The sequence below is a fragment of the Mycobacterium sp. OAE908 genome (assembly GCF_017872775.1).
GTDB lineage: Bacteria > Actinomycetota > Actinomycetes > Mycobacteriales > Mycobacteriaceae > Mycobacterium.
In genome coordinates this window covers 341,217-398,225 of sequence record NZ_JAGGJL010000002.1, presented here as the reverse complement: position 1 = coordinate 398,225, position 57,009 = coordinate 341,217, and the positions used below count along the sequence as shown (strand labels likewise).

Annotated in this window: 53 protein-coding genes and 1 tRNA gene (2 of these 54 running past the window's edge); 19 read left to right on the top strand and 35 right to left on the bottom strand. The window is 66.0% G+C overall.

The genetic code is table 11. The features are described 5' to 3' along the window. The 4 genes from J3E61_RS27090 to J3E61_RS27075 all read right to left on the bottom strand — a co-directional run. Positions 1–453 carry the 5' portion of a ribose-5-phosphate isomerase gene (locus J3E61_RS27090; protein WP_210086714.1) on the bottom strand. 27 nt of this gene lie to the left of the window's left edge, so the window shows 453 of its 480 coding nt (coding positions 1–453); the start codon lies at positions 451–453; its stop codon lies off the left edge, out of view. A 114-nt stretch (positions 454–567) separates the two neighbouring features. Further along, positions 568–1,521 carry an isopenicillin N synthase family oxygenase gene (locus J3E61_RS27085; protein ID WP_210085970.1) on the bottom strand — a complete coding sequence of 318 codons (954 nt, stop codon included), beginning with the start codon at positions 1,519–1,521 and terminating at the stop codon, positions 568–570. A gap of 34 nt (positions 1,522–1,555) precedes the next feature. After that, positions 1,556–1,996, bottom strand: coding sequence for a nucleoside deaminase (locus tag J3E61_RS27080; RefSeq protein WP_210085969.1), 441 nt, complete (start codon positions 1,994–1,996; stop codon positions 1,556–1,558). 1 nt (position 1,997) lies between these two features. Continuing rightward, positions 1,998–3,404 (bottom strand): cytosine permease, encoded by a 1,407-nt coding sequence (locus J3E61_RS27075; RefSeq protein WP_210085968.1) that lies wholly within the window; start codon positions 3,402–3,404, stop codon positions 1,998–2,000. Between the two features lie 82 nt (positions 3,405–3,486). On the opposite strand from J3E61_RS27075, the gene J3E61_RS27070 reads away from it, so the two are divergent. After that, complete coding sequence (locus tag J3E61_RS27070; RefSeq protein WP_210085967.1) at positions 3,487–4,125, top strand: flavodoxin family protein; 639 nt, start codon at positions 3,487–3,489, stop codon at positions 4,123–4,125. A gap of 1 nt (position 4,126) precedes the next feature. On the opposite strand, the gene J3E61_RS27065 is transcribed toward J3E61_RS27070, so the two are convergent. Together J3E61_RS27065 and J3E61_RS27060 are read right to left on the bottom strand one after the other, a co-directional pair. Then, a complete protein-coding gene (locus J3E61_RS27065; protein ID WP_210085966.1) occupies positions 4,127–4,738 on the bottom strand; it encodes a DsbA family protein in 612 nt (203 codons plus the stop codon). A 177-nt stretch (positions 4,739–4,915) separates the two neighbouring features. Further along, positions 4,916–5,626 (bottom strand): DUF4189 domain-containing protein, encoded by a 711-nt coding sequence (locus J3E61_RS27060; protein WP_210085965.1) that lies wholly within the window; start codon positions 5,624–5,626, stop codon positions 4,916–4,918. 228 nt (positions 5,627–5,854) lie between these two features. Between J3E61_RS27060 and J3E61_RS27055 the strand changes: the two genes are divergently transcribed. The 3 genes from J3E61_RS27055 (at position 5,855) to J3E61_RS27045 (ending at position 9,291) form a co-directional block, all read left to right on the top strand. Beyond that, positions 5,855–6,220, top strand: a complete 366-nt coding sequence (locus tag J3E61_RS27055) for a DUF732 domain-containing protein (protein ID WP_192723472.1) — start codon at positions 5,855–5,857, stop codon at positions 6,218–6,220. A gap of 53 nt (positions 6,221–6,273) precedes the next feature. After that, positions 6,274–8,859, top strand: coding sequence for an aminopeptidase N (pepN, locus tag J3E61_RS27050; RefSeq protein ID WP_210085964.1), 2,586 nt, complete (start codon positions 6,274–6,276; stop codon positions 8,857–8,859). 90 nt (positions 8,860–8,949) lie between these two features. Then, on the top strand, positions 8,950–9,291 hold the full coding sequence (locus tag J3E61_RS27045; protein WP_210085963.1) for an HNH endonuclease: 342 nt from the start codon (positions 8,950–8,952) through the stop codon (positions 9,289–9,291). Between the two features lie 79 nt (positions 9,292–9,370). Here the strand turns inward: J3E61_RS27045 and J3E61_RS27040 are convergent, their stop codons facing one another. Genes J3E61_RS27040 through J3E61_RS27030 form a run of 3 tightly spaced genes read right to left on the bottom strand, consistent with a single transcriptional unit; the run spans position 9,371 to position 10,759 of the window. Continuing rightward, positions 9,371–9,847, bottom strand: coding sequence for a DUF5130 family protein (locus tag J3E61_RS27040; RefSeq protein WP_192723475.1), 477 nt, complete (start codon positions 9,845–9,847; stop codon positions 9,371–9,373). Beyond that, positions 9,834–10,076, bottom strand: coding sequence for a hypothetical protein (locus J3E61_RS27035; RefSeq protein ID WP_192723476.1), 243 nt, complete (start codon positions 10,074–10,076; stop codon positions 9,834–9,836). The genes J3E61_RS27040 and J3E61_RS27035 overlap by 14 nt, the downstream gene beginning before the upstream one ends. 26 nt (positions 10,077–10,102) lie before the next feature. Further along, positions 10,103–10,759, bottom strand: coding sequence for an HNH endonuclease (locus J3E61_RS27030; protein WP_210085962.1), 657 nt, complete (start codon positions 10,757–10,759; stop codon positions 10,103–10,105). A 131-nt stretch (positions 10,760–10,890) separates the two neighbouring features. On the opposite strand from J3E61_RS27030, the gene J3E61_RS27025 reads away from it, so the two are divergent. Both J3E61_RS27025 and J3E61_RS27020 read left to right on the top strand, forming a co-directional pair. Further along, on the top strand, positions 10,891–11,295 hold the full coding sequence (locus tag J3E61_RS27025) for a globin (RefSeq protein WP_192723478.1): 405 nt from the start codon (positions 10,891–10,893) through the stop codon (positions 11,293–11,295). After that, the gene (locus tag J3E61_RS27020; RefSeq protein WP_210085961.1) at positions 11,295–12,872 is read left to right on the top strand and encodes a glycoside hydrolase family 13 protein; all 1,578 of its coding nucleotides are present in this window, start codon (positions 11,295–11,297) and stop codon (positions 12,870–12,872) included. Before J3E61_RS27025 ends, J3E61_RS27020 begins: the two co-directional genes overlap by 1 nt. 76 nt (positions 12,873–12,948) lie before the next feature. On the opposite strand, the gene J3E61_RS27015 is transcribed toward J3E61_RS27020, so the two are convergent. From J3E61_RS27015 to J3E61_RS26995, 5 genes are all read right to left on the bottom strand, one after another. After that, entirely contained in the window at positions 12,949–13,623 is a 675-nt protein-coding gene (locus J3E61_RS27015; RefSeq protein WP_210085960.1) for a hypothetical protein, read from the bottom strand. After that, the gene (locus tag J3E61_RS27010; protein WP_210085959.1) at positions 13,620–14,027 is read right to left on the bottom strand and encodes an acyl-CoA thioesterase; all 408 of its coding nucleotides are present in this window, start codon (positions 14,025–14,027) and stop codon (positions 13,620–13,622) included. Before J3E61_RS27010 ends, J3E61_RS27015 begins: the two co-directional genes overlap by 4 nt. Beyond that, positions 14,024–18,871 (bottom strand): NAD-glutamate dehydrogenase, encoded by a 4,848-nt coding sequence (locus J3E61_RS27005; protein WP_210085958.1) that lies wholly within the window; start codon positions 18,869–18,871, stop codon positions 14,024–14,026. The genes J3E61_RS27010 and J3E61_RS27005 overlap by 4 nt, the downstream gene beginning before the upstream one ends. Positions 18,872–18,920: 49 nt before the next feature. Then, on the bottom strand, positions 18,921–20,597 hold the full coding sequence (gene ettA / locus J3E61_RS27000; protein ID WP_210085957.1) for an energy-dependent translational throttle protein EttA: 1,677 nt from the start codon (positions 20,595–20,597) through the stop codon (positions 18,921–18,923). A 64-nt stretch (positions 20,598–20,661) separates the two neighbouring features. After that, positions 20,662–21,132 carry a single-stranded DNA-binding protein gene (locus J3E61_RS26995; protein ID WP_210085956.1) on the bottom strand — a complete coding sequence of 157 codons (471 nt, stop codon included), beginning with the start codon at positions 21,130–21,132 and terminating at the stop codon, positions 20,662–20,664. A 149-nt stretch (positions 21,133–21,281) separates the two neighbouring features. On the opposite strand from J3E61_RS26995, the gene atzF reads away from it, so the two are divergent. Beyond that, positions 21,282–22,892, top strand: coding sequence for an allophanate hydrolase (gene atzF / locus J3E61_RS26990; RefSeq protein WP_210085955.1), 1,611 nt, complete (start codon positions 21,282–21,284; stop codon positions 22,890–22,892). On the opposite strand, the gene J3E61_RS26985 is transcribed toward atzF, so the two are convergent. The 6 genes from J3E61_RS26985 to J3E61_RS26960 all read right to left on the bottom strand — a co-directional run bounded on the left by J3E61_RS26985 (position 22,889) and on the right by J3E61_RS26960 (position 31,766). Next, positions 22,889–23,557, bottom strand: coding sequence for a class I SAM-dependent methyltransferase (locus J3E61_RS26985; RefSeq protein WP_210086713.1), 669 nt, complete (start codon positions 23,555–23,557; stop codon positions 22,889–22,891). The two genes, atzF and J3E61_RS26985, sit on opposite strands and share 4 nt — an antisense overlap. A 62-nt stretch (positions 23,558–23,619) precedes the next feature. Continuing rightward, positions 23,620–25,626, bottom strand: coding sequence for a bifunctional copper resistance protein CopD/cytochrome c oxidase assembly protein (locus J3E61_RS26980; RefSeq protein ID WP_210085954.1), 2,007 nt, complete (start codon positions 25,624–25,626; stop codon positions 23,620–23,622). A gap of 22 nt (positions 25,627–25,648) precedes the next feature. After that, entirely contained in the window at positions 25,649–27,997 is a 2,349-nt protein-coding gene (locus J3E61_RS26975; protein ID WP_192723488.1) for a glycerol-3-phosphate 1-O-acyltransferase, read from the bottom strand. Then, positions 27,994–29,697: an HAD-IB family hydrolase gene (locus J3E61_RS26970; protein WP_210085953.1), complete on the bottom strand. Its 1,704-nt coding sequence runs from the start codon at positions 29,695–29,697 to the stop codon at positions 27,994–27,996. Before J3E61_RS26970 ends, J3E61_RS26975 begins: the two co-directional genes overlap by 4 nt. Then, positions 29,694–31,178 carry a wax ester/triacylglycerol synthase family O-acyltransferase gene (locus J3E61_RS26965; protein WP_192723490.1) on the bottom strand — a complete coding sequence of 495 codons (1,485 nt, stop codon included), beginning with the start codon at positions 31,176–31,178 and terminating at the stop codon, positions 29,694–29,696. Before J3E61_RS26965 ends, J3E61_RS26970 begins: the two co-directional genes overlap by 4 nt. Before the next feature lie 159 nt (positions 31,179–31,337). After that, on the bottom strand, positions 31,338–31,766 hold the full coding sequence (locus J3E61_RS26960; protein ID WP_210085952.1) for a hypothetical protein: 429 nt from the start codon (positions 31,764–31,766) through the stop codon (positions 31,338–31,340). Positions 31,767–31,829: 63 nt separating this feature from the next. Here J3E61_RS26960 and J3E61_RS26955 point away from each other — a divergent pair. Continuing rightward, positions 31,830–31,902 (top strand) — tRNA-Arg (locus J3E61_RS26955). A 104-nt stretch (positions 31,903–32,006) separates the two neighbouring features. Then, entirely contained in the window at positions 32,007–33,332 is a 1,326-nt protein-coding gene (locus J3E61_RS26950; protein WP_210086712.1) for a PE-PPE domain-containing protein, read from the top strand. 51 nt (positions 33,333–33,383) lie between these two features. On the opposite strand, the gene J3E61_RS26945 is transcribed toward J3E61_RS26950, so the two are convergent. Then, on the bottom strand, positions 33,384–34,058 hold the full coding sequence (locus J3E61_RS26945) for a sensor domain-containing protein (protein ID WP_210085951.1): 675 nt from the start codon (positions 34,056–34,058) through the stop codon (positions 33,384–33,386). A 4-nt stretch (positions 34,059–34,062) separates the two neighbouring features. Continuing rightward, positions 34,063–34,593, bottom strand: coding sequence for a hypothetical protein (locus J3E61_RS26940; protein WP_210085950.1), 531 nt, complete (start codon positions 34,591–34,593; stop codon positions 34,063–34,065). Between the two features lie 405 nt (positions 34,594–34,998). Between J3E61_RS26940 and J3E61_RS26935 the strand changes: the two genes are divergently transcribed. The 6 genes from J3E61_RS26935 (at position 34,999) to J3E61_RS26910 (ending at position 39,403) form a co-directional block, all read left to right on the top strand. Further along, a complete protein-coding gene (locus J3E61_RS26935; protein ID WP_192723496.1) occupies positions 34,999–35,682 on the top strand; it encodes an MspA family porin in 684 nt (227 codons plus the stop codon). A 26-nt stretch (positions 35,683–35,708) separates the two neighbouring features. Next, entirely contained in the window at positions 35,709–36,371 is a 663-nt protein-coding gene (locus tag J3E61_RS26930; RefSeq protein WP_210086711.1) for an MspA family porin, read from the top strand. A gap of 8 nt (positions 36,372–36,379) precedes the next feature. Beyond that, positions 36,380–37,060, top strand: coding sequence for a hypothetical protein (locus J3E61_RS26925; protein WP_210085949.1), 681 nt, complete (start codon positions 36,380–36,382; stop codon positions 37,058–37,060). 124 nt (positions 37,061–37,184) lie between these two features. Continuing rightward, positions 37,185–38,324, top strand: coding sequence for an MFS transporter (locus tag J3E61_RS26920; protein WP_210086710.1), 1,140 nt, complete (start codon positions 37,185–37,187; stop codon positions 38,322–38,324). 5 nt (positions 38,325–38,329) lie between these two features. After that, positions 38,330–39,082, top strand: coding sequence for an enoyl-CoA hydratase (locus tag J3E61_RS26915; RefSeq protein WP_210085948.1), 753 nt, complete (start codon positions 38,330–38,332; stop codon positions 39,080–39,082). A 60-nt stretch (positions 39,083–39,142) separates the two neighbouring features. Next, positions 39,143–39,403, top strand: coding sequence for a hypothetical protein (locus J3E61_RS26910; RefSeq protein WP_192723499.1), 261 nt, complete (start codon positions 39,143–39,145; stop codon positions 39,401–39,403). On the opposite strand, the gene J3E61_RS26905 is transcribed toward J3E61_RS26910, so the two are convergent. The 8 genes from J3E61_RS26905 to J3E61_RS26870 all read right to left on the bottom strand — a co-directional run bounded on the left by J3E61_RS26905 (position 39,404) and on the right by J3E61_RS26870 (position 49,030). After that, on the bottom strand, positions 39,404–40,627 hold the full coding sequence (locus J3E61_RS26905) for a 2-oxo acid dehydrogenase subunit E2 (RefSeq protein WP_210085947.1): 1,224 nt from the start codon (positions 40,625–40,627) through the stop codon (positions 39,404–39,406). Continuing rightward, complete coding sequence (locus tag J3E61_RS26900; protein WP_210085946.1) at positions 40,624–41,685, bottom strand: alpha-ketoacid dehydrogenase subunit beta; 1,062 nt, start codon at positions 41,683–41,685, stop codon at positions 40,624–40,626. Before J3E61_RS26900 ends, J3E61_RS26905 begins: the two co-directional genes overlap by 4 nt. A gap of 1 nt (position 41,686) precedes the next feature. Then, positions 41,687–42,790 (bottom strand): pyruvate dehydrogenase (acetyl-transferring) E1 component subunit alpha, encoded by a 1,104-nt coding sequence (gene pdhA, locus J3E61_RS26895; RefSeq protein ID WP_210085945.1) that lies wholly within the window; start codon positions 42,788–42,790, stop codon positions 41,687–41,689. A gap of 244 nt (positions 42,791–43,034) precedes the next feature. Beyond that, the gene (locus J3E61_RS26890; RefSeq protein WP_192723503.1) at positions 43,035–43,850 is read right to left on the bottom strand and encodes an HpcH/HpaI aldolase/citrate lyase family protein; all 816 of its coding nucleotides are present in this window, start codon (positions 43,848–43,850) and stop codon (positions 43,035–43,037) included. Next, positions 43,850–44,332, bottom strand: coding sequence for a MaoC family dehydratase (locus J3E61_RS26885; RefSeq protein ID WP_210085944.1), 483 nt, complete (start codon positions 44,330–44,332; stop codon positions 43,850–43,852). Before J3E61_RS26885 ends, J3E61_RS26890 begins: the two co-directional genes overlap by 1 nt. Continuing rightward, positions 44,329–45,489 carry an acyl-CoA dehydrogenase family protein gene (locus tag J3E61_RS26880; protein WP_192723505.1) on the bottom strand — a complete coding sequence of 387 codons (1,161 nt, stop codon included), beginning with the start codon at positions 45,487–45,489 and terminating at the stop codon, positions 44,329–44,331. Before J3E61_RS26880 ends, J3E61_RS26885 begins: the two co-directional genes overlap by 4 nt. Beyond that, positions 45,482–47,473 carry an acetyl-CoA carboxylase biotin carboxylase subunit gene (locus J3E61_RS26875; RefSeq protein ID WP_210085943.1) on the bottom strand — a complete coding sequence of 664 codons (1,992 nt, stop codon included), beginning with the start codon at positions 47,471–47,473 and terminating at the stop codon, positions 45,482–45,484. The genes J3E61_RS26880 and J3E61_RS26875 overlap by 8 nt, the downstream gene beginning before the upstream one ends. 3 nt (positions 47,474–47,476) lie before the next feature. Next, complete coding sequence (locus tag J3E61_RS26870) at positions 47,477–49,030, bottom strand: methylcrotonoyl-CoA carboxylase (RefSeq protein WP_210085942.1); 1,554 nt, start codon at positions 49,028–49,030, stop codon at positions 47,477–47,479. A gap of 84 nt (positions 49,031–49,114) precedes the next feature. Here J3E61_RS26870 and J3E61_RS26865 point away from each other — a divergent pair, with 84 nt between their 5' ends. Next, the gene (locus J3E61_RS26865; RefSeq protein WP_192723507.1) at positions 49,115–49,732 is read left to right on the top strand and encodes a TetR family transcriptional regulator; all 618 of its coding nucleotides are present in this window, start codon (positions 49,115–49,117) and stop codon (positions 49,730–49,732) included. On the opposite strand, the gene J3E61_RS26860 is transcribed toward J3E61_RS26865, so the two are convergent. The 3 genes from J3E61_RS26860 to J3E61_RS26850 form a co-directional block, all read right to left on the bottom strand. Beyond that, positions 49,729–49,884 carry a hypothetical protein gene (locus J3E61_RS26860; protein ID WP_192723508.1) on the bottom strand — a complete coding sequence of 52 codons (156 nt, stop codon included), beginning with the start codon at positions 49,882–49,884 and terminating at the stop codon, positions 49,729–49,731. The genes J3E61_RS26865 and J3E61_RS26860 overlap by 4 nt on opposite strands. Before the next feature lie 39 nt (positions 49,885–49,923). Beyond that, the gene (locus tag J3E61_RS26855) at positions 49,924–50,133 is read right to left on the bottom strand and encodes a hypothetical protein (RefSeq protein WP_192723509.1); all 210 of its coding nucleotides are present in this window, start codon (positions 50,131–50,133) and stop codon (positions 49,924–49,926) included. Positions 50,134–50,227: 94 nt separating this feature from the next. After that, positions 50,228–52,069, bottom strand: a complete 1,842-nt coding sequence (locus tag J3E61_RS26850) for a S9 family peptidase (RefSeq protein ID WP_210086709.1) — start codon at positions 52,067–52,069, stop codon at positions 50,228–50,230. Between the two features lie 154 nt (positions 52,070–52,223). On the opposite strand from J3E61_RS26850, the gene J3E61_RS26845 reads away from it, so the two are divergent. Further along, the gene (locus tag J3E61_RS26845) at positions 52,224–52,973 is read left to right on the top strand and encodes a hypothetical protein (protein ID WP_210085941.1); all 750 of its coding nucleotides are present in this window, start codon (positions 52,224–52,226) and stop codon (positions 52,971–52,973) included. Here J3E61_RS26845 and J3E61_RS26840 read toward each other — a convergent pair. Next, positions 52,970–54,217, bottom strand: a complete 1,248-nt coding sequence (locus tag J3E61_RS26840; protein ID WP_210085940.1) for an MFS transporter — start codon at positions 54,215–54,217, stop codon at positions 52,970–52,972. The two genes, J3E61_RS26845 and J3E61_RS26840, sit on opposite strands and share 4 nt — an antisense overlap. A gap of 25 nt (positions 54,218–54,242) precedes the next feature. On the opposite strand from J3E61_RS26840, the gene J3E61_RS26835 reads away from it, so the two are divergent. Continuing rightward, positions 54,243–55,049 carry an SDR family oxidoreductase gene (locus J3E61_RS26835; RefSeq protein ID WP_210085939.1) on the top strand — a complete coding sequence of 269 codons (807 nt, stop codon included), beginning with the start codon at positions 54,243–54,245 and terminating at the stop codon, positions 55,047–55,049. A gap of 6 nt (positions 55,050–55,055) precedes the next feature. Here J3E61_RS26835 and J3E61_RS26830 read toward each other — a convergent pair whose 3' ends face one another. Then, complete coding sequence (locus J3E61_RS26830; RefSeq protein WP_210085938.1) at positions 55,056–56,639, bottom strand: DUF853 family protein; 1,584 nt, start codon at positions 56,637–56,639, stop codon at positions 55,056–55,058. Between the two features lie 80 nt (positions 56,640–56,719). Between J3E61_RS26830 and orn the strand changes: the two genes are divergently transcribed. After that, positions 56,720–57,009 carry the 5' portion of an oligoribonuclease gene (gene orn / locus J3E61_RS26825; RefSeq protein ID WP_210085937.1) on the top strand. Its footprint extends 358 nt past the window's final position, so 290 of the gene's 648 nt are visible here — the first part of the coding sequence; its start codon is at positions 56,720–56,722; its stop codon lies beyond the right edge, outside the window.

Here is a 57,009-nt window from a genome sequence, read left to right as displayed (position 1 = left end):
CGCGACGTGAGTCTTCTCGTACTCGGCGAGGATGTCGATACGACGTTGGTGCCGTTCGGCTTTCGACCACTGGGCCGCCAAGAACGCGTCGATGATCTCCAGTGCTTGCTCGACGGTGTGCATCCGACCGCCGATGCCCATCACCTGTGCGTTGTTGTGCTCGCGGGCCAGCGTTGCGGTCTCCACACTCCACGCGAGCGCGCAGCGCACGCCGGGAACCTTGTTCGCGGCTATCTGCTCGCCGTTGCCCGAGCCGCCGATCACGATGCCGAGGCTGTCGGGGTCGGCGACGGTCTTCTGCGCGGCTGCGATGCAGAACGCCGGGTAGTCGTCCTCCGCGTCGTACGCGTAGGCCCCGCAGTCGATCGGCTCGTGGCCGGTCTTGCGGAGGTGCTCGATGACAGCCTGCTTGAGTTCGAAGCCGGCGTGGTCAGCTCCCAGGTAGACGCGCATGGCGGTCATTCTGGCAGAGGGTGCGCCCACCCCTGCCGCGAGCGCCCGTGTTTGTGCGCGACACGCCGCGAGATGTCGGCATTTTGCGGTCGCTCGCGCCAAAGGCGGACGCGCCTAGCCGACGGTGATCGCGTCGAGCCTCTCCTTGATGAACGTCGACGACGTCACCGGCTCCAGGCCCGACACCCGTCCGATCGGCGGCGCAAGCGGCGTGACGAGCGCGTCGTGGTTGGCCTCGTAGAAGTAGACGAGCGAGACCAGATCTTCCTCGGGCGCGTGCGGTTGCGGCGGCAGCACCCGATGACGACCCGACGGCCAGCGCCGCCCGCTCCAGTACTCCAACAAGTCGCCGATGTTCACGGTCAGCGCATCCGGGTCATACGGTGCGTCGGTCCACCCGTCGTCGTCCGAATACACTTGCAGGCCACCGGCACCCGGCTCGCGGTCGAGGATGGTCACCGTGCCGAAGTCGGTGTGCGGGCCGATGCGGAACTGACCGGGCTCGGGTTCGCCGACGACGCTCACGGGCGGGTAGTGGTTGATGTTCATCGTCCATGTCGGCCTGCTGGCCAGCGTCGCGAAGGGGTTCTCCGGCAGCCCGAGCGCATAGGCGAACAGGGCCAGCAGATCGTCGGCAAGCCCACGCATGGCTGCGGTGTATTCGTCGACCAGCAACTGCAGTGAAGGCACTTCGTGCGGCCAGACGTTGGGCGCGAACCAGATTCGGTCCACCTCGGGGTCGCCTGTCGCGGTCTCTGCGCCGAGGCTGTAGCTCTCCTTGAGGTCCGGCGGCGTCTCGGTGCCCTCGGCATACGCGTTGGCTTCCACTCCTGGTGGCAGCCAGCCGTGTCCGGCGACCGGGACCGAGTACCGGCGTTTGATGTCATCAGGCAGGGCGAAGAACTCCCGCGCTGCGGCGCGCACCCGCTGTGGCAGCGCCGGATCGACTCCGTGTCCGGTGACGAGCAGAAAGCCCGCGCGTTGCAGACCTTGATCAACAGCAGCGGCTACCTCGGCGGCCGTCGCGCCACCCTCGTGCCAGTGCGAGATGTCAACGGTCGCAATCACTCACTCACTCTCCCAATGCTCTTCGCGCAAGCGCTCATCGCCCTATATCTTCGTTCCACAGTTGCGGGTTGGCCGCGATGAACTCCGCCATCATTGTCACGCATCGCTCGTCGTCAAGGATCGTGACCGAGGTGCCGTGTTCGGCCAGCCAGTCATGCCCACCGGTGAAGGTGCGGCTTTCACCGATCACGACCGCCCCGATGTTGAACTGACGCACCAACCCGCTGCAGTACCAGCACGGCGATAGCGTCGTCACCATCACCGTCGATCGGTAGTCGCGTTGCCGACCGGCGGCACGGAACGCGTCGGTTTCGGCGTGCACCGAAGGGTCATCGTGCTGGACCCGACGATTGTGACCGCTGCCGAGCAACACGCCGTCGGCGTTGAACAACGCGGCGCCGATCGGAATACCGCCTTCCGCCAAGCCTTTTCGCGCTTCCTGGTAGGCGACCTCGAGCATCGCTTCGGCGTCCATCTCAGACAGCGGCCCGCTCCGCGGCGATCTTCGACCGGCACAGCACCAGATAGGCGGCACCGGAGAGCAGGAAGCCGACGAAGAACGTGACATCACCGAGCGCCGGATATGCCTTGGCCACCCAGCCGACGAACTTCTCCTGGTTGGAGAACAACGCCACCGACACCACCAGGCCAATGGCGAACGCCAGCAGCCCATTCCAATTGGCGTAGGAGCGGTCGTAGAGGAAGCGCGCGACGATCTGGTTCTGGCGCAGGTATTGGTCGGCGAACATCACCCCCAGCCACGGGCCGATCCAATACGCGATGATCAGTAGGAACGCCTCGTAGCTTTGCGCGGCATCGGGCAACGCCCACCAAGCCACCAGGAATCCGGCCACGCCGAAGAACACGGTGACAAGAGCCCTCGCGATGTGGTGGGGCAGCTTGATACCCAGTGTCACGAAAGCCATTGCGCCCGAATAGATGTTGATGGCATTGGCCGCGACCGCGCCGATCGCGATCGCCAACAGCGTCGCCTTGGCCAGCGGCGAGGCGAGCTGGCTGGTGAACGATGCGGTCGGATTGTCCAGAGTGTCGCCGCCGATGGTGACGGACGCGGCGCCGACGGCCTCGAGGAACACGCAACTGAGAAACAGGCCGGCGGCCGCGAAGAAGCCGGTGGCCCTGGTCGAAACCGTCGCGGGCAAATAGCGGGTGTAGTCCGCGGCATACGGCGTCCATCCGGCGGCGTAGCCGAACGCGGTGCCGACGGTCAGCAGGAAGCCGCCCATGCCGCCGACACCGCCGGCGGCGGCCGGCGCGCCGAAGTGCGACTTGGACAGGATGACCACCGACGCGATCGCGAAAATCACCGCGAGCACCGGGAACGTCCACTTCTCGAATGCCTGCACGAGGTTGTGCCCGAAGAACGCGAGCCCGGTCTGCAGCAGCACGATGATCAGCAGCCCCACCAGCGGCCCGAACCCGAACAGCGTGGCCAGCGCGTACGCGCCGCTGACGCTGTTGGTGGCGAACCATCCGACCCCGGCGGTCACCGACATCAACACGGCGGGCAGCGCATTTCCCTTGAACCCGAACGCAAGTCGACCCAACACCATCTGCGGCACACCGTGCAGCGGCCCGCGGGCGGACAGGAAGTAATGCGCGATCGCGCCGAGGCCGGTGCCGATGACGATGCCGAGCACGGCCTGCCAGAACGTCATGCCGAAAACGGCGACGGACAGCACGCCGACGAAGATCGTCGCGAACTCGAGATTGGGCGAGGTCCAGGTCCAGAACAACTGGCTGGGCTTGCCGTGGCGGTCAGCCTCGGCGATGTATTCGTTACCGCCTGGTTCGACCGCGGCGACTTGGTCGCGGTAGGTGCCGTCGGTCTGGACGGTCGGTTCGGTCAGTGTCACCGTCATACATTCATCCCCGCGACCCTTCCTCGCAACCGGAGTAAACCCGCCGGAAACAAACCGGCGGCACAGCAAGTTGCTAGCCCACGTGAAGACACTCGTGGTCAGCGCAAGCCCGCGCGATGACGGCAACTCCCATGTCCTTGCCCGCTCCGCGATCGAGGGCGCCCGCTCCGCCGGTCACGAAGTCGAGCACGTCTTTCTCGACGACTACGTCGACCGCATGCTGGGCAACTGCCGGCGGTGCCGGCTGGCGGACGGCAGCTGCTCGCTGGACGACCGCTACTCCGAGTTGCTGATCGACCACATCCTGCCCGCCGACGGCATCATCTTCGCGATGCCGCTGTACTTCTACGGCATGCCAGCCCGGCTGAAGACGGTGTTCGACAGGCTGTTCTGCTACACCGCGAACAGCTCGCCGCTGCAGGATCAAGTCGTCAGCGAGATCATGGACAAGCGCGTCGGCGTGCTGATCTCATGCGAGGAGAGTTACGTCGGTGCCACGCAGGGCGTCGTCGCGCAGTTTCAGGAGCTGACCCGATATCTGCGTCAGGACCTCGTCGGCGTCGTCGTCGGCAACGCGACCAGCCGCGGCGAGATAGTGCGTGACCCCAGCGATCCGCTGTCGTGCGCGCGCGATCTCGGCGCGCGGCTGTTCGATATCCGCGTCACCGACTACCGGCTGGACACCGCGCGGTCCAACCGCGTGTGGGACGAGCCGGCCTGACTCAGTCGAAGGTCGGCGCCTCGGTGCGGGTGCGCTTGAGCTCCCAGAAGTGCGGGTAGGACGCGAACGTCACCGAGGCGTCCCAGAGCTTGCCGGCTTCCTCGCCGCGCGGGATCTTCGAAAGCACCGGGCCGAAGAACGCGACACCGTTGACGTGGATGGTCGGAGTCCCGACGTCCTCGCCCACGGCGTCCATGCCCTCGTGATGGCTCTTGCGCAGTGCCTCGTCGTACTTGTCGGTGCCCGCCGCCTCGGCCAGTTCGGCCGGCAGGCCGACCTCTTCGAGGGCCTCTTTGATCACGACGTCGAAATCCTTGTTGTCCTGATTGTGGATCCGCGTGCCCATCGCGGCGTACAGCGGCGCCAGGATCTCCGAGCCCTTGGCCTGTTCGGCTGCGATGGCCACCCGCACCGGCTTCCAGGCCTGCTTGAGGCCTTCGCGGTACTGCTCTGGCAGGTCCTCTTTGTTCTCGTTGAGCACAGCCAGGCTCATCACGTGGAAGTTGACCTCGATATCGCGGACCTTCTCGACCTCCAGGATCCAGCGCGAGGTGATCCAGCACCACGGGCACAGCGGGTCGAACCAGAAATCCGCAACCGACTTTTCAGCCATGACTGTTTGGTCCTCTCGGTAGTTGGACAGAAATCCGTTCAGCACAACCCTGCAGCCAATCAACGTGTTCCCGCTGCCACCCGGTTCAACGACCAGCACCACAATCGGCCCGCCAGCTTCGTCGGTGACGGGCCGATTGTGTCGGTCGAGTGGTCAGCACTCAATCGCACGGCGAACTCAGAAATACGTCGTGGCCTTGGTGCTGGTGCCGTTGTCGCACGTGATGGTCACATTCCAGTTCCGGAACTGCGGGATGGCCGGAACGATCTTGAGGTTGTACGTCGAGTTGGCCGCCAACGCGAAGCTGCGGTTCACGTTGTCTGTCACGTACGTGCACTGCGAGGAGACACCGCTGCGGTCGGTGATGCGCGCCTGCAGGCCGCCCAGGATCGGATTGAAGGTGACGGTGGGTCCAAGCTTGGGCGGTGGTGGCTGGTTCGGTGGCGGCGGGGCGGCTTGCCCATTCGAACAACCCGACACCACGATGTGCGCGCCCTGCTGGTTCTGCAGTTTGTTGCGTGCACCTTGTTGGGCGACTTGAAGCGACGCGTCCGACGCCGCCTCGATTTCCCCGTAATCATTCGCCGCAGCGGCGGCGCACGCATTCTTCGCGCTGATCTCGAACACGCACTGACCCCCACCGTTGTCCACGCAGTTGGAAAGCGATGCGTGGGCGGCCTGATCGTTGTCCGGTCCGATTGACATGCCGCCGACCGTCTGGACAGGAGGAGCGTCGTTGAGGTACCCGACGGACAGCGCGACGTAGGCGTCCGCCGCTGCGTTGGCCGGGGTCGCCGCGCCGAGCAGGCCGGCGACGGCTCCCGCGGTCGCGAGCATCACGCTCGATTTGATGCGCACTTGACGTCGTGAGGCTTTGCTGGTGGTCATGATTGATTCCTTTGTCGGTCGTGCAGCCCGGTTGGCCGCATTCACCCGATAAGGGCCGCCAGTGGGGCGAGAGGGGACGCTTTTTTGAAGGGTCCCCAGCTGCCACGCGACTCAAAGACTCGGCGCAAAGGACACGCATAGTGTGCAAACGGTGACCTAACCGTGTTGTCTATGTGACTGCTGTCAACCAGTGTTGTTTCCGTGAATAAAGCGAAACGATATTCGACCGTGACTTTGGTCGGGGTCGCGACGGCACTGAGCCTCGCGGCACCGGCGTCCGCCGACCCCGTCACCAACAACAACTTCCTCAGTGCGCTGACCGACGCCGGCATCGGCTACGGCGATCCCACCAACACCGAGCAACTCGGCCAGTCGATCTGCCCGATGCTGGTCGAGCCAGGTAAGAACATGGCTTCGATCTACTCGACCGTCTCCAACAACGGCATCAACCCCGCGATGGCGTCGTTCTTCACCGGAATCGCGATCTCGATGTACTGCCCGCAGATGATGTCATCGATCGGCAACGGCACGTTCCTCAACTCGCTATCCGGCCTGCAGGGAATCCCAGGCCTGTCCGGAATACCGGGAATCTAGTCACACGTCGGCTCGGGCCGCCGCCGAGCCAGGGCGGCCACTAGGTTGGATGCGTGGCACTTCCTAATCTGACCCGCGAGCAGGCCGTCGAACGCGCCGCCCTCGTCACCGTCGACAGCTATCGGATCACCCTCGACCTCACCGACGGCGACGGGAAACCAGGCGAGCGGACGTTCCGCTCGGTGACGACGGTCGAGTTCGACGCGCTGGCGGGCGCCGACACCTACATCGACATCGCAGCCGACACGGTCCGCAGCGCCACCCTCAACGGGCGCAGCATCGACGTGTCGGGTTATGACGAGTCCACCGGCGTCCGACTGGAAGGGCTCGCCGAACGCAACGTGCTGGTGATCGACGCCGACTGCCGCTACTCGAACACCGGTGAGGGCCTGCACCGTTTCGTCGACCCGGTCGACGGCGAGGTGTATCTGTACTCGCAGTTCGAAACCGCCGACGCCAAGCGGATGTTCGCGTGCTTCGACCAGCCCGACTTGAAGGCCACGTTCGACGTCATGGTGACCGCGCCCAAGCATTGGCGAGTCATCTCGAACGGCGCCAGCGGACACGTGCATGGCGTGGGCGATGCGCACGAGCACACCTTCGTCACCACACCGCGAATGAGCACCTACCTCGTCGCGCTGATCGCCGGGCCCTACGCGCACTGGACCGACACCTACAGCGACGACCACGGCGACATTCCGCTCGGCCTGTACTGCCGCAAGTCGCTTGCCGAATTCATGGATGCCGACCGGCTTTTCACGCAGACGAAGCAGGGTTTCGGCTTCTATCACAACAACTTCGGCGTTCCCTACGCATTCGGCAAGTATGACCAGCTGTTCGTGCCCGAATTCAACGCTGGCGCAATGGAAAACGCAGGCGCGGTCACGTTCCTGGAGGACTATGTCTTTCGCAGCAAGGTGACTCGCGCGTCATACGAGCGGCGCGCCGAGACCGTGCTGCACGAGATGGCGCACATGTGGTTCGGTGACCTCGTCACGATGCAGTGGTGGGACGACCTGTGGCTCAACGAGTCTTTCGCGACGTTCGCCTCGGTGTTGTGCCAGGCCGAGGCCACCGAATTCACCGAAGCGTGGACGACTTTCGCGAATGTGGAGAAGTCGTGGGCCTACCGGCAGGACCAGCTGCCGTCGACGCATCCGGTGGCCGCCGACATCCCCGACCTGGCCGCGGTCGAGGTGAACTTCGACGGCATCACGTACGCCAAGGGCGCCAGCGTGCTCAAGCAGCTCGTCGCTTACGTCGGGCTGGAGGAGTTCCTGTCGGGTCTGCGGGACTACTTCCGCGACCACGCCTTCGCCAACGCGACATTCGGGGATCTGCTTGGCGCACTCGAGAAGGCCTCGGGCCGGGACCTGTCCGGCTGGGGGCAGCAGTGGCTCAAGACCACCGGGCTCAACACGCTGCGGCCCGAGTTCGACCTCGACGCCGACGGGCGGTTCACCCGGTTTGCGATCACGCAGAGCGGGGCGCAACCGGGTGCCGGTGAGACCAGGGTGCACCGCCTCGCCGTCGGGATCTATGACGACGACGGCAGCGGCAAGCTGGTCCGTATCCACCGCGAAGAGCTCGACGTCGAAGGCTCAGTGACCGATGTTCCTGCGCTGCAAGGAGTTTCACGCGGTAAGCTGATTCTGGTCAACGACGACGATCTGACGTACTGCTCGCTGCGTCTCGATCCGGAGTCGTTGCATACCGCACTCACCCGCATCGCCGACATCGCAGACCCGCTCCCCCGCACGCTGGCCTGGTCAGCGGCGTGGGAGATGACGCGCGAAGCCGAGCTCAAGGCTCGCGACTTCGTGGCGCTGGTGATCAGCGGCGTGCATGCCGAAACCGAAGTGGGCGTTGCCCAGCGGCTGCTGTTGCAGGCGCAAACGGCGCTGAGCGCCTACGCGGAGCGGCAGTGGGCGACCGAAAACGGTTGGCCTGCATTCGGGGATGCACTGCTGGATCTGGCTCGCGAGGCGGCGCCGGGCTCCGATCATCAGCTGGCGTTCGTCAACGCGCTGTGCGCATCGGTGCTCTCGCCCAACCACGTCGCCGTGCTGTCGACACTGTTGGACAACGAGCCTGCAGCGGTGAACATGCCGGGTCTGGTGATCGACACGGATCTGCGCTGGCGCATCGTCACGGCGCTGGCCGCGGCGGGCGTCATCGACGCCGACGGCCGAGACACCCCGTTCATCGATGCAGAAGCCGAGCGCGACCCGACCGCGGCAGGCAGGCGGCATGCCGCGGCGGCAGCGGCGGCGCGCCCACAGGCTGCGGTGAAGGCCGCGGCGTGGGAGCAGGTGATCGAGGACGACACGTTGCCCAACATCACCGCGCGCGCGATCATCGGTGGTTTCGTCCGCCCCGGACAGGAAGAGGTGCTGAAGCCGTTCAGCGCCAAGTACTTCGATGCCATTTCCGGTGTGTGGGCGCGGCGGTCCAGCGAGGTCGCGCAGACGGTGGTGATCGGGTTGTATCCGGCGTGGGATGTCAGCCAAGGCGGTCTGGACGCCGCTACGCGGTTCTTGGACGACTCTGACGTGCCCCCGGCGCTGCGGCGCCTGGTGCTCGAGGGCCGCGCCGGTGTGGAGCGCGCCCTGCGTGCCCGCGCGTTCGACGTCAGCTGACCCCAACTACGGCGAGCGTGCGCGTCTGTACGCCGACACGCCGTGTCTGGCGTACATTTCGCGCACGCTCGTCACCCATACGCTTTATCAATGGCAGTCAGTCGAAGCCGTCGGGTCAGGGCTGCGCGCAGACGGAAGCGTCGGCTCGGCGCCGTCGTCAACGATCTCACTGCCGACCAGTGGGCAGCAATCCAGGCCGCCTGGAACGGCTGCGCCTACTGCGGCGCGACCGACGCTCCACTGCAACGCGACTGCGTCATGGCGATCTCGCGCGGCGGCCGGTACACGATCGACAACGTCGTACCTGCCTGCGCGTCCTGCAACACCAGCAAGTGCAATGAAGAAGTCACCACGTGGCTACGCCGCAAGCGCCTCGACGAGCGCATGTTCTTGACGCGCTACGTCGAAATCCGCACGGCGCTAACCGGGTGAACGTTCACCGCGAGCGACCGCGTTTGCACATCCACTCGCGGCGTTTCGCCGTACAGACACGGTCGCTCGGCCGAAAGGGTCAGGCCTTGGAGACGCCAGCGCTCAGCACGCGGACGGCGCTGATCAGGCCGTCCATCAGGTTGCCCTCTTTGAACGACGCAGCGGCCGCCGAGACGCCGAGCGGAGCGGACTCCTCGATGCCGCGACCCTGCACATCGGCGCCGTAGACCACCTCGATCGCACGCTGGTTCGGCGAAACGGCAAGCAGCACAGCGTTATTCGGTGTCGGCACCTTGGCGAGGATCTCGCGTGCCGTGGCTGCGGTGTCCGCGCCGAGATCGCCAAGGTAGACAGCGAAGCGTGCGCCGGCATAGCGCGAGCCGTACTGCAGCGCGTCGTCGAGAACGACCAGGTCCTTCACCGGGAAGGGGTAGCTCACCGACACCTCGCCGGGCTCGGTGACACCCGAGATCCGGCCGCTGGTGGTTACGACGTATCCGCGCGGCAGTTCTGCCGGAAGCGCAGAGTCGACGACCGCGACTTCACCACTTGCCACTTGCGCCGCCTCCTACCGTCAGGTGCGAGCCATGGCCACCGTGGCCGTGCTCGGCTGGCTCGTCGGACGCCCACAGAATCGGCTCGTGCGTCCACGTCTCGGTCAATTTGTAGGTCTCCGGGTGCGGACCCTTGCGCTTCTTGCCGACACCCCAGATGAGTGCGATCAACACCAGCAGTACAACCAGCGGAACGCCACCGAGCAGGGAATGAGTCAATGCGATGCTCACGTCGCAAACCGTACAACAACGAGCGACTAGGCCGCGCCCTCACCCAGGTATCGCACCCATGCCGGGTCGAGTTCCTTCACCGACGACAGCAACCGCCAGTGCTGACCCTTCGGCGGCACCGGCGTGGCGCGCAGCGTCCAGCCCAGCTCGGTGAGCAGCCGGTCGGCCTTGCGGTGGTTGCACGTCGAGCAGGCCGCCACGCAGTTCTCCCACGAGTGGTCGCCGCCGCGGCTGCGAGGCACCACGTGGTCGACGGTGTCGGCCTTGCCGCCGCAGTAGGCGCAGCGAAACCGGTCGCGGTGCATCAGCGCGGCCCGCGTCATCGGGATGCGCGCCCGGTACGGGACCCGGACGTAGGAATGCAGCCGGATCACCGACGGCACCACGATCGACCTGGTCGCCGAGTGGATCACCGGGCCGTTCGGGTCGTCGTGCACCACGCTGGCTTTGCCGCACATCAGCATGATGACCGCCCGCCGCATGGGCAGAGCGGTCAACGGTTCGTAGGTGGAATTCAGTAGTAATACTCGCCGGCGGCCCCAGATCGAGGCCTCGCTCGTACTCGGTGGATGGGTGTCGACGCTGTGCAAGACGCGCGACTGCGCGTGGGCTATCGCGGGCCCGGATAAGCCCGCCGCGGCCGGGTGGTGCCGGTGGCCGCGACTCTTCTTGCGCTGCGCCATACGTCCTCCGAGAAGACAGTCCACCACGGATTGCGGACAATCGCACGACAATTCTGCCCGTGTTCGCTGGTCGCTCCAGTGAACAGTCGGTGACCTCACCCGTTGGCGGCCCGCAACCTGGGAACTGGACAATGGAGCGCGTGACCCAGGCTCAGCGCTCGTTCTACGACGAAGTCGGTGGCCACGACACCTTCCACAAGCTCGTGTCGCGGTTCTATCAGCTGGTCCGCGAGGACGAGATCCTGCTTCCGCTGTATCCCGCCGACGAGCTCGACGCCGCCGAGGTGCGGTTGCGGATGTTTCTCGAGCAATACTGGGGCGGCCCGCGGACGTACTCGGATCAGCGCGGCCATCCCCGGCTGCGGATGCGGCACGCCCCGTTCAAGATCGGCTACATTGAGCGCGACGCGTGGCTGCGCTGCATGCACACCGCTGTCGCGGAGATCGATTCACAGACGCTCGACGACGAGCATCGACAGGAACTTCTCAGCTACCTGGAAATGGCCGCGCATTCGATGGTGAACTCCCCGTTCTGATGACTGACCCGTCCCCAAGGCCGTGGTGGTCGCACGCGCTGTTCTATCAGGTGTATCCCCGGTCCTTTCAGGACAGCGACGGGGACGGCGTCGGCGACCTCGACGGCGTGACGGCCAGGCTGGACTACCTCAAGGCGCTGGGCGTCGACGCGATCTGGCTCAACCCGGTGATGGTCTCGCCGATGGCCGACAACGGCTACGACGTCGCGGACCCACGTGATGTCGACCCGCTGTTCGGCGGCATCGATGCGCTGGACCGGTTGACCGATGCCGCTCACCGGTTGGGCATCAAGGTGACGATGGACCTGGTGCCCAACCACACCAGTTCGGCGCATCCGTGGTTTCAGGCGGCGCTGGCCGCGACTCCGGGCAGCGACCAACGCGAGCGCTACATCTTCCGCGACGGCACCGGACCCGGCGGTGTTCATCCGCCGAACAACTGGGTGTCGATTTTCGGCGGCCCGGCATGGACTCGCGTGGTCGAGGCCGACGGTAATCCCGGCCAGTGGTACCTGCATCTGTTCGACGCCGAGCAGCCGGACTTGAACTGGGACAACCCCGAGGTGTTCGACGACCTGGAGAAGACGCTGCGGTTCTGGCTGGAGCGCGGCATCGACGGTTTCCGCATCGATGTCGCACACGGCATGGCCAAGCCGCCGGGGCTACCGGACATGGAGGTCATCAAGGCCGAGGTGCTGCTGGCCGACATGGACGACGACCCGCGGTTCAACAACGACGGCGTGCACGAGATCCACCGCCAGATCCGCCGGGTGTTCAACGACTATCCCGACGCCGTCGCGATCGGCGAGGTGTGGGTCTACGACAACGAGCAGTTCTCCCGGTATGTACGCGAGGACGAGTTGCATCTCGGTTTCAACTTCCGGCTGTTGCGCGCAAAATACGAGGCGGCCGATATCCGCGGTGCGATCGAGAATTCGCTTGCCGCAGCGGATTTGGCGGATGCGGTGCCGACCTGGACGCTGGCCAACCACGATGTCGACCGCGAGCCGACGCGCTACGGCGACGGTGAGGTCGGCTTGGCCCGCGCGCGTGCGATGGCCCTGGTGATGCTCGCGCTGCCGGGGGCGGTGTTCATCTACAACGGCGAGGAACTCGGACTGCCGAACGTCGACCTGCCCGACGAGGCGCTGCGAGACCCGGTCTGGGAGCGGTCCGGACATACTCGTCGCGGCCGCGACGCCTCGCGGGTGCCGATGCCGTGGGACGGCGAGGTGCCACCGTTCGGCTTCTCGTCGAGTGCCGACACGTGGCTGCCCCTTCCGGCGGCATGGGCGGCGTTGACGGTGGAGAAGCAGGTGCCCGACAAGGGCTCGACACTGTCGTTCTTCCGGCGGGCGATCGAATTGCGCCGCAGCCGAGCCGAATTCAACGGCACGGCCGTCGAGTGGCTGGACACCCCCGCCGACAGTGTGGCGTTCCGCAACAGCGGCGGATTGGTCTGCATCGTCAACACCGGCCCGCAGCCGATCCCACTACCCCCGGGTGACGTCGTGCTCGCCAGCGGCCCGTTGGCAGACGGCAAGCTGCCGCCGAACACCGCCGCCTGGCTCGTCTAACTACCGCGAGCGTGCGCAAAATGTACGGGTTTAGCGGCGTGTCGACGTGCAGACACGCACGCTCGCGGCAGGGAAGTCAGCGCAATACCAACGCGGGGTCGCCGCGCCTGCGGTACACCGATCCGAAGCGGGCGTCGATGCGCAACCACGACGGCAGCGTGCGCACCCGGACGATCTCGTCGGCGGCGACGGTACCCGGATCGAGTTGCTCTGCCGACTGTGGCAGGAAACCCATTGCGGTCAAGGCGAATACGCAGCGCATCGGAACGCCGACGCTCTCGTCGCCCGAACTGACCGCGACCACCTCCTGATCCAGCAGCGACGCCGGGGGTCCGTGCGAGCTCGAGTGTTCCTTCGCCAAGGCGACGCCTCGCTGCGCGAGGTCAAGCACCACGCGCGCCGGCACGTCGTCGAGATGGACGAAGCCGGTCTCCGGCGGGAGCACACCACGCCACGCTGAATCCATCGGAAACCCGGGATCGACGTAACCGTCGCGTTCCATCGCCGTCAAACCGTTGGCCAGCGCGTCGGCCCCGGCGCTCAGGTCGTTCGGCTTGAGCCGCCCATGCACGACACGGCTGGCCAACACGTCGAAACCCGTTGCCACCCAAGCGACCACCAGGCCGCCTGCCCGCTCCCGCAACCGGATCACGGCGGCATCGTCGAGGCGCAACGCCCGTTCGGTGAACGTCTGTAAATCCTCGCGGTGTGTGGCATCGTCGAGCCAGATACCGCGTTCGGGTGAGCTCATCGAAGATAGCGCTGTAGATACGCGCGCTGCACGGGCGAAAGCCGTTCCAGTCGTTGCTCTTTGATGTGCACGGCGGCCAGTTGGGTCTCGGCGATCACAGACGGCTTGGCGTCCGGGCGCCGAACCGAGCGCACCTCGTAGCCGATCGTGAAGTCCACGGCGCGCACCCGCTTCGAGAACATCGTCACCTGCAGCGGCGAATCCCTGAGCCGAAGCTGACCCTTGTACAGGATCTTGACCTCGTGAATCAGCAGCCCGATTTCCTCGATCACAGCCTCGAACGGCTCACGCAGAAAAGGAATTCGGGCCTCTTCGAGGATGGTGACCATCGTGGCGTGGTTGATGTGCTGATACATGTCGATGTCCGACCACCGCACATGCACCGGCGCTACAAAACCATTCACCCAGCCCGTCCTGTTCCACTCGTCCTTGTCATGCTGCGCAGCTGGCGCGCAGCCACCGAAAGCGTCGCCAAATCGAGTTCGCCGCTTTCGTAGATCTCGGTCAGCGTGCGCTGAGCGCGGCTGACCCGGTTGCTGTTGGTGGCCTCCCACTCGACGATCTTCTCCTCGCCGGTCTCCCCCGGCTCACCCACTGCCAGTACATCGAAGCACAGTGCCCTGATCGAGCCGTAGATGTCGTCACGAATCGCCAAGCGAGCCAACGAATGCCAGCGATCGTCGCGCACCAGCCGGGACACCGCGGTCAGCAGACCGTCGGTGCCGAGACGCTCCATCAGCGCGAAATAGGTGTCGGCGACCTCTGCCGGATCACGGTCGACGATGTCAGCGATGTCGATCACGTCGAGCAGGCTGTACTGGTACAGCCCCGTCGACACCATGTACGCCAGGTCGGCCGACACACCCTGCTCGTTGAACTCGCGCGCTTCCTTTTCGCAGATGATCTTGTCGTCGCCGCGCAGCCACTCCGACATCTGCGGTGTCAGCGCACGGACTTTCTCGGCGAACCGGTTGATCTCGGCACCAACCGCCAACGGCTGGGGCCGGTAGTTGAGCAGCCAGCGGCCCGCGCGGTCGATGAGCCGACGCAGATCCAACGTCATCCGGTCGGTGACGGCGACCGACACTCCGCTTTCACCGGCAGCGCGGATCTGCCGCCACACCTCACCGACCTGGAAGATCGCATTCGTGGCCGCATAGGACCGCACCGCGTCGACCGGCCCGACGCCGACGTCCTCGGAAATCCGGTAGGCGTAGCTGATTCCGCTGGTGTCGACGAGATCGTTGACCAGCATCGTGGTGACGATCTCCCGGCGCAGCTGATGTTGCCTGATTTCACTGGCGAACTTGTCGCGCAGGTTGGACGGGAAGTACCTCGGCAGCCGGGACGCGAACACCTCCTGATCAGGCAGGTCGCTCTTGAGGAGCTCGTCCTTCAGCGCCAGCTTGACGTGAGCCATCAGCGTCGCGAGTTCTGGTGAGGTCAGGCCGATTCCGGCTTCGGTGCGGCGGGCGATCTCCTTTTCCGACGGCAGCGCCTCGAGCTCCCGGTTGAGGCCGTGTTCGGCGACGAAGTCCTTGATCATTCGGGCGTGCACCGACAGCAGGCTGGCCGCATTGGCGCGGCTGGTGCCCATCAGATCGTTCTGATCCTCGTTGTCTGTCAGGACAAGCCGGCCCACTTCGTCGGTCATCGACACCAGCAATTGGGTGCGGTCCTCGGCGCGCACCTCGCCCGCAGTCACCAACGAGTCGACGAGAATCTTGATGTTGACCTCGTGGTCGGAGCAGTCCACGCCGGCCGAGTTGTCCAGCGCGTCCGTGTTGCAGCGGCCGCCGGCCAGGCAGAACTCGATGCGCCCGCGCGAGGTCACACCCAAGTTGCCGCCCTCGCCAATCACCTTGGCGCGCACGTGGCTTCCGTTGACCCGCACCGGATCGTTGGCGCGGTCGCCGACGTCGGCGTCAGACTCCGTCTCGGCTTTGATGTAGGTGCCGATGCCGCCGTTGAACAGCAGGTCGGCCGGTGCCTTCAGGATCGTCTTCATCAGCGCGGGCGGTGTCAGTTCCTCGATGCCGTCGGCGATGCCGAGCGCGGCCCTGACTTGCGGGCTGATCGGGATGGACTTCTGCTCACGGCTGTAGACACCGCCGCCCTCGCTGATCAGCGACGGGTTGTAGTCCTGCCACGAGGACCTGGGCAGGTCGAAGAGGCGCTTGCGCTCATCCCACGACGACGCGCTGTCGGGATTGGGGTCGAGGAAGATGTGCCGGTGATCGAATGCGGCCAGCAGCCGGATGTGCTTGGACAGCAGCATGCCGTTGCCGAACACGTCGCCGCTCATGTCCCCGATGCCGACGACGGTGAAGTCCTCGGTTTGGGTGTCGACGCCCATCTCCCGGAAGTGTCGCTTGACCGCCTCCCACGCGCCCTTGGCGGTGATGCCCATCGCCTTGTGGTCGTAGCCGACCGAACCGCCGGACGCGAATGCGTCGCCCAGCCAGAAGCCGTACGACGCGGCGACCTCGTTGGCGATGTCGGAGAATGTGGCCGTGCCCTTGTCGGCGGCCACCACGAGGTAAGCGTCGTCGCCGTCGCGACGCACCACATCGGTGGGAACGACGACATCGCCGGTGGCTTTGTCGACGTTGTCGGTCAGATCGAGCAGCCCGGCGATGAACAGCTTGTAACAGGCCACGCCCTCATTGCGGAACGCGTCCCGATCATCTGCAGGAGGCGGGTTCTTCACGACGAAGCCGCCCTTGGCTCCGACCGGCACGATGACGGCGTTCTTCACCGCCTGCGCCTTGACGAGGCCGAGGATCTCGGTGCGGAAATCCTCCTTACGATCCGACCACCGCAGTCCGCCACGGGCCACAAAGCCGAATCGCAGGTGCACACCCTCCACCCGCGGGGAGTACACGAAGATCTCGAACCGCGGCCGCGGCAGCGGCAGCTCGTCGATAAGGCCGGGGTTCAGCTTCACCGAGAGCACATTCTGCTGTCTGGCCGAATCCGGCCTGCTGACAAAGTAATTCGTGCGCAGGGTGGCCTGAATCATCGACGCGAATGCGCGCAGCACGCGGTCGGTGTCGAGGCTCACCAGTGCGTCGATGTCGGCTGCCACAGCGGCCGCGGCCGTCTGCGCGTCGCGGCGCCGCGTCTCCTCCGACGGCTTCGGGTCGAACAGCGCCTCGAACAGCTGGACCAGCGACCGCGCGGTGCCCGCGTTGCCGTTGATCACGCCCTCGATGTGGGACTGGCTGTACGGAAAACCCGCCTGCCGCAGGTATTTCGCATAGGTGCGCAGCACCGCCACCTGCTGCCAGGTCAACCCTGCGCGCAGCACCAGCTCGTTGAAGCGGTCGATCTCGGCGCGGCCGTGCCAGATGGCGCTGACCGCGTCGGCGAACCGGTCGGCCATCGCAACGCGCTCCGGACCAGCCGGCGGCGTCGGGATGTCGGGGTGCGGTGAAATCTTGAACTGGTAGATCCACACGGGCAAACCGTCGGGCCGCGTCACCGTGAACGGTCGCTCCTCGAGCACGACGACGCCCATCGACTGCAGCATCGGCAGCAGGTGGCTCAGTGACGCCGAGCGGCCGCCGAGGTACCAGGTGAGCTGGGCGACGCCGTCCTGACCGCGGTCGCCGAGCACGAGCCTGACCGAATTGTCCTGCAGCCCTCCGATGATCGCGATGTCCTTGATCGCGTCGAGCGGCGCGACGGCCTGCTTGTAGACCTCGGGGAAGGCCGCCGAGTAGTGCTCGGCCATCGCCTGCGTGATCGAGCCGCCCTTCACCGCGCCCATCAACCGGTCGCCCCACGTCCTGGCGGCCTCGGTGAGCAGGTCCTGGATTCGCGATTCGTTGTCGAGCGAGACGTCGATGTCCTGCGGGCGACGGCCTTCGGGCAGCCGAACGGTGAAATGTACGACGGCCCAAGGAGATTCACTGACACGCGCGGCGTAGTCGATGCTGACGCCGCCGAGTTCGCGGACCAGGATGTCCTGCATCGTCAGCCGCACGGCGGTGGTGTATCGGTCGCGCGGCAGATACACCAGGCACGACACAAAGTGCGCGAGTTGGTCCGCACGCAGGAACAGCAGGGTGCGGCGCCGCGACCCGAGATCGACCACCGCCATCGCCATGTCGAGCAGTTCCCTGGCGGACAGCGCAAAGAGTTCCGAACGCGGGATGGTCTGGATGATGTCGAGCAGCAACTGGCCGGGATGGCTGGGGTCGCGGTGCGCCATTGCCAGCGCGTCGTTGACTCGCCGTGAAATCAGCGGTATTTCAAGCACATTGGCGTTCATCGCGGCGACGGTGAACAGCCCGACGAACCGGTGTTCGATTGCGCCTGCGGGTGCGTTCTCGCGGACCACGACGATGTAGGGGTAGGCACCGTAGCGCAGGAAACTCTGCATGGTGGCCTGCGCCAACACCAGCAGATCGTCGCTCGAACTGAGTTGCGGGAGCACGTCGGTGCGCAACCGAAGCACACCCAGACGACTGGCCGGATCGACCGCGGCCTGACCATTGCTGACCTGGCAGCGCTGGTAGCCAAGCAGCACGAAGTGACCGTCGGCCAACCACCGCAGCAGCGCCGCGACGTCCTTGCGGTCGGAGCCCGGGAATCGGCCCTGGTAGTCGGAGTCCAGTTCGGCTGCCAGGCTGACCAGCATCGCCGCCATCGACGTCGAGTCCAGCGCCACCTGACGGGCGTCGGCCAGCACGCTCGGCAGCAGCCGCTTGACCTCGGCGACCGCCTTGGGGTCACACGACTCGGCCAACTGGACGTGGATCCACGTCTCGTCGATTCCGTCGCCGAACGGGGCACCCGATGCCGGCTCGAGGGCGAGCAGATCGCCGTTTGGCCCCCGACGCGCGCGCAACACCGGATTCATGATGGCCTTGTAGGCCACCCCGAGCCGATGCAGCAGCACGGTGACGGAGTCCATCAGCATCGACGCGTTGTCCGTGACGATCTGCAGCGCAGGGCCGAACCCGCCCGGGTCGTCCTCGGTGTAGACCGCGACCCGGGTGTCGCCGAACGCGCGGTGCGAACCGAGTCGGTAGTGCGCCTCGATCAGAGGCGGTGAAAGCAGCATCTTCACCGCACTGCGGTCGACAGGCGCGGTGACCGCGGAATCGGCGCCCGGTGCGTCACCGTGCGGCCCGCGGTAGGTAGCCATGTAGGCCCGCGCGAGCCGGGTGATGTTGTCCTGGCTCAGCGGCGGCGCGGTCGATCCGCCGACGCCTGTGCCAGTCCCCGGATTGACCGTCATCGCCGCTCCTAGTTACATCCGCATACCGACGCTGGTACGCAAAACGACACTAGTCGCGCGTGAGCCGGCGGTGGGTCACCCTGTGCGGACGGGCCGCATCGATACCAAGTCGTTCCACCTTGTTTTCCTCGTACGCGGCGAAGTTGCCCTCGAACCAGAACCACTTGGCCTCGTTGTCGTCGTCGCCCTCCCACGCCAGGATGTGCGTGCAGGTGCGGTCGAGGAACCACCGGTCGTGAGAAATCACGACCGCGCAGCCGGGGAAGTTCTCCAGCGCGTTCTCCAACGAACTCAGTGTCTCGACGTCGAGGTCGTTGGTGGGCTCGTCGAGCAGGATCAGGTTGCCGCCCTCTTTGAGGGTGAGCGCCAGGTTCAGCCGGTTGCGTTCACCGCCGGACAGCACGCCCGCCGGCTTCTGCTGGTCGGGTCCTTTGAAGCCGAAGGCCGACACGTAGGCGCGCGACGGGATTTCGTTCTGGCCGACCTCGATGTAGTCAAGCTTGTCGGAGACGACCTCCCAGACGGTCTTCTTCGGGTCGATGCCGGCCCTGCTCTGGTCGACGTAGGACAGCTTCACGGTGTCGCCGATTCGAACGGTGCCGCTGTCTGGCTGCTCGAGGCCGACGATGGTCTTGAACAGTGTCGTCTTACCGACACCGTTCGGGCCGATGACGCCGACGATGCCGTTGCGCGGCAGCGTGAAGGACAAGTCCTTGATCAGTTGCCTGCCCTCGAAGCCCTTGTCGAGATGCTCGACCTCGACCACGACATTGCCCAGCCGCGGACCGGTCGGAATCTGGATCTCCTCGAAGTCCAACTTCCGGGTCTTCTCGGCCTCTGCGGCCATCTCCTCATACCGCGACAGGCGCGCCTTGCTCTTGGCTTGCCGTGCCTTGACGCCGGAGCGGACCCACGCCAGTTCGTCCTTCAGCCGCTTCTGCAGTTTGGCGTCCTTGCGCCCCTGCACCGCGATGCGCTCGGCCTTCTTCTCCAGATACGTCGAGTAGTTGCCCTCGTACGGGTAGGCACGTCCCCGGTCGAGTTCGAGGATCCATTCGGCGACGTTGTCCAGGAAGTACCGGTCGTGTGTCACGGCCAGGATCGCGCCCTTGTACTCGGCCAGGTGCTGCTCGAGCCACTGCACACTCTCCGCGTCCAGGTGGTTGGTCGGCTCGTCGAGCAGCAGCAGGTCGGGCTTGGACAGCAGCAGCTTGCAGAGCGCGACGCGGCGGCGTTCGCCACCGGACAGGTTGGTGACGGGCTCGTCGGGCGGCGGACAGCGCAGGGCATCCATCGCCTGCTCCAGCTGGGAGTCGAGGTCCCACGCGTCAGCGTGATCCAGGTCCTCCTGCAGCCGGCCCATCTCCTCCATCAGCTCGTCGGAGTAGTCGGTTGCCATCAGCTCGGCCACCTCGTTGAAGCGGTCGAGCTTGACCTTGATGTCGCCGAGGCCCTCCTCGACGTTGCCGCGCACGGTCTTCTCCTCGTTGACCGGCGGCTCCTGCTGCAGGATGCCGACCGTTGCGCCCGGCGCCAGCAGCGCGTCGCCGTTGTTGGGAGTGTCCAGCCCGGCCATGATCCGCAAGACGCTCGACTTGCCGGCCCCGTTCGGGCCGACGACACCGATCTTCGCCCCTGGAAGGAAGTTCAGACTGACGTCGTCAAGGATCACCTTGTCGCCGTGCGCCTTGCGGACCTTCCGCATCGAATAGATGAATTCGGCCATTGCCGTTGTGTTGCCTTTCGTAATTCGCGATTACCCGGGCCCATCCTAGGCGTGGCCGAACCTGCTAAGCCGACAGAGGCAGCGCCTTGCCGTCAACGGCCGAGACTTCGGGATCATCGATCGGCTCGTCGGCGTCGGCGACAGCCGGCTCGGCCGCGTCGTCGCTGGTGGCGCTGGATTGTCTGCGGCTTTCGATGCGAGCGACGCACCGTGCCAGGTCGGGACCCACCGAGGTGGCCCGCACTTCCACCGACGAGCGACGGTTGCCTTCTTTGTCGTCGTATTCGCTGGTGTACACATAGCCAACAACGACGACCGGGTCGCCCTTCCCGAGGGCCGCCCCGACGCCGGTGACCAGCTTTCCCCAGCAGTTCACCGTCACGAAGAAGGAGTTCCCCGGCTCCCACTTACCATCGGCGCTGCGGCGCCGCGAGTTGCTGGCCACCCGGAACTTGATGAGCTCCTGCTCGCCGACTCGCCTGCGGTCCGGTTTGGTGACGATGTTGCCGACGACGGTGATGGGTGTCTCGAACATTGCTATTCCTCTCATTCATCTGGGTGCGACGCGCGTCGCACACCCATTTCCCCTCCCAAGTCCGACAGCAGGGTCCGACCGAGTTCCTGAGTCGGTGGCCCTGTGGATGAGTTGCGCGCTGTGGATGAATCGGCCCTAGGTTGATCGGCATGACGGTGTGGATCACGCGTAGACCCGAGGCGGAGGTGGCGGCCGAGCTCGCACGAAGCCAGGGCCCGCTAGCGGGAGTACGGCTCGCAGTCAAGGACAACGTCGACGCCGCCGGGCTGCCCACGACCGCCGCCTGCCCGGAGTTCGCGTTTCAACCCGAACGCGATGCGGCTGCGGTCGCGGCGCTGCGGGCCGCGGGTGCGGTGGTCGTCGGCAAGACGAATCTCGACCAGTTCGCCACCGGTCTGGTCGGCACCCGTTCGCCGTATGGCGCGGTGCCCGACAGCCGCCGACCCGACTACATCAGCGGCGGTTCCAGTTCGGGATCGGCCGTCGCGGTCGCTACCGGCGAGGCCGACGTCGCGATCGGCACCGACACCGCGGGCTCTGGCCGCGTGCCCGCCGGGTTGCAGGGCATCGTCGGAATCAAACCCACCCTGGGAGTGGTCTCCACCGATGGCGTCGTGCCGGCGTGCGAATCCTATGACTGCGTAACGATTTTCGCTGCAGATCTCGCTTTCGCGAACCGTGCGATGGGTGTGATGGCAGCTGCTGCCGGCCGGCCGTGGCCCGCCGACGTGCGGTTGGCGGCGCCGCCGAATCCTGTCGTCGCGGTCCCCGGCGAGTTGCCCCAGTTGGACGCCGAGTGGCGTGCCGCGTTCGATGCAGTCGTCGGCAGGCTGTCCGAAGCAGGCGCGCGCGTCGTCACGGTGGACATCGCCCCGTTCCTGGCGGCGGCCAAGCTGCTGTACGACGGCGCATTGGTCAGCGAAAGATACGCCGCTGTAGGCGAATTCATCGATGCGCAGCCCGAGGCCGCGTTGGATCCGACGGTGCGGAGCATCATCACGGCGGCGCGCGACATCCCCGCCCATCGACTGGTGCGCGACCGTCGCGAGGTCGACCGGTTGCGCGCGGTGGCGATGGCCGCACTGGACGGTGTCGACGCGCTGATGGTGCCCACTGCGCCTATGCATCCACGCATCGACGAGGTGGCCGCTGACCCCGTCGGCGTCAACTCCTCGATGGGCACCTACACGAACTTCTGCAATCTGTTCGACATGTGCGCAGTGGCCGTGCCTGCAGGTACAGCGGGGCAGGCACAGTTCGGTGTGACCGTGCTGGCGCGGGCATTCGAGGACGCGGTGGCACTGGATATCGCTGCGTTGGCGTCGGAAGACGAAGCACCAGTGGATGTTTGGCCGCTGAACGCTGCGGACTCTGTCGAGTTGGTGGTGTTCGGCGCGCACCTTCGAGGCGGAGCGCTGGTGCACCAGCTGACGGACCTCGGAGCGCGGTGGACCGGCGAACTGACGACGGCGCCGCGATACCGGATGTCAGTGCTGCCGACTGTGCCTGCCAAACCGGCGGTGACGCGGGTTCCCGACGGCGCATCCGGTGCTGCGCTCCTTGGGCATCGCTGGCTGTTGTCGCCCGCGGCATTGGGTCAGTTCCTCGCGGCATTGCCTGCGCCCATGCAGCTCGGGAAGGTCGAATTCGACGACGGCACATGGCGAACCGCGTTCGGCTGTGACGGCGCCGCGGCGACTGGGCGCGATATCAGCGAGTACGGCAGCTGGCCGGCGGCGATCGCGGCGGGCGCCGTCTAGCGCTTCTGCCACACGGAGACGTGCCGCGTGCTTTCGTGGGTGAACGGTCTGTGGTCCCAGTCCTCCCCGCGCTCGACGAGCGACAATCCGGCGATGCGCGCCATGAGATCCAGTTCGGCAGGCCAAACGTAGCGAAATGAGATCGACCGCAGCCGCGCCCTGCCGTCGATGTCGTCGACGTAGCTGGAGCTCATCTCCTGTGTGGCGCAGTCGTATAGGTCATAAGCCCAACATTGCTCGCCGACGTCGAACGGGACGGCGCGTTGACCTGGCGGCAGTAACCGTAGCGCCGGGACACTGACCTCGATGACGAAACTCCCGCCGGGCTGCAGGTGCTCGGCGGCGTTGATGAAACACGCGACCTGGGCGTCTTGCGTCGTCAGGTTGACGATCGTGTTGAACACGAGGTAAGTCAGCGTGAACGATCCCGGCACGCGCGCATCGGCGAAGTCTCCGATTGTCACGCCGATCTCCGCTCCACCCGGCTTCTCCCGCAGTCGAGCGACCATTGCTTTCGACATGTCGATGCCGTGCACCTCGACGCCACGCTGAGCCAGCGGAATGGCGATGCGGCCGGTACCGATACCGAACTCCAGCGCCCGGCCGTCATCGGCGAGGTCGGCGAGAACGTCCACGACGCAGTCGATCACGCTCTGGTCATGCATGCCAGAGGTCGCGGCATCGTAAGTAGCGGCGACCTCCTCGTCGAAGAATCCGTCGTCGGCGGTCACGACGGACGCGCGTCCCGCTTGGCCAGCTCGGCAAGCATCGCGTTGTACGCATTCAGATCCGCGTCGTCGTCGCGGTCGGCTGCCCTGTCGAGTCGTTTCGCATCGCGCTGATCGCTGCGCCGCCATTGGATCAGCAACGCGATCATCACCACCACAAGCGGGACTTCGCCTGCTGCCCAGGCAATTCCACCGCCCAGCCGCTGGTCGCCGAGTAAGTCGGTGTGCCAGCTGAGCGCCAGCGACCGGTAGAACGTCAACCCCAGCACCGTCTGCATGCCCATCAGCACGACACCGAAGAACGCGTGCAGTGGCAGCGACGCGAACACCATCGCGACCTTGCCCAGTTGCGGTATCGGCCGAGGTGTCGGATCGACGCCGATCACCACCCAGTAAAAGAGATAACCGCTGAGCAGGAAGTGCACGTTCATCAGCAGGTGCGCGGCATGGTTGCTCACCGCGGCGTCGAAAAGCCCGCCGAAATACAGGCCGTAGAAGCCCGCGACGAACACCACGGTGGCCACGATCGGATGGGTGAGAAACCGCGATACCCGCGAATGCAGCGCCGCCAGCAGCCATTCCCGCGGTCCTGGCGGCTCGGCCCGCCCCGCGGTCGGCAACGCCCGTAGCGCCAGCGTCACAGGCGCACCCAACACCAACAGGATCGGCACCAACATGGACAGCAACATGTGCGCCACCATGTGCATCGAAAACATCGCAGGCATATAGCGACCCAGACCTGACGACGTCGTGAACAGCAGTGCCGCGCAACCACATAGCCACGCCGCCGTGCGGCCCACCGGCCACGCGTCGCCGCGACGGCGCAAGCGGCGCACCCCGAACACATACAGCCCAGCCATGACGATCGCCGCTGTGCCGAAGATCAGGTCGAACCGCCAGTCGAACAGCACGCGCGCGACTGTCGGCGGTCCGTCGAAGCCGTAGCCGATCGCCACCTCGACGGGACTCGGCTCCGTCAGCAGCGGCGGCGGCGGTGTGCGACCCAACCCGACCGCGATGCCGAATGTCGCTGCGAAGACGGCCGCCTCGACCAGCGTCAGCCGCAACAGTGGCCCGCGCGCCTCCGGATCGGCCGCCAGCGCGACGAGCCCGCTGCGTCGCTGACGCCATCCGATGAGGCCGAGTACGCCAAGCGCAATGACCTTGCCGATCACCAACCAGCCGTACTCACTGCGGAACAGGTCCGACAGCTGGATCCGCACCAGTGCGTTGACGACGCCGCTGGCCGCCATCGCCACAAAACACCACAGGGCCAGCGCGGAAAACCGTCGGGCCGCGAGGCCCGCATACTGCCCGGACCGCAACACGTGAGCCAGCAGTGCGAACAGTCCGCCCGCCCACAGCGCGCCCGCGATCAGGTGGATCAGCAGGCTGTTGGTCGCCAGATCGTGCGCACCGCCCGCCGACGAGTGACCCGTCAGCCCCAGCGGCACGAGGCTGGCCACCGCACCCGCCAGCAGCACCGGCGTCCAGCCCCACCGCAGCACCGGCAGACTGGCCAGCGTCACGGCCGCGGCGATGAAGGCAGTCCAGCGCCAGGCTGTCGCGGTGTCGACGACGCTCGCCGCCGACCAGATGTCGAGCGGGTTGAGGTTCTCGCGCAACGGGTGGCCCGAGACGTCCGACACAGTCAGCGGCACCAGCAGCGCGGCACACACTGTCCACACCGCCGACGCCGCCGTCCCGAGCCGCAGCGCGCGGTAGCCGGCCGCGTCGAGCACGCCGTTGGACTGCGGCGGCACCAGAAACGCCGCGAACAGGAACGACCCCGCCGCCACCACGGCGGCGATCTCCCCCGCGGCCCGTAGGAACGGCAAGCCGTAGGTGGTCGCAGGCCCCGGGTTGGGCAGCCCCGTGGCGGTCAGTGCGTCGGCCAGCGACAGCGCGCCGATGCCTGCGGCCACGACACCTGCCAGCGCGGCGACACCAAGCAGCACCGGCCACACAGCACTGTTGCGCACAGTCGGGGGCGCCGCGGTGGTCATACGACCAGCGTATGGCGTCGGGCTAGGCGCCCTCGCTGCGCAGTGCCCGCCGCTTCATCTCGCGAGCGTAGAACTGCTCGCGGGCGACCTGCTCAACCTTGTCCATGTCGCCGAGGATGCCCCGCAGTTCGTCGCGGAACGCGGTCCGCCGGTCGCTGAGGTCGGCGGCGGGTGCCAGCAGGCCCTGGTCGGCGATCACCTGCCGCGCGGTCGCGAACAGCAGCGCCGATACGGCTTCGTTGCTGCGCACCCGGTTCTGTGCGACGAACTGCCTGCCGACGCCAAGCGCCATCTTGGTCAGTTCCTTTTCGCCGATCTCGGCGGGTGCGTCGAGCAACACGTCGGCCACGATTTCGTACGCCTCGAAGAACGGCCGCAGCATCGCGCTGGCGATCAACGGCTTCTTCGCGCGCAACAGCACGTCGATCTCGGCGCCACCGGCGGCCACCTGGCTCTCCCACTCCTCGTGCCAGGACATCTCCTCGGCCACATGTCCGCGGAATGCGGCGGAGTCCGCGAAGTAGAAGTCGAACTTCAGCAGATCACGCAGCCGCATCGCCTGCGACCAAAACGCTTCCAGCCGATCGGATTCCGCGCGGGCCGCAAACACGAGCGCCAACTCGACGATCGATGTTTCGAGGAAAGCGTCGATGAGGGTGTTGCGGTAGAACGCTGCCTCATGCTCGTTCTCGGGCGCGATCCGCCACACCGGCTCCCTGCCGCCCTCGACGCAGGTCACGGGGTGACCGTTGGACAAGGCGTCGAGGGCTGCGCGAACGCCGTCGGCCGTGCGAAGCCGCAACGCGCTGTTGGTCATTGGCGTCTGCTTGCGTTCCAGGTAGTCCAGCGAGTCCTGCAACGTGTGATGAAGCTGGTCCAGCGTCAGTGCCACCCCGCGGGTGGTCAGCAGCAGCGCCGACACCAGCGCCGTCGCGTTGACGGGGGTGGCGCGCAGAATCCGCCACGACACCTCGAACGCCATCTTTTGCAGCGCAAGGCGTTTGGCGGCTTCGTCGGTGGTCATCGGGCCGTGCGGTTCGCCGAGGTATTCACGCATCGACACTGCTTCGGGGAAGCGCACGTAGATCTTGCCGTAATTGCGCTCGCCCTGGGCCTTGATGAAGTTGTACATCCAGGACAGGCTTTCGGGCGTCTTCTCGCCACCACGGGCGTACGCGGCGTATTCAGCGGTCTCGTGTAACTGATCGAAACTGATCGACACCGGTTGCAACAGGATGTCCTCGCTGCGTCCGTCGAGGTAGGCATCGGCGACATATGCGAGCAGACCGAGCTTGGGCGGCAACATCTTTCCGGTGCGCGACCGGGTGCCCTCGATCGACCAGCTCAGGTTGAACCGCTTCTCGACGATGTAGCCGACGAACTGCCGCAGCACGTACTTGTACAGCGGATCGTCGAGCTTGCGCCGCAGGAAGATGACCCCGGAGTGGCGCATCAACGGGCCCATGAATCCGAACGACAGGTTGATGCCCGCGAAGGTGTGGACGGGTGGCAGCCGGTTCTCCTGCATCGCCACGGGCACGATCACACCGTCGAGGTAGGACCGGTGCGAGAACAGGAGCACCGCGGGATGATGTTCCAAACCGCGCCGCATTGCCTCGACTTCGGCGCGGTCGTAGTCGATGTTGGGATCGAAGCCGCGGCTGAAGATGGCGCGGCCCAGCGACGGAATCAGGTCAACCGAGAACCGACTCCATCCGGTGGACAGTTCGTCGAGCATCTCACCGGCTTTGTCGACTGTCGCACCGGGAATCTTTTCCAAACCCTCACGAAACCGTGCCGATGCCAGCAGTTCGGGCTTGATCAGCCGTGGCGACTTGTACTCGGGGCCGAGGAGGCGCAGCTCAACGCGCTCGATCGCCAGGATCGCCCGTCGGATGACGAATCGTGCGAATTCCCTTGGGTTTTCAGCGACGGTGGTCTCATGCCATTGCTGTCGCAACTCAGAGACCTTCGCGGGTTCACCGGCCACCACCCTGGCGCGCGAGGGATCCTTCCGCAGAATCCGCTTCTGCAGCATCTCCGGCGGTCGGTAGGTGTCACGACCGGAAAGGAACGCGACGACCTTGGATCGGGTGGGCAGGCCACCGGGCACCCAGAACACGCGCACCGGCACGACCGATCGATCCTCGTCGGTGTCCAACTCCTCGACCAGCGACGCCAGCGTTCCCGGCGGCGGGTCGTCGTCGGCCGGTAGCCGCAGCACGTCGACGTTGGAATCCGGGTGCTCGCGGCGCTGGCGTGCCAGCCAGTCGTTCAGTAGCGCCTCTTCGGCGGGCGATGACACCGAGGCGAGCACGAGCGCGTCGTCAGTCGCGGTGAACGCCGCGAACTCATCGGCGGAGATTTTCACGACCGGCCCTTTGCGGCAGCCTTTTTCGCCGTCTTCTTGGCGGGTGTTTTCTTCGCCGGTTTCTTTTCGGCGGCCTTGGTCGTCGCTTTCGTTGCCGCCGTCGTCGCCGTCTTGGCCGGCGCCTTCTTAGCAGGTGCCTTCTTCGCCGCCGCCTTCTTGGCAGGTGCCTTCTTCGGTGCCGCTTTCTTGGCAGGCGCCTTCTTGCGCTTGTACAGCGGATGCGTCGGCACCTCGTCGTGCGGCCAGTCCTTCAAGGTGTCCAGGTACAGCTGACGCACCTCGGCGATGCGCTCGGAAAGGTTGTCGTGGGTCCAGTCGTCGACGGGGATCGGCGGGTAGACGACGACGTCGACGGTGCCGGGGTTGAACGTGCTCGAGTCGCGAGCGGCGATGACCTCGGCATTGCGGATCACGATGGGCACGACAGGTATGCCTGCCGACATCGCGATCCGAAACGGTCCCTTCTTGAATTGACCGACCTCGGTAGTGTCCAGGCGGGTGCCCTCAGGCGCGATCAGGATCGAAAGTCCTTTGCGCGCAAGCTCCTCGACCTTCTTGAGCCCCTCGACCGCCTTCTTCGGGTCGTCGCGATCGATGAACGCGGCGTCCATGATCTTGCCCATGGTGCCGACGATCGGATCGTTCTCCAGCTCCTTCTTTCCGACCGACGTGAAGTTGTCGCTGACCAGGGTTCCCGCGATCATCGGGTCGGCCTGGTTGCGGTGATTGAAGATGAACACCGCGGGCCGTTTGGCGGTCAGATTCTCCTTGCCAAGGACGTTGAGGTTGATGCCGGTGGCCGTGAGCAGTGTCCGGCCGAACGTCGAGGTGAAGAAGTTGACCCCGGTGCGCTTGTTGCGGGTCAGCAGACCCAGGCCGAGCGCGCCTGCCGCGATCGGCACCATCGATGCGATTCCCGCAGCGGTCCGCAACTGCGAAACCGGATTGGCGCCACTGCGACTGGTGAACCGCAGCACGGGCCAGCCCCGCTTGGCGGCGACCGCGGCGAGCTTGCCCGCCGGGTTGGTCGGTCGCGGATTGCCGACGAGATACATCAGCGCGACGTCCTCGTCACCATCGGCGTAGAAGTAGCTCTTCGCCAGGTCGACGCCGTTCTTGGCAGCGAACGCCTGTACGGCCCTTGCCTTTCCGGGCCCCCAGATGATGGGCGTGAGCACTTCGCCGGTCAGGCAGCCGTTCTCGTCGACCTCGAATTTGTTGCTCAACACGTTCTCGATGCCGAGGAATCGCGCGACGGGCTCCACCTGGACCGTCAACGCCGAAGAGCTGAGCACGACGGTGTGGCCGCGGGCCATGTGGGCGCGGACGAGTTCACGCATCTCCGGGTAGATGCGACCGACGATCTTCTGCACGAAGAGTCGCTCGGCCAATTCGTCGATGTCCGCCAGCGAGTTTCCGCGCAACATGCGGGCGCCCTTGCCGATGAGATCCTCGAACTCGGAGCGACCGAGTTGATGGTTGAGGCCGGCCTGCACCATGCCGATGAACTCGCCGACTGACATCTGCCGCCTGCGCAGCCGATCCTGGGTCATGACGACGCCGGTGAACCCGGCTACCAGAGTGCCGTCAAGATCGAAGAACGCGCCGACCTCAGGGCCCGGCGGACTCGCCTCGATCTCGGCGACCGACCCGGGCAGCCGCATCGATCGGGGATTTGGCTGACCGTTGGCCGAAGTCATTGCGCCGCACTTCCGTTGGGTGACACTGGGGTGGGTTCTGGGGTCTCGACGGTGAACGTCGCTGGTACGGCCCGACCGTCGCCGCCCAGCGCGAGCACCTCGTCGAAGCCGGCCAGCAGGCAGCGGGCCCACAGGTCGGCGTCGTCGATCGATGCACGGTCGTAACGCGTGCTGATGGTGCAGTATCCGGCACGAGAGATCAGCACGACCATCATGGCGACACCGGGCAGGGGTCCAATGCCGTACTGGCGCAACACCTTCGCGCCCGCTATGAAGGTATCGCCCGCGTAGACCGGCACATTGCTGGCCTGGACGTCTGAGTTGACGATCGATCCCGCCATCGACTCGAGCACGGAATCGGGCATGAGGGTGAGCACCGGCGCGATAGCGCCGACCATGTCGATGGCACGCTCCTCACGCTTGCGGGTCATCTGCGACCGAATGTTCTTGATGCGCACTTCGGGGTCCTGCAGGCCGACCGGGGCGGCGAGGTTGACGCCCGCAAATCGGTTGCCGCCGGCAGGATCTGCCTCGGAGCGCAGGTTGACCGGCACCGCCATCGGCAGCGCGTCGATCGGCACGCCCTTGGCTTGGTGGTACAGGCGCAGGGCGCCGCACAGGCCTGCCAGATAGGCGTCGTTGATGGAGCCGCCGGCGGCCTTGGAGGCCTTGTGCAGCGCGCCGAACTCGATGTCGATGGCATCGCTGCGCGACGAGAGACTGCGACGCCGCAGCACCGGTGACGGCGGGGCGACGGGTCCGACGACGCGGGCACCGGACATGGCGTACTCGACGACTCCGCCCATGTTGGCTATCGGATCGCGGACGACCCTGCCGACAACGTGCGCTGCGCCGAACAGCACGCCGCGCACCCGCCCCGCGATGGTGCCGGGAAGCCGGTTAATGCCTTGGCGCATCAGGTCATTGGGCGAAAGGTCCTGGGGAACCGGCAGCGGCGGAGGCGCCTGGGGTGGTGGATCGCGTTCGAGGTCGTAGAGGTTGGCGAACATCTCGACGCCGCCGACACCGTCGGTCACGGCGTGGCTGAGGTGTACCAACTGCGCGGCGCGGCCGCCTTCGAGGCCCTCGACCAGGGTCGCGGTCCACAGCGGCCGGGAGATGTCGAGCGGCGACTGCGCCGCTATCTCGGCGAGGTCGAATACCTCGCGCATGGTGCCCGGCTCGGGGACCCGCATGCGGCGCACGTGGAAATCCAGATTGAAGTCCGGGTCGATCACCCACCGCGGCGCCACAGTGGGCAGCGTCGGCATGACGACCTTCTGCCGCAGCCGAAGCACCTTGCGCGAGGCGTGGTCGAACCTTGCCCGATACGCGGCCCAGTCCGGGGTGGTGTCGAGCAGTTCGATGGTCATGATGCCGGAGCGAGTGCGCGGGTGGGCTTCGCCGCGATGCAGTATCTGATCGAACGCGCTGAGTTCCTCCGGAAGTCCGTCCGCGTCGAGTTCCGGCATGTCGCTCATGCTCGTCGCTCCCCTCCTTAACGCCTGAATGCTGCCACAACGCTAGTCCGCCGCCCGGCGGCACGCTGTGCCTTTGTAGCGGTTGCGAGCCCAGGATTCCCGGTCGCCGCCTTTTATACCGACGAGTCGCGCGGCGGACTCAGCGGTGCATTCTTGGGGTCAGTCGCGGACCGGGCGCGGCAGCTGGCGAAACGAGGAGGCGTCCAACACACCTGTTAACTGACCATTCCTGCTCGGCGTAATCCGGAGAGTGACAGATGCGCCATGGTCGTCTGGCTGGACGTAGTAACACTCATCGGTCTCCGGGCAATAGATGCAGACCGTATCGATCGCCCCCTTGTCCAAAGGGGTCATATGCGTCCCGTTGCGGTCCGCCCACATCGAGCGGAAATGAACTTTGACGGCACCCGCGCGTGCAGAGCGGTACTTCACCTGGAGGCGTTGAAACTCTCCGTCCGCGTAGGAGACGAGATCGAACGGCGCGTGCTCGGTAGCGGGAAACAGAACCGTAAACCCTTGGCCCACCAGATCGGCATGGGCTTTCGCCACGGCTAGATCGCCCTTGTCCTTCGTGTGATGCCTAGCCATCGATATCAGAGTAGTGGCTGGCCCATCCATCGGTCCGCGGGAATTCGCTAGGGTGGGTGCGCTGCCCCCGTAGCTCAGCGGACAGAGCAGCCGCCTTCTAAGCGGTAGGTCGCAGGTTCAAGTCCTGCCGGGGGTGCTGTGTGATGCGCATTGACTGATCCGCAAATTCGACTAGGAACACTCGCGCGGCGCCGATCAGAAGCGCTAGGTTGCTAGATGAACGTTGGAGGGGCGCCGGCAGTGAGCGGTACGGGCAAGAAGCGGGTGAGCAGGGTTGCGATGACCGCCGCCGCGCTCGGCGTCGCGACCACCGTGGCCGGCGTTGCTGCCACCCAGCCCGCGTCGATCTCGGCCCCGCTCGTCGACCTCGCGGCGCTGATTGTCGTCGGCAGTTCGACGCACCCCGACGGCGGCGGGAACGAAAACTTCTTCCAAGGGATGTTCAATCAGGCGCCCTACAACACCGGCGACGACCTCGAACACGTCAACTTCTTCACCGGGCCGTTCGGCATCAATCAGGCCCTGCAAGCGCACTCCGACGAGACGAACGCCGTGCTCTCCTCGGGGTGGGGCGCGGCGAACACGAGCCTGCTTCTGATGGCGCTGCAGGCCAGCCATGACCCCGTCTTGTCCAAGACGGTGTTCATTCTCGACAACAACGTGTCCCGGCCTAACGGCGGCTTCGGCACCCGCTATCCGTGGTTTGCGCTCATCGGGGTCAACCCCATCCCGTCGCCGACCGACACGGACGCTCTCGGTCTCGTCGACGTCGGCTACGAATACGACTACAACTCCAACGCTCCCGCCGACGTGCTCAACCCCGTCGCCGCTGTCAACTCTCTTGTCGCCTATCTCTACCGCCACCTCAACCAGAACGACCTGGACCTCCCGGTGAACCCCGACGGATCACCCGCGGTCAGCTGCGGTAGCGCCAATACATGTGGCATCACGGACAACGGCGCCGTCCTCGAGTGTCCCGACGCGCAATGCGGCGCGATACCGGAGGGCGACCGGGTCGCCGCGTACGTCACGCAACGCGGGAAGACCACCTACGTCACCTACACCAGCAAAGGCTTGCCGCTGACCAATCTGATTCGCCTTGTCCCGGTCGTCGGCAATGCCATCGCCGACGCCACCGAACCGGTGCTGACCGCTCTCGTGAATTCGGCTTACCCGAACGGCAATCCGATCCCGGCAGACCCGAGCAAGTACCAGCCGGCGACGCCAGGCTCGTCGCTGCCCCAGCTCGCGTTGACGCTCCCGGCAGCCCTGCAACAAACGCCCACCGAGTCGACGTTGAAGACGGAAACGACGACCAAGCTGTCCGACAAGAAGAAGATCGCCGCGACAGACACGACCGACGAGTCCAAACCGTTGACCAACGTGGTACGCGACAGCGAGAAGGCTGAGCCGCAGGGCAACGCAGACGAAGACGTTACCACCTCGAATTCCGTTGTCACCGTTGAGAAGTCAAGCGCTGACGACCCGAAGGGCACCACGAAGCCCAAAGAGAACAAGGCAGGCGCCGACGAGGAGTCGGAAGCCTCCAAAGCCGGAGAATCCTGAAACTGGCATGTTGCAGCTACCGCTACCTATTGCGTTGGCACAGAACCTAACTCACCGAGGGAACTTCGACACGATCTTGTCGGCGACGTCGGCCGCGGCGGTGATTGCGTCCTGCTGCTGCGGCTTACACGCCTGAATGTCCAGCACCACGTTCGCGGCAACTTGCAGCACGCGCTGACACGACCGGACCTGATCGCCGCTTGTCCGCGTGTACGGCAGCGCTAGCCGGTTGTCGGTTTTGGTGAGGTCGCCACTTCGCCAGCCCGGCAACACCTGGCCGTTGAGTTGGATATTCAGTGTGTGATTGCTGCACTTCGACCATCGGTCGGTCGACTCGGTGAGGAACTGCCGTGCCCCATCCGCGGTTCGGTAGGACACGACCGATTGCACGACGAGGAAGTTCCAGTTGTCGGTGTCGGGTACCCGAACCAGTTGTTGGCGCACCGATTTCCAGTGACTCGACTCGTAGATCGGCGCCTCGTTGACCTGCCAGACGCCCAAACAGTTGATGTTGGGCAGCAGGTTGCGATGATCGCCCATCTGCGAGACGGGCGTATGCGAGACCATCCCGTTGGTGCCCACGATCGCGTTCAGTTCATCGGCAGTGGCGAGCGACGCGGTCAATGCGGAGTCAGGAACCAACTTCGGTTCCGACGCACCCGAAGCCGCCCCATCGCAACCGGCAAGGACCAAGCTGAGCAGCGCCCCAAAGACAAAGTGTTTCACCGAATTACGCGTGCGTCCCGGCGTTGGCGCAGGCCTGCTGAACCTGTTCGGCCTGGGCGTTCATCTCGGTGGCCGTGCTGTTGAGGCTGTCGCCGGGGATACGCAGTCCCATCTTCACAAGTAGCTTGCTCGCGCCGAGCGACCAAATCCGCATCGGGTTCGCGATCGACGGGTCCAGGCCCGGCGTCTGCGCCGCCTGCATGGCCACGGCGGCGGACTGTCTCAGCGCAGTCCGACCGGTGACATTGCTGGTGTCGACGGCGGGGTCGGCGTAGTCGGATCCCTCGAAGCTGTCGGCGAACTCGCCGTAGTAACTCGAGGACGTATCCAGCACCTGGGCGAATGCGTCACAGGCCTGCAGCGCGGCGGGGTCGGCATTGTCCGACGTGGGGCCAGCGGCGACCTGAATCGGACCCGCCCCCTGCCCGTCGACGGTGTAGTCGTCAGCGAAAGCGGTTGGGGCGAGCGCCAGTCCGATGCCCAACGCGAGAACGGACGCGGCAACGCTTCGTTCACGGGCGTGGAATGCCTTCAATGTTCTCCTCCAAGGTTGTCGGTCTCGCAGCCTCGCTGAGTTTGCGTTGACCCGCTGGCACGCGTTGCACCGGCCAGCCAAACCCACGTCGACGAGCCCCGTCCAGTCTCGAGGGCAATAAGCAACGCGACCTACGGTCAATCGCCAAAGTGTCCAATTGGTTAACTACCGGCCAACGGCCGATATCTAGTTGCAGTCCATCGGCTTTCGCGCGCCTGTGAGGAGGATTACATCTGTCTGTGGTCTGGACAAGAGTGCATGTCACAAGACGCCGATTCGATGGGAACCGGGCGCGAACTGTTTGCGGTGTGTTCACCGTTTGGAAACCCCACCATTAGAGGCTCCCTCGCGACACATCCGTTACAGATCCGTTGTGTTCAGACCACGAGAGGCGCTATCCCAACCATGTTGAATCGCTTTGCCATGTTGGCATCCGTCTGCGTCGCGATACCCGTCGCGGCCGTCGCGCCCCTCGCGCAGGCCGACCCTCCTCCGCCGTCGGATCCGGCCGTGCCCGTGAATGCCACCAACCCGCTGCCGCCGGAGGGCGCCGTTCCGTCAGGTCCTCCCGGAGTGCTCGACACGCCGGACGGCTGGCACCTCGAGGTGGTCGGCAGCAATGAGACGCAGCTGCCCGTCGCTCCATTGACCACCGCGATCTCGTCGCGCGAGTACCTGATCGCAGGCACCTTCGTCGGCAAGATCACCGGCGGCGGCAAGACGAAGCTGACCGGCGGCTCGATGGAGGCCGGCGAGCAGATCGGTTGCGGCATCATCTCCGACGAGACGGAGATCAACCCCGGCGCCAGCTTCACGCCGAGCATCAACCTGCCGTTCACCAAGGCGTCCGGCGCCTTCGGCATCAGCCTGCAGGGCAAGGTGTACCTGAAGCCCGGCACCGTCACCACCGTCGCGATCGACAAGAAGTCGTTCAAGGGCACGACGACCCGCATCACGATCACGGGCGTCCGGATCAAGACCGACCAGTGCGCCGGCCAGTCCTTCATCCGCTCGTACGCGACGCTGACGAGCTCGACCGACAACACCGACGACGTCATCACCTACCTCGGCGTCACCAAGGCCGTTTAACCCCAGTCGAACTCGAACGAAAGAAAATAATGGTGAATCGCTTTGCTGCACTGGCTGCCTGCTCGCTGATCCCGCTCGGGACGGCGTCGATCGCTTCGGCGGACCCCGGCGACGACGGACCGCCACCGGACAACGGCGTGGTCGCGTCGGCCGAACCGGGTGTGGTGACGTCTCCCGACGGTTGGGTGCTGACCGTAGTCGCCAAGGACGAGACGCAGTTGCCCGTCGCACCACTGACCACTGCGGTGTCGTCGCGCGAATACCTCGTCGGCGGCACCTTCACGGGAACGGTTACGGGCAGCGGTAAGACGAGCCTGAACGGTGGCACGCTCGAGGCCGGTTACCAGATCGGTTGCGGCATCGAGCTCGGCCAGGTGCGTCTGATCGGCCAGGTCGGTATCGGTACCTCGGGCTCGTCGATCCCCGGTGCGAACCTGCTGCCCACCGGTTTGTCGTTCCCGATCTCGGGCACCATCGAGATCCACGCCAAGCCCGGCACCGTCTCGACCGTCACCGTCGACAAGAAGACGTTCAAGGCCGCGCCCGTCCGCGTAACGCTGAAGGACACCCACATCAAGGTCGACGGTTGCGTCGGTCAGTCCTTCCTGCGGTCCTACGCGACGCTGACGAGTTCGACCACCGACACCGACGACGTGGTGGCCTACTACGGCGTGACCAAAGCCGTCTGACGTCGGGCATGGATTCGAGCCGAAAGAGATTGGCAGTCGCGAACATCGCGGCCGCCGGATTGATCACGGTCGGTGTGGCGGTCGCCTTCTCGGCGACCGCCGCTGCCGACCCGCCACTGCCACCGGATCCGGCTCTGCCGGTGCCCGGCGCACCCGAGCCTCCGCCTCCCCCTGGGCCACCCGTGCCGGTGTTGGGTGCGCCGCTGGGCCCGCAGGGGCTCGACGTGTTGGCGCAGAACGGGCAGGACCAGAACCCGGCTGCACTAGGCGCCCCGCCGATTACCGGTCTGGACCAGACCACGGTTCTCGGCCAGAACGCGGTGCCGTCGGCGCCGGGTGCGGGCCCGGGCGTGGTGCCGAACCTGAACCCGTTCAACAACGCATACGGGCCGCAGCAGTGCATGGTGCCCTCGGCACCGGGCAAGTGCGAGCAGTTCGACGTCGCTCCAGGCGATGAGAACAACGACGTCACCCGTCGCGAGTGGCTGGGCCGCTACATCGACATGTACCGCGCAGGCATGCTCAAGGGCGGACTGCTTGGGCAGGTGCCGCAGGAGCAACTCGGCGAACCGCTGCCGGGTACCGCGCCACCGCCGGGAACCAACATCCCGCCGGGCTTGGTGCAGTTCCAGCCTGACCCGCCGCCACCGCCCGGCGCGCCGCCGCTGGTGCCTCCGCCGCCGGGCTGAGTGACTGCCGTGTCCGTTTTCCGCCAGCGTCGGAGACCTGCACGTTCATAGCGTCGGTGCCATGCAAACCGACGTCATCTCCGAACCCCGCGCACCCGTCCTCTCGACACCAGTCGTTTGTTTCATGGCGCTGGCGGCCGCACTTGGCACCGCAAGCATCTATCCGCTGCAACCCGCCATCGCCGATGTCGCGGGGTCAATGCATGCGTCGCTGGCCACAGTTGGCATCGCGTTGGCGTGCGGACCGCTCGGCTACCTGATCGGCCTCGCCCTGCTGGTTCCGCTGGTCGACCGGTTCTCGCCAAGGCACGTGTTGTCAACGCAATTCGGCGCGCTGGCCATCGCGCTCGGCGTCAACGCCGTCGTCGGCACACCGTGGCTTCTAGCCCTTGTTGTCGGAGTGATAGGTGCCGGATCGTCCGTCGGGGCCCAATTGAGTTCCGTTGCAGGACGTTTCGCAAATCCGCTGCGGCGGGCCACGGTTCTGGGCATCGTCACCGCTGGGATCTCGGCAGGCATCCTCCTGGGACGGATCGTCGGCGGCTGGCTGAATGACGAGATCGGCTGGCGCGGAATGTTTCTCGTCTTCGCCTCGGCCTGCGCCATCGTTTCGGTCGCTGCGCGCTTCGTGCTGCCCGATGCAGCAGGCAGCGTAACCGCGGGATACCTCGCATCCCTTCGCAAACTGCCCGGCCTGTACGTCCGTGTGGCAGCGCTTCGGCTCGCCGCCTGCCGCGGTGCCTTGTGGTTCTTCGCGTTCTGCTCGGTGTGGGCGGGCCTTGCGGTCGCACTGTCCCAGCCGCCGTTTTCGTATTCTTCGGAGCGCATCGGCGTTTACGCCTTCGCGGGACTGCTCGGCATCGTCGCGACCCGAGTGTCCGGCGCCTCGACCGACAGGGTCGGCGCACGACGGGTGATACTCGTCGGGCTCGTCATCGCATTGGCCGCCACCGTGACGCTGGCTGTCTGCCTGTCGAATGCAGCCGTCACACTGGCCTGCCTCGCCCTGTTCGACGCCGGCCTGTTCGCCGCCCAGGTCGCCAACCAGAGCACTGTGCTGGCGATCGATCCCACGGCACCGGCCCGGTTCAACAGCGCCTACATGCTCGTCTACTTCGTCGGCGGCACGCTGGGCACCGCATTCGGCGCGGCGGCAGTCGGATGGTTCGGCTGGCCCGCCGCCACGGCCGTCGCCGCCTGCGCCATCTCGCTGGCGATGACGATCACCGCGGCCGCTCGCTCGAAAAGCCGGTCATTAGGCTGAGGTCCGTGTCCGATCCAGTACTGATCCAGGTCGACGAGCACGTCGCCGTCATCACGGTCAACGACCCCGAGCGCCGCAATGCCGTCACCGCCGAGATCTCGGCGGCCCTGCGCGCAGCGGTCGACGCCGCAGAAGCCAACCCCGACGTGCACGCCCTCATCGTCACCGGGGCAGGCAAGGCGTTCTGTGCAGGCGCCGACCTGACAGCGCTCGGTGCCGCAACCGAGGACGGTCTGCGCGTCATCTACGACGGATTCCTCGCCGTGGCCAACTGCGCGCTGCCGACGATCGCAGCGGTCAACGGTGCGGCCGTCGGCGCGGGTTTGAATCTGGCGCTGGCCGCCGACGTTCGAATCGCCGGTCCAGCAGCGCTTTTCGATCCGCGCTTCCAGAAGCTCGGCATCCATCCCGGCGGCGGCGCCACGTGGATGCTGCAGCGCGCCGTCGGCCCACAAGTCGCCCGCGCCTCACTGCTTTTCGGCATGCGCTTCGATGCCGAGGCCGCGGTGCGGTATGGATTGGCGCTCGAGGTCGCCGACGATCCCGTTGCGGCCGCAAGGAAACTCGCCGCCGGACCGGCGGCCGCACCCCGGGACGTCGTCATCGCAACGAAAGCCTCCATGCGCGCGACTGCCAACCCCGGTGTCATGGACACCGAGCAACACCGCATCGCCGTCGACACCGAGTTGGGGCCGCAGGCCACCTCGATCACATCCCCGGAGTTCGCCAAGAGGTTAGCCGCCGCGCAGCGAAAATGACCCAACCGTTAGAAAAGCCGCCTACGCTGCTATCGGGCCGGGTCACCAAAGGAGCGGGAAATGAAGAAGCTGGCAGCTGTGCTGTTCACAGCAATGGGGATGGCTGTTGTGCCGGTGGTGGTCGCACCGGCGGCCGACGCGGACATCTGCGCGGGTGCACACGGACGCCATGTCGGGGTGGGCGGCTGCACGAACATCGCCGGTGACGTGGCGACCGGGGTCGCCATCGCGGCGGCCACCGATCCGTACATCCCCGGCGAGATACCGTGCTACACGGTCGAGGGCGTGCCGTATTACACGCCTCCTGGCGACCCCTGCTGATCAGAGGTCAAGCAGCGCCACTCCCGGCGCCTCGATGAGCTCGCGTAGCTCGCCGAGGAACGCCGCCACCGCTGCGCCGTCGACGATGCGATGGTCGAATGCGCATGTCACTGACATCGTCGGGCGCACAACGACTTCGCCGTCCACGGCGACGGGTCGTGGCTTCAGCGATCCCATCCCCAGGATCGCCGCCTCCGGATAATTGATCACAGGAACGCCCTCATCCAACCCGAGTGCGCCGAAGTTCGACACCGTGAACGTCGAGCCCTGTAACTCCGCCGGTTTCAGCGTGCCTGCCCGCGCCTCGCGGATGAGTCGCGCGACCGTCGTCGCCAACTCCCGGGTGGTCTTGTCCTGCGCATCGCTGACGACGGGCACCAGCAGTCCTCGCGGCGCGGCCACGCCGAACCCCAGGTGCACCGCGGAATGCAAATGAAGCTGCGGACCATCAGTGGTGTCGACCCATGTCGAATTCAGGTGGGAGTGATGCTGCAGCGCGATCGTCAACAACCGCAGAGTCAACACGAACGGCGTGATCGGCGACGTCTCGTCTGTGCTGTCACGCAACCGGTCGCGCAGTCGGATCAGACTCGAACAGTCGACCTGTACACCGGCGTGCGCGTCAGGTATCTGACTGCGCGACAACGTCATCCGGTGTGCCATCTCGGCCTGTACGCCGCGCACCGCGACCATCTCAGGGGTCGGCGCCGATCTGCCCGCAGCGGCGAGCACATCCTCGCGCGTGATCACTCCATCCGGCCCGCTGCCGGCCACCGCCAAAAGGTCGACGTTCAGTTCGGCCGCCAGCTTGCGCACCGGCGGCTTGGCCCGTGGTCGCTCACCGACGGATCCGCGTCTGCTGCTGTCCATCTCGTCGTCGGCGCCGTAGCCGACCAGCACTGGTTTGCGCTTCGGCCTTTCGTTCTGCGGCGCCGCTGCCGCCGGGGCGTCGGTGGCGATGCGGACCAGCATCGTGCCGACGTTCAAGGTGTCACCCTCGGCGCCGCCGAGTTCGACGACCCTGCCGGCATACGGACTGGGAATCTCGACCTCGGCCTTGTTGGTCTCGACCGTGCACAGCGTCTGATTCAGTTCGACGTCGTCGCCGACCGCGATGCTCCACCCGGTGATGGTCGCGTCTTCGAGACCTTCGCCCAAGTCAGGGACGAGAAATTCCTTGACCTGAGTTGAAAACTCTTCGCGCGAGCGCTCATCGCCGCTCATGGCTGCCTCATCGCCCGCTCGACACAGTCCAGCAGCCGATCCGGACCCGGCAGCCACAGCTTCTCCAGCCTGGCCGGCGGATAGGGCGTGTCAAACCCGGTGGCGCGCAACACCGGTGCCTCCAGGTCGTAGAACAGCTCTTCCTGAATGCGGGCGGCCAATTCGGCGCCGAAGCCCAGAGTGCGCGGGCCTTCGTGCATCACGATCGCGCGACCGGTCTTGCGCACCGAGTCGGCGACGGTGTCGAAGTCCAGCGGGTTCAGCGACCGCAGATCAACGACCTCGAGGCTCCAACCGTGCTGCTCGGCAAGTTCGGCCGCACTGAGCGCGGTGGCGACCAGCGGCCCGTACGTCGCCACCGTGGCATCCGACCCGACGCGACGCACCGCCGCGCGTCCGATCGGCAATGCGGGCGTGTGCGTGTCGACGACCTCTCGTGTCCAGTACCGCCGTTTCGGCTCGAGGTAGATCACCGGATCGCGGCTCACGATCGCCTGCCGCAGTAGCCAATACGCATCCGACGGCGTCGACGGCACCACGACCTTCAGTCCCGCAGTGTGTAGCCAGTAACTCTCGGTGGATTCCGAATGATGCTCCACCGCGCCGATCCCGCCGAACGACGGAATGCGGATGGTCACCGGCATGTCGACGTCACCGTGGGTGCGCATGCGGTACTTGGCCAGATGGCTGACAATCTGGTCGAACGCAGGCGCCGCGAACCCGTCGAACTGGATTTCGGGGACGGGCAAGAAACCCCGGATCGCCAATCCGATCGCGATCCCGACGATGCCCGACTCTGCTAACGGGGTGTCGAAACACCGTTGGTCACCGAAGGTTTCGGTCAGCCCTTCGGTCACGCGGAACACGCCGCCGAGAGTGGCGACGTCTTCGCCGAACACCAACACTCGGTCGTCGGCCGCCATCGCGTCATGCAGGGCGCGGTTGATCGCTTGGGCCATCGTCAGCGTCGGCGCGGTAGGCACCGTGGTCAGCATCGGTCCCCGCGGTTCGGGTACGTCGTCGCCGTGCATCGGGGGCCGCTCGATGATCTGAGTCATGTCAGGCCTCCTTCGCCAACTCGTCGCGCAGTTGTTCGCGTTGTCGAACCAGGTCTGGGGTGATGTCGTGATACACCGTGTCGAACATCTCGCCGACGTCGAAATCGTCTGCGCCGACGACTGATTCGCGGAGTTCGGTTCGCACCCGCTTCGTCCTGGCCGCGACACGCTCCTCCAGCCGGTCGGTCCACACGCCGATGCTCTGCAGATAGGTGCGGTACCGATCGATCGGATCCAGCGCAGCCCAGTGCGCGACTTCCACGTCGGAGCGGTAGCGCGTCGGGTCGTCCGACGTGGTGTGCGGACCCATCCGATACGTGATGGCTTCGATCAGCGTCGGGCCGCCACCGTCGCGGGCCCGCTTGGCGGCCGCTGCGACCACTGCGTAGCAGGCCAGTACGTCGTTGCCGTCGACGCGAATGCCCGGCATCCCGTAGCCGATCGCCCTGTGCGCGATCGATGGCGCCGCCATCTGGTGACTGACGGGCACCGAGATCGCCCAACCGTTGTTCTGGACGAAGAACACACAGGGCGCGTTGAAGACCGCCGCGAAGTTCAGCGCCTCGTGCGCGTCGCCCTCGCTGGTGGCGCCGTCGCCGAGGAACGCCAGCGTCACGGAGTCCTCGCCCAGCCGCTGGGCGCCCATCGCAGCCCCGACCGCGTGCAGGCCGTGGGTGCCGATGGGGATGGAGATCGGCGCACAACAGCGCTCGGTGAAGCCGAGTCCGCCGTGCCACTTGCCCCGCCACACGGCGCCCATCTGCGCCGGCGTGATACCGCGCAACAGGAACGCACCGATCTCGCGGTATTGGGGGAACAACCAGTCGGTCTTGCGCAGGCATGCTGCGGCGCCTATTTGCGCGGCCTCCTGGCCACGGCAGGAGGCGAACAGCGCCAGTTCGCCCTGGCGTTGCAGGTTGACGAATTCGCTGTCGAGGCCACGTGTGACGACCATCAGCTCGTAGAGCCAACTCAGTGTTTCGGGCGGCAAATCGCGGCTGTAGCGATCCTCGGCTGTGGGTGACCCGTCGGGGTCCACCAGCCGGATCGGCGCGAGCTCGACGCTCGCAGCATCCGCAGCCGGCTGCACAAAAGGCAGAGCCATAACGCCTCCTTCAGGTCTCAGTCGCGGCATGTTTCGCCGTTAGACCGTGAGGTGCTCAGCGCCAAGACGATCAGAGCAAACCCCTGGTGAGGGGCCGTCTGACAGCTACCGGGGTGTGGAGCTGGTCAGACCGTGCGCTCTGCTCGCCCCAACACTGGGGCAATTTCCATTATGCGCTCGAACATCCGTCGCGCCCGCTGAACAGCCACCGCCTGCGGGACGTGTCGCCCTCAGTACTGCCGGTCTACCGCTGACCCGGTGCAAGCGCGACGATCCGTTCCGCCCGCCGCAGCACGGGGGCGTCGACCATCAACCCGTCGTGCTGGAAGACGCCACGCTCGTCGGCCACCCGCGCAAGTACGGCCCGAGCCCATTCGACCTGCTCGGGCGTGGGCGCATAACCGGCGCGGATGACGGCCACCTGCGACGGGTGGATCGCAACCTTGGCATCGAACCCGACGGCCACCGCATCGTCGACCTCCGCCGCAAGGCCGTCGAGATTCTTGATGTCGAGGTACACCGAATCCAGCGCCATCCGACCGTATGCCTTGGCCGCGAGGAGGGTTTGCGAGCGGACATGTCGCGCCACCTCGCGATAGCTGCCGTCCGGATACCGGTTGGCGGTGCCACCGAGCACCGCGAAGAGGTCTTCAGCGCCCCACATCAATGCCAGCGAGTTGTCCATCCGCGCTAACTCGTTGACCGCCAACGCGCCCAGGGGCGTTTCGATCAAAACCACCACATCCAACGGTGCGAGGTCACGAATCTGTTGCGGGTCTTCGGTTTTCGCGAGCATGACGGTCGTGTAGGCCGTGCTCTTCAGCGCTTCGAGATCGAGCTGGTGGTCCGGGGTGGCGCTGGGGTTTATGCGCACGACGGTGCGCTCGGGATCAAGGGGCGTCTCGATCAGCGCCTTGCGGGCCGCTTCGCGGTCCTTGGCCGCGACGCCGTCCTCGAGGTCGAGTATCACCACATCGGCTGCCGCGGCGGCCTTTTCGAATCGCTCCGGGCGATCGGCCGGGCAGAACAACCACCCCGGCCCGGTGTGCGTGAGCGCCATCATTCCTCCGGCTTCTTGCGCACCATGGTTTTGCGTGATGCAGTCGCCACGATATCGCCGTGCTGATTGCGTCCGGTGTGCGCGAACGTCACGATGCCTTCGCCCGGGCGGCTCTTGGACTCCCGCTTGTCGGTGACCTCGGTCTCGGCGTACAGCGTGTCGCCGTGGAACAGCGGCTTGGGGAAGGCGACGTCGCCGAAGCCGAGATTGCCGACGATCGTGCCCTGCGTCAGCTGCGCCACCGACAAGCCGACCAGCGTCGACAGGGTGAACATCGAGTTCACCAGCCGCTGATGAAACGGCGGCAGCGCGTCAGAGAACGCGGCGTCGAGGTGCAGCGCCTGGGTGTTCATCGTCAGCGTGGTGAACAGGACGTTGTCGGCCTCTGTGATCGTGCGGCCGGGCCGGTGCTGATAGAGCACACCTGTCTCGAACTCCTCGAACCACAGCCCGCGCTGAACAACTATGCGCTTGTCGCTCACAGTCCCGCCTCGCGCGCGATCAGCATCAGCTGCACTTCCGTTGTCCCCTCACCGATCTCGAGGATCTTGCTGTCGCGGTAGTGGCGCGCGACTGTGTACTCGTTCATGAAACCGTAGCCGCCGAACACCTGGGTGGCGTCGCGGGCATTGTCCATCGCAGCCTCGCTGGCCACCAGCTTGGCGATCGCCGCTGCCTTCTTGAACGGCTTGCCCGCCAACATGAGTGCGGCCGCGTCGTAATAAGCCGTGCGGGCGGCGTGGGCCCGCGCCTCCATCCGCGCAATCTTGAACGCAATGGCCTGGTAGGTGCCGATCGCAGCACCGAACGCCTCGCGCTCCTTGGCGTATTTCACGCACTCATCGACACAGCCCTGCGCGGCGCCAACAGATAACGCCGCGATGGCGATGCGGCCCTCGTCGAGGATGCGCAGGAAGTTGGCGTACCCGCGGCCGCGTTCGCCGAGCAGGTTCTCGGCGGGCACCCGGACGTCGTCGAACGACAAGGGATGGGTGTCCGATGCATTCCAGCCCACCTTGTTGTACGCGGGCTCGGCGGTGAACCCCTCGGTGGGCACCGGCACCAGAATCGACGAAATCTCCTTGCGGTCACCGGCATCACCGGTCACCGCGGTGACCGTAACCAGCTTGGTGATGTCGGTGCCCGAGTTCGTGATGAACTGCTTGGAGCCGTTGATGACCCAGTGTCCGTCGTCCAGCTTGGCCGTGGTCTTGGTGGCGCCCGCATCGGTGCCGCCGCCGGCCTCGGTCAGTCCGAACGCGCCGAGCGCCTTGCCACTTGCCAAGAGCGGCAACCATTCCTGCTTCTGCTCCTCATTGCCGAACCGGTAAACGGGCATCGCGCCCAGCGACACACCAGCCTCCAGCGTGATCGCCACGCTCTGGTCGACCTTGCCGAGTTCCTCGAGTGCCAGGCACAGCGCGAAGTAGTCGCCACCCATGCCGCCGTACTCCTCGGGGAACGGCAGACCGAACAGCCCCATGTCGGCCATCCCCGACACCACTTCGTACGGGAACGAGTGCTCCTCGTCGTGCTTGGCGGCGACGGGAGCCACCACACTGTTCGCGAAGTCGCGCACGGTCTTGGCGAGTTGTTCGTAGTGATCCGGCAGCAACCCGGTAGCCAGAAAATCAGACATCAGCTTCTTCTTTCGTATCTGCGGTGATCCTGGCCAGCGGCTGGCCCACCTTGACCTGGTCGCCGACGGCGACGAGTAGTTCGACGGCGCCGTCGACCGGCGCGGACAATGCGTGCTCCATCTTCATGGCCTCCACGGTGACGACGACCGTGCCTGCCGCCACGCTCTGGCCGTCCTCGACACCAACGGCCACAACGGATCCGGGCATCGGGCTGGTCAACTCGGCATCACCGCTGAGCTCGTCGTCCGGCCGCACGGGTGCTTCGCGGACTTCCTCGAGCATCGCGGTGTGCCCGCCACCCGACAGCCAGATCTGGCCGTCCGTCACCGCCACGAGGTACCCGGTGCGCAGACCGTCGAGCGTAACGGTCAACCGGTCGCCATCCAGAGATGTTGTGAGCGATCGTTTTTCGCCACCCTCCACCTGCGCGGTGGCCGCTGCCGGGGTGCCGGTCAGATACACGTGATCGGTGCGCTCGCCGGCGTGCAGCCGAACTATCGTTGGCGCGCGCTGCCCCACGCGCCAGCCCGACGGCACCTCCCACAGATCGCTGACGTGCGCCGGCCACAACCTCAGCCACTTGTAGGCCGCAGCGGCGATCAGCTCGTCGTCGCCAGGCTCGAACGCGACGTAGTCCGGGGTGCGACGGTCCAGCAGCCCCGTGTCGAGGCGGCCGGCGGCGACATCGGCGTCGGCGAGCAGGAAGCGCAGGAAGTCGATGTTGGTGGTGACGCCGAGGACCGCGGTATCCATCAGCGCGCGGTCCAACGCACGCAGAGCGGCGGGCCGGTCGGCGGCGTGCGCAATGACCTTGGCCAGCATCGGGTCGTATTCGCTGCCGATGACCATGCCGGCCGCAAGGCCGGAATCCACCCGCACACCAGGCCCCTCGGGCTCGGCGAGGTCCAGCACATCGCCGCCGGTGGGCAGGAAGCCGCGCGCGGGATCCTCCGCGTATACCCGCGCCTCGATGGCGTGGCCGTGCATCGCGATCTCGTCCTGCGCAACCGGCAGCTTCTCCCCTGCCGCGATGCGCACCTGTAGCTCGACCAGATCGACGCCGGTGACCATCTCGGTGACGGGGTGCTCGACCTGAAGGCGGGTGTTCATCTCCATGAAGAAGAACTCGTCGGGCCGGTCGGCGGAGACGATGAATTCGACTGTGCCCGCGCCGGTGTAGTCGACACTGCGGGCGGTGTCGCACGCGGCCGCCCCGATTCGCGCCCGGGTCGCGGGGTCGAGCAGCGGCGACGGTGCCTCCTCGATGACCTTCTGATGCCGCCGCTGCAGGCTGCACTCGCGCTCACCGAAGTGAACGACGTTGCCGTACCCATCGGCGAGCACCTGTACCTCGATGTGCCTGGGATTCAACACAAACCGTTCGAGAAACAGCGTGTCGTCGCCGAATGCCGACGCGGCCTCGCGACGCGCACTGGCCAGGGCGGCGGCTAACTCCGTGGCCTCGTGCACCACTCGCATGCCCTTGCCGCCACCTCCGGCCGACGGCTTGACCAACACCGGATAACCGACCTCGTCGGCGCCGGCTATCAAGTCGGCGTCGGTCAGTCCTGGGCGGGACACGCCAGGCACGACCGGCACGCCGAACGCGGAAACCGCGGCTTTCGCGGCGATCTTGTCGCCCATCGTCTGGATCGCCGTGGCGGGCGGCCCGATGAACACAATGCCTGCCGTTTGGAGCGCCGTGGCGAATTGTGCGTTCTCCGAGAGGAATCCGTATCCGGGATGGACGGCCTGCGCGCCGGTGCGCTTCGCGGCGTCGACAACGGCCTCGATGTCGAGGTAGCTCTGGCGGGCGGGCGCGGGCCCGATGTGCACCGCGACATCCGCCTCGGCGACGTGGCGGGCGCCGGTGTCGGCATCGCTGAACACCGCGACCGAACGGATCCCCATCGCGCGCAAGGTGCGAATGACTCGCACCGCGATCTCGCCACGGTTGGCCACCAATACTGTGTCAAAGCTCATCAGTCACATCCTGAAAACGCCGTAGGAGACCGACTCGAGCGGCGCCTGTCCGACGATCGAAAGCGCAAGCCCCAGCACTGTTCTGGTGTCGGCGGGGTCGATGACTCCGTCATCCCACAACCTGGCTGTCGAGTAGTAGGGGTTGCCCTGGTCTTCGTACTGCTGACGGATGGGCGCCTTGAACTTCTCTTCTTCTTCTGCGGTCATCTCACCGCGCACCGTCGCCAACACCGATGCGGCCTGCTCACCACCCATCACCGAGATTCGGGCGTTGGGCCACATCCACAGGAAGCGAGGAGAATACGCCCGCCCACACATCGAGTAATTCCCCGCGCCGTAGGAGCCGCCGATCACGACGGTCAGCTTCGGCACGCGTGCACAGGCCACCGCGGTCACCATCTTGGCGCCGTGTTTGGCGATGCCGCCTGCCTCGTAGTCACGGCCGACCATGAAGCCGGAGATGTTCTGCAGAAACAGCAGCGGCGTGTTGCGCTTGTCGCACAATTCGATGAAATGTGCACCCTTGAGCGCGGATTCGCCGAACAGCACGCCGTTGTTGGCCACAATGCCGACAGGATGACCGTGGATGTGCGCGAAGCCGGTGACCAGCGTGCTGCCGTACTCGGCCTTGAATTCGGCGAACTCACCGCCGTCGACGATTCGGGTGATGACCTCGTGCACGTCGTACGGCACGCGGGGGTCGACGGGCACGACGTCGTAGAGTTCGGTCTGGTCGGCGACGGCATCGACGGTCGCCCGGACGTCCCACGGCAACTCGGTCCGCGGCCCGAGGGTTCCGACGATGCGCCGCACGATCCGCAGCGCGTCGCGGTCGTCGTGCGCCAAATGGTCTGTGACACCAGAGGTCTTGGAGTGCAGATCGCCGCCGCCGAGTTCCTCGGCCGTCACTACCTCGCCGGTGGCGGCCTTCACCAGCGGCGGGCCGCCCAAAAAGATGGTGCCCTGGTTGCGCACGATGACGGCTTCGTCGCTCATGGCGGGCACATACGCTCCGCCCGCGGTGCACGACCCGAGCACGGCCGCGATCTGGGGGATCCCTTGTGCGCTCAAGTTCGCCTGGTTGTAGAAGATGCGGCCGAAGTGCTCGCGGTCGGGAAACACCTCGTCCTGGCGTGGCAGAAACGCGCCGCCCGAGTCGACGAGATAGATGCACGGCAGCCGGTTCTGGCCTGCGATCTCCTGTGCGCGCAGATGCTTTTTGACAGTGATCGGGTAGTACGTCCCACCCTTCACCGTTGCGTCGTTGGCGACGATCATGCATTCGCGACCGGAGACTCGGCCGATACCCGCGATCATTCCGGCACCGGGACATTCGTCGTCGTACATGCCGTCAGCGGCCAGCGGCGCCAATTCCAGGAATGCGCTGCCAGGATCGAGTAGGCCGTCCACCCTTTCGCGCGGCAGCAGCTTGCCTCGGCTCACGTGGCGCTCGCGGGAGCGCTGCGGGCCACCCAACGCCGCGGTAGCCAGCTTTGTGCGCAACTGGTTCACCAGCGCGAGGTGTTCGTCGCGGTGAGTACCCTGCGATGTCCTCATTCAGGACCCGTTCGTTTTGAGTTAATGACGACTAACTCGTGGTATGTTAGTCACGATTAACCGAGTTGTCTACAGGGGGTCCAGATGGCGGCACCTGCGACCACGCGGCGCGGCCGGGCGAAGTCCGACCGGCGCAGCCAATTGATCGCCGCGGCCGAACGCCTCGTCGCTGAACGGGGTTATCTGGCTGTGCGCCTCGAAGACATCGGCGCCGCCGCGGGGGTGAGCGGCCCGGCGATCTACCGGCACTTCCCCAACAAGGAGGCGCTGCTGGTCGAGTTGTTGGTCGGGATCAGCACGCGGCTGCTGGCCGGCGCCACGGCGGTCGTCGAGAAGGCGGGCGATGCCGCGGATGCGTTGGACGGCCTCATCGACTTCCACTTGGACTTCGCGCTCGGAGAGTCAGATCTGATCCGCATTCAGGATCGCGATTTAGGCCACTTGCCACCGTCGGCCAAGCGGCAGGTTCGCAAGGCGCAGCGGCAGTATGTCGAGATTTGGGTTGACGTGCTCCGGCGCTTGGACGACACGCTCACCGACGCCGACGCCCGCTTGATGGCGCATGCGACGTTCGGGTTGTTGAACTCGACACCACACAGCGTGAAACCCGGTGGCGCAAAAGCGGCCGAGGCCAGCTCGCGTGCCGTCTTGAGGGCAATGACGGTCGCCGCGCTGACCTCGGCCGCTAGTGCCGAGCGTTAATACCAGACTCTCCTACCGCCGACCGGCCGTCCGACGGATCCGAGGATCCAGAACACCGCGCCGATGACGATCAGCACGACGCCGATGTACGTGAGAACCGAGATGCCGAAAAGCAGCCCAAGGATGAGCAGAATAGCTCCCAGGACAATCATGGCTTACTCCATTTCTTTGAATTGTTAACTGCCAGTTGACTACTGGCTGGGCTCGGGAAGGTTGCAGTTCGTCACCTTTGGGTTGACCCCTGCATAGTTCAAGGGACCGACGACGACCGTCAGCGCGATGGTCCCCGCTGTCGCGCAATTGTTTTCAGAATCTCTGAAGTAATCGCGTTGGTAAGCGGCGAGCACCCCGATCAACAACCAGACGAGCACGATGACGCCGAGAATTCCGCCACCTCGCATGCTTCGCCTCCATCCGTGTAGTGCGCCACCCTGGCGCGCAGCACGGTTTACCCGGCAGACAATTTGTCCAAACCTTTGGCCAGCTACGGATTGATCACGAAATCCGGGCAGGCGCGAACGCCGCAGTGAGCCAGTCGTTCATTGCGCTGACCAGCACAGAACGGTTCTCGCGCCGGACGATTTCGTGGCCGTCGTCGTCGAACACGAGGAGTTCGACCTTGCGGCCCAGCGCACGCAACGCGTCGTACATTTGCTGCGATTCGGTTGGCGGCACATTGGTGTCGTTCAGGCCGTGCACCAGCAGCAGTGGCGCAGTCAACGCGTGCGCGCGCAGCAGCGGTGACAACCGGTCGAGCAACTCGCGGTCGCCGACCGGATGGCCGTACTTGGGATGAGCCGCCGCCGCAATCCACGGTTCGGTGGTGCGGTACCAGGTGTTCAAGTCACTCATCCCGCAGATGCTGATTCCCGCGGCGAACAGATCGGGATGAAAGGCAAGCGCCGCCTGGGTCAGGTACCCGCCGTACGACCAGCCGCAGCACGCGATGCGATCGGCAGGGGCGACACCGGATTCGACGAGATAGCGTGTCGCGTCGGCCACGTCGTCGATGGCGGCGAACCGGCGCTCCTTGTCGTCGGCGTGCATGAACGTCCGGCCGAATCCACCGGAACCGCGCACGTTCGGAAGAAACACTGCGATGCCCGATTCCAAAAGGGGCGGAAAGAATTCGTTGTAGCCGGGTCTGCCCTGGCCCTCGGGGCCACCGTGCAGGAAGATCATCGCGCCGACCGGCTGGATGCCCTCCGGCGGACGGAACAACCAGCCGCTGAACTCGAGGCCGTCTCGGGCGGTCATGATCTCGAGCGTCGGGTCGGCGGCGACGGGGCCGCTGCTCGGCTCCCTGTCCACGGGTTCCCATTCGCGGGTGCGGGGGTCGACCAGCTCAACCGTCGGCGGCATCGACGGACCCTCCACCGTCATTGCGAGCATGGAGCCGCCCGCACTGATGCTCAACTCACTGGCCACCATGCCCGGCAGTGGGATCGGCTCGTGCAGAGTGTTGTCCGCGAGTTCAAGAATTTGTAACTCGCTGGCGCCGTTGATGTTCCACAACATCGCAACCGTTGACAGATCGTCACTGACGGTGAACTCGTCGAGCTCATGGCCAGACCGCTCGGCAAGCACCTGATAGGTCACCCCGTCGGGGGTGGCGGTGACCTCCAGCAGACGGGCGTGCTCGGCACCGTTCTCACTGCGGATCAGGGCACGTACATATCCTTCCGTGCTGTTGACGCCGTAGGTCTTCGCCGGATGGTAGAGCTCGGTGAGTTCACCCTCCAGTCCCGCCCGCAGCCGTCGTGGGCTGTGGTCGTCGAGGATGATGCCCGCGTCAGTGGTCGACCCGGGATCGTATGGCAGCAAAGCGATTTCGGTCAGACCGCGCAGCATGATCAGATCGCGGTAGCCGCGCGGGCCGACCCGCACCAGTGTCGCTCCGGCCCACGCGTCGACCAGCCTGCCGCCCGAGCGGCGGTCGAGCACCACAGTGCTGCCGTCGGAGGGGTCGATCAGGCATGAGCTGCCGATGCCGTCCTCACCGGTGAGGATAGCGGCGACTTGTGTTCCGTCCCAAGCGATCAGCTCGGCGGTGCCTTCCTGCACTCCGTCGGGCCAACGATCGATCCGACGGGCGTCACGGTCGTCGGGATCGGTTGTCACGACCCAGATCTGGCTTCGGGTAGCACCCTCGGGCGCGACCTCGCACGCCAGCCAGTGGCCGTCGGCGGAATGCAGGACTCGGGTGACTGCGCCCTCGACTGGCAGCTCGACGTCGCGTGATGAACTGGCTCGCCAACCGCGCAGGAACCGCTGCACCGCACGCGGGAAGCCGCCGTCGTCGACGAGGTGGGCGAACGCGGTCGCGTCCGGCGACATCGACGCGCCGTAGACCCGACGAACCTGCGTTCCCACCGCATCGATTCTGCCTGCTTCACCCGCCCGAGTCGGACCGACACCGGCTAGGCCGAGGTGAGACCTGTCTGCGGCGGCCTGAGCGGCTGCACAGGTACCCTGCAGCCATGAGGTGGGAATGACCGATTCACCACGCCGCGACGGGCCCGAACCCTTCGGCGACAGCTATCCCGGATACACCGATCCGGCATATGCGAGCCAGGCGCCCTACGGCCCCACCTATCAGGCACCGGGCGCGCCCCCGCCCACCGAGCGGCTGTCCGCCTATCCCCCGTATGGCTACGACGCCTACGCAACCGGCCAGTACGGCCCACCGGGGGGCCCGCCGCAGCCACCTGAGCCCGAGGGGCCGAAGTCCCCGCGCTGGTTGTGGATAGTCGCGGCCGTCGCGGTCCTGACTGTGATCGGGCTGGTCATCGCGCTGGTGATCGTGAACAGCTCCAAGCAGGAAACCGTGGTCGCGCCGCTGCCCTCGGTGCCCGAACCGACCTCGACCCGGCCCGTCCCGACAACGACGCGGCCGACCATCCCCGTCTTTCCGCTACCGACGCCGCCCAGCACGCCGTCGACAACGGGTCCGTCGACGACAGGCACCCCTGGCGCCACCGAGACCGTCGTCTACGACGTGTCCGGCGACGGCCGGGCGATCAACATCACCTACGTGGACACCGGCGGCGTGTTGCAGACGGAGTTCAACGTGATGCTGCCGTGGAGCAAGGAGGTCCAGTTGGCCCAGTCGGCCAAGGACTCCGCAAGCGTCAGCATCATCAACGTCGGCCGCGAAGTGAGCTGCTCGATCTCGGTCAACGGCGCGCAGGTGCAGCAGCGCACCGGCTCAGGCCTGACGATCTGCACCGCGGTCGGCTAAACGGTGACCGCCCGTCGCGGCACCTGCACGGCGACCATCGCGAGAAAGCCCGCGGCCAACACCAGCATCAGACCGGCGATCCCGGCGCGATCGGCCCCGAAGATCGCGACGAATGTGGAGAACAGGAACGGCGCGAGCGGCGCGACCGCGCGGCCGGTCATGGTGTAGAGGCCGAACGCGACGCCTTCCTTGCCTTGGACAGTCATTCGCAGCAGCAGCGTGCGCGCCGAGGCCTGTGTCGGTCCGATGAACAAACACAGCAGCAGCCCGCACACCCAGAAGGCCGCGACGCCGGACAAGGACATCAGCGTGATGCCGACGACGATCATCGCCGCCAGCGAGCCGAGGATCACGGTCTTGGAGCCGACGCGATCGTCGAGCAGGCCGCCGAGCACCGCCCCGGCCGCGGCCACCACATTGGCGGCGATGCCGAACAGCAGCACGTCGGCCGACGAGACGCCGTAGACGTTGACCCCGAGCACGGCGCCGAAGGTGAACACGCCGGCCAGGCCGTCGCGGAAGACCGCGCTGGCGAGCAGGTAGTAGACGACGTTGCGGTCCCGCCGCCACTCCGCGCGCAGGTCCGACCACAACTTGCGGTACGCGCCGAAGACACCGGTCGCGGACCGGGTTTGCGGTTCGAGGTCGGCGCGCGGCGGCACAATCAGCACGGGAAGTGCGAACACGGCCATCCAGGCCGCGGTGAGCAGCATGGCAGCGGGGACGTTTTGACTACCGCCGGACATGAAGCAGGCGTACACGATGACCAGCAGTGCCATCGTGCCGATATACCCTGCGGCCCAACCGAATCCGGATACCTTCCCGTAGGTCGCCGGTGTCGTCAGCTGTCGCAGCATCGCGTTGTAGGGAACGCTGGCCAAGTCGTTGCACGCAGCGGTGAACCCAAGAAGCAGCAAGCCGACCGACAGGTAGCGGGCGTCGTCGCGGATCAGGCTCATCGCCGCCGTCAACGCCACCACCATCGCGGTGAGCACGCCGAGCGTCTTTCGTCGCCGGTGCGGCGCGTCGACCCAGACCCCGGTGATGGGCGCGAGCACGGCGACTGTCGCGCCGGAGAGAAACAGCGCCCAGCCGAGCAAGCTCGCCGGGGTGGTGCCGCCCGGCAGGTCGTCGCCGACGGAGCGGGTCAGGTAGACGGAGAACACGAAGGTCACGACGATGGCGCCGACGCCGGTGGAGCCGCAGTCCCACAGTGCCCACGCCAGCACGCGCAACCGGCTCATGAGCGCCCACGATATAGTCCGGCGCATGCCAGTCCCCGCTCCCAGTGCGGATGCCCGTGCCGTCGTCACCGGTGCCTCGCAGAACATCGGCGAAGCGCTGGCCACCGAGCTTGCCGCCCGTGGCCACCATCTGATCATCACCGCGCGCCGCGAGGACGTGCTGCGAACGTTGGCCGATCGGCTCACTCAGCAGTACGGGGTGACCGTCGAGGTGCGTCCGGTTGACCTGGCCGACCCTGCCGAGCGCACCAAACTGTGCGACGAGCTTGCGACGCGCAACATTTCGATTCTGTGTGCGAACGCCGGGACCGCGACGTTCGGCCCGGTCGCTTCGCTGGATCCCGAGGCGGAGAAGGCTCAGGTACAGCTGAATGTCCTTGGCGTACATGACCTTGCGCTCGCCGTGCTGCCCGGTATGGTTTCGCGGAAGTCAGGCGGAATCCTGATTTCCGGTTCGGCGGCCGGCAATTCGCCGATTCCGAACAACGCGACCTACGCCGCCACCAAGGCGTTCGCCAACACGTTCAGCGAGTCGCTGCGCGGCGAGCTCAAGAAGGTCGGCGTCCACGTCACGCTGCTCGCGCCGGGCCCGGTCCGCGAGACGCTGCCCGCCGAGACCGAGCAGTCGCTTGTCGAGAAGCTGATCCCCGACTTCCTGTGGATCTCGACGGAGTACACCGCGAAGATTTCGCTGGATGGCTTGGAGCGCAACAAGATGCGCGTCGTGCCGGGCGTGACGTCAAAGGCGATGTCGGTGGCGTCGGGCTACACGCCGCGGGCGATCGTGACGCCGATTGTGGGCGCGGTCTACAAGAAACTCGGCGGCGGCTAGTTCCCGTTAGCGGCGGCGACGGCCGGTGCCGAAGATGCTGCGGGTGATCTCGCGGCCGATGACTGTGCCGGCCGATCGCATGGCGCTCTTGAACGCCGGGCTGGCCATCATCTTCTCCAGCACGCCTGGCTCGGCGCCATCGCGCGACTTGACCTCGCCCTCGGCGCTGGCCGGAGCGGGCGGCTCCCCCACGGGTGGCGGTGGCGGCGCGGGGGCATCGGCAGGCGGCGGTGCGACCTTGTTCTGCAGAATCTCGTAGGCCGACTGCGGGTCGATTGTCTGGCCGTACTTTCCTTGCAGCGCACTGGCTTTCGCGGCCGCGGCAATCGCATCGTTGCCGATGGCGCCCATCAGCGAACGCGGCGAACGCATCCTGGTCCACGCAACGGGCGTCGGCGCGCCCTTCTCCGAGAGCACTGTCACAATCGCCTCGCCGATCCCCAGCGACGTCAGCGCGTTCTCGAGGTCGTAGACGTCGGTCTTCGGATAGGTGCGCACCGTCTTGGTGAGCGCCTTCTGATCGTCGGGGGTGAACGCGCGCAGCGCATGCTGGATGCGCGCGCCGAGTTGGCTGAGCACGTCGTTGGGCACGTCGGTTGGCAGCTGCGTGCAGAAGAACACGCCGACGCCCTTCGACCGGATCAGTTTCACCGTCTGCTCGACCTGCTCGAGGAATGCCTTCGAGGCGTCGGTGAACAGCAGGTGCGCCTCGTCGAACATGAAGACCAGCTTGGGCTTGTCGATGTCGCCGACCTCGGGCAGTGCGGTGAACAGATCGGCGAGCACCCACATCAGGAAGGTCGAGAACATCACCGGGCGGGTGGCCTGATCGCCCAGTTCGAGCAGCGTGATGACGCCGCGGCCCTGCGCGTCGGTGCGCATCAGATCGCTGGGCTCCAGCTCCGGCTCGCCGAAGAAGGTGTCCGCACCCTCGGCTTCCAGGTTGATCAGCGCCCGCAGGATGACGCCTGCCGTGGCCGCCGAGACGGCGCCGATCGCCTTGAGCTGTTCCTTACCTTCGTCGCTGGTGAGGAACTGGATGACGGCGCGCAGATCCTTGAGGTCGAGCAGCGGCAACCCCTTCTGGTCGGCCCAATGGAAGATCAGCCCGAGCGTCGACTCTTGAGTTGGGTTGAGCCCCAATACTTTTGACAGCAGGATCGGGCCGAAGCTGGTCATCGTCGCGCGCACGGGAACGCCGATGCCCGAGGTGCCGAGGGAGAGAAACTCCACGGGGAACGCTGTGGGAGCCCACGAATCGCCGGTGTCCTTGCTGCGCTGCTCGATCTTCTCGCCTGCTTCGCCGGGCCGCGACAGCCCGGACAGATCGCCCTTGATGTCGGCCATCACGACGGGCACGCCGGCCGCGGACAGCTGTTCGGCGATCACCTGCAGCGACTTCGTCTTGCCGGTGCCGGTGGCGCCCGCGACGAGGCCGTGGCGGTTGACGGTGGCCAGCGGGATCCGCACCTGCGCCGTCGGGTCACAAACCCCGTCGACGACGACGGCACCCAATTCCAATGCGGGCCCTTGGGTGGCATAACCTGCGGCGATCTGCTGGGCGGGGGCGGCTGTCGACTCCGTGGTCATGGCCGGAACATTACTGGGACGCGCGCTCGCCGGGTGGGTGTCGGGCGCCGCTTGTCGGCCGACGGCTTAATGTTGCCCCTGTGCGTGACGAACTGGTGTGGATCGACTGTGAGATGACAGGCCTTGACCTCAAGGCCGACCGGCTCATCGAGATCGCGGTGCTGGTCACCGACGCCGAGCTGAACATTCTTGGCGACGGCATCGACGTGGTGATCCACGCCGACGACGCTGCGTTGTCGTCGATGATCCCGATCGTCACCGACATGCACACCCGCTCGGGCCTGATCGAGGAGGTGCGTGCGTCGACTGTCGACCTCGCCACGGCCGAGGAGCAGGTGCTCGACTACATCCGTAGCCACGTCAAGCAGGC

Coding starts and splice junctions, on each gene's coding strand:
- J3E61_RS26880 (WP_192723505.1), bottom strand. CDS start 45,489: ATGTCTGATTTTCTGGCTACCGGGTTGCTGCCGGATCACTACGAACAA.
- J3E61_RS27020 (WP_210085961.1), top strand. CDS start 11,295: ATGACTGACCCGTCCCCAAGGCCGTGGTGGTCGCACGCGCTGTTCTAT.
- J3E61_RS27005 (WP_210085958.1), bottom strand. CDS start 18,871: ATGACGGTCAATCCGGGGACTGGCACAGGCGTCGGCGGATCGACCGCG.
- J3E61_RS27030 (WP_210085962.1), bottom strand. CDS start 10,759: ATGGCGCAGCGCAAGAAGAGTCGCGGCCACCGGCACCACCCGGCCGCG.
- J3E61_RS26840 (WP_210085940.1), bottom strand. CDS start 54,217: ATGAGCCGGTTGCGCGTGCTGGCGTGGGCACTGTGGGACTGCGGCTCC.
- J3E61_RS27060 (WP_210085965.1), bottom strand. CDS start 5,626: ATGACCACCAGCAAAGCCTCACGACGTCAAGTGCGCATCAAATCGAGC.
- J3E61_RS26845 (WP_210085941.1), top strand. CDS start 52,224: ATGACCGATTCACCACGCCGCGACGGGCCCGAACCCTTCGGCGACAGC.
- J3E61_RS26965 (WP_192723490.1), bottom strand. CDS start 31,178: ATGAGCGACATGCCGGAACTCGACGCGGACGGACTTCCGGAGGAACTC.
- J3E61_RS26900 (WP_210085946.1), bottom strand. CDS start 41,685: ATGACTCAGATCATCGAGCGGCCCCCGATGCACGGCGACGACGTACCC.
- J3E61_RS26910 (WP_192723499.1), top strand. CDS start 39,143: ATGAAGAAGCTGGCAGCTGTGCTGTTCACAGCAATGGGGATGGCTGTT.
- J3E61_RS26850 (WP_210086709.1), bottom strand. CDS start 52,069: ATGTCGCCGGACGCGACCGCGTTCGCCCACCTCGTCGACGACGGCGGC.
- J3E61_RS26920 (WP_210086710.1), top strand. CDS start 37,185: ATGGCGCTGGCGGCCGCACTTGGCACCGCAAGCATCTATCCGCTGCAA.
- J3E61_RS27075 (WP_210085968.1), bottom strand. CDS start 3,404: ATGACGGTGACACTGACCGAACCGACCGTCCAGACCGACGGCACCTAC.
- J3E61_RS26830 (WP_210085938.1), bottom strand. CDS start 56,639: ATGACCACGGAGTCGACAGCCGCCCCCGCCCAGCAGATCGCCGCAGGT.
- J3E61_RS27025 (WP_192723478.1), top strand. CDS start 10,891: ATGGAGCGCGTGACCCAGGCTCAGCGCTCGTTCTACGACGAAGTCGGT.
- pdhA (WP_210085945.1), bottom strand. CDS start 42,790: ATGGCTCTGCCTTTTGTGCAGCCGGCTGCGGATGCTGCGAGCGTCGAG.
- J3E61_RS26865 (WP_192723507.1), top strand. CDS start 49,115: ATGGCGGCACCTGCGACCACGCGGCGCGGCCGGGCGAAGTCCGACCGG.
- J3E61_RS26875 (WP_210085943.1), bottom strand. CDS start 47,473: ATGAGCTTTGACACAGTATTGGTGGCCAACCGTGGCGAGATCGCGGTG.
- J3E61_RS27045 (WP_210085963.1), top strand. CDS start 8,950: ATGGCAGTCAGTCGAAGCCGTCGGGTCAGGGCTGCGCGCAGACGGAAG.
- J3E61_RS27065 (WP_210085966.1), bottom strand. CDS start 4,738: ATGGCTGAAAAGTCGGTTGCGGATTTCTGGTTCGACCCGCTGTGCCCG.
- J3E61_RS26935 (WP_192723496.1), top strand. CDS start 34,999: ATGTTGAATCGCTTTGCCATGTTGGCATCCGTCTGCGTCGCGATACCC.
- J3E61_RS26835 (WP_210085939.1), top strand. CDS start 54,243: ATGCCAGTCCCCGCTCCCAGTGCGGATGCCCGTGCCGTCGTCACCGGT.
- ettA (WP_210085957.1), bottom strand. CDS start 20,597: ATGGCCGAATTCATCTATTCGATGCGGAAGGTCCGCAAGGCGCACGGC.
- J3E61_RS26860 (WP_192723508.1), bottom strand. CDS start 49,884: ATGATTGTCCTGGGAGCTATTCTGCTCATCCTTGGGCTGCTTTTCGGC.
- J3E61_RS26870 (WP_210085942.1), bottom strand. CDS start 49,030: ATGAGGACATCGCAGGGTACTCACCGCGACGAACACCTCGCGCTGGTG.
- J3E61_RS26995 (WP_210085956.1), bottom strand. CDS start 21,132: ATGTTCGAGACACCCATCACCGTCGTCGGCAACATCGTCACCAAACCG.
- J3E61_RS27080 (WP_210085969.1), bottom strand. CDS start 1,996: ATGGACGCCGAAGCGATGCTCGAGGTCGCCTACCAGGAAGCGCGAAAA.
- J3E61_RS26985 (WP_210086713.1), bottom strand. CDS start 23,557: ATGCATGACCAGAGCGTGATCGACTGCGTCGTGGACGTTCTCGCCGAC.
- J3E61_RS26905 (WP_210085947.1), bottom strand. CDS start 40,627: ATGAGCGGCGATGAGCGCTCGCGCGAAGAGTTTTCAACTCAGGTCAAG.
- atzF (WP_210085955.1), top strand. CDS start 21,282: ATGACGGTGTGGATCACGCGTAGACCCGAGGCGGAGGTGGCGGCCGAG.
- J3E61_RS26855 (WP_192723509.1), bottom strand. CDS start 50,133: ATGCGAGGTGGCGGAATTCTCGGCGTCATCGTGCTCGTCTGGTTGTTG.
- J3E61_RS26890 (WP_192723503.1), bottom strand. CDS start 43,850: ATGGCGCTCACGCACACCGGGCCGGGGTGGTTGTTCTGCCCGGCCGAT.
- J3E61_RS26925 (WP_210085949.1), top strand. CDS start 36,380: ATGGATTCGAGCCGAAAGAGATTGGCAGTCGCGAACATCGCGGCCGCC.
- J3E61_RS26980 (WP_210085954.1), bottom strand. CDS start 25,626: ATGACCACCGCGGCGCCCCCGACTGTGCGCAACAGTGCTGTGTGGCCG.
- J3E61_RS27015 (WP_210085960.1), bottom strand. CDS start 13,623: ATGAGCTCACCCGAACGCGGTATCTGGCTCGACGATGCCACACACCGC.
- J3E61_RS26960 (WP_210085952.1), bottom strand. CDS start 31,766: ATGGCTAGGCATCACACGAAGGACAAGGGCGATCTAGCCGTGGCGAAA.
- J3E61_RS26970 (WP_210085953.1), bottom strand. CDS start 29,697: ATGACTTCGGCCAACGGTCAGCCAAATCCCCGATCGATGCGGCTGCCC.